General features: G+C 45.0%; 49 protein-coding genes. 28 read left to right on the forward strand and 21 right to left on the reverse strand.

What is annotated here, in order from left to right; genetic code table 11:
* Positions 1 to 242 precede the first annotated feature (242 nt).
* From Q7V21_RS00710 to Q7V21_RS00760, 11 genes are all read left to right on the forward strand, one after another.
* Positions 243 to 428 carry a hypothetical protein gene (locus Q7V21_RS00710; protein ID WP_304915457.1) on the forward strand — a complete coding sequence of 62 codons (186 nt, stop codon included), beginning with the start codon at positions 243 to 245 and terminating at the stop codon, positions 426 to 428.
* Positions 429 to 510: 82 nt separating this feature from the next.
* Positions 511 to 783, forward strand: a complete 273-nt coding sequence (locus Q7V21_RS00715) for a YqjD family protein (RefSeq protein ID WP_304915458.1) — start codon at positions 511 to 513, stop codon at positions 781 to 783.
* A gap of 48 nt (positions 784 to 831) precedes the next feature.
* Positions 832 to 1,266: a phage holin family protein gene (locus Q7V21_RS00720; RefSeq protein WP_304915459.1), complete on the forward strand. Its 435-nt coding sequence runs from the start codon at positions 832 to 834 to the stop codon at positions 1,264 to 1,266.
* Between the two features lie 76 nt (positions 1,267 to 1,342).
* Positions 1,343 to 1,699, forward strand: coding sequence for a hypothetical protein (locus tag Q7V21_RS00725; RefSeq protein ID WP_304915460.1), 357 nt, complete (start codon positions 1,343 to 1,345; stop codon positions 1,697 to 1,699).
* Between the two features lie 41 nt (positions 1,700 to 1,740).
* Positions 1,741 to 1,932, forward strand: a complete 192-nt coding sequence (locus Q7V21_RS00730; protein WP_304915461.1) for a hypothetical protein — start codon at positions 1,741 to 1,743, stop codon at positions 1,930 to 1,932.
* A gap of 128 nt (positions 1,933 to 2,060) precedes the next feature.
* Positions 2,061 to 3,446, forward strand: coding sequence for a sodium:solute symporter (locus tag Q7V21_RS00735; protein ID WP_304915462.1), 1,386 nt, complete (start codon positions 2,061 to 2,063; stop codon positions 3,444 to 3,446).
* Positions 3,447 to 3,494: 48 nt separating this feature from the next.
* Positions 3,495 to 3,755: a hypothetical protein gene (locus Q7V21_RS00740; protein WP_304915463.1), complete on the forward strand. Its 261-nt coding sequence runs from the start codon at positions 3,495 to 3,497 to the stop codon at positions 3,753 to 3,755.
* 32 nt (positions 3,756 to 3,787) lie between these two features.
* Positions 3,788 to 4,108, forward strand: coding sequence for a hypothetical protein (locus Q7V21_RS00745; RefSeq protein WP_304915464.1), 321 nt, complete (start codon positions 3,788 to 3,790; stop codon positions 4,106 to 4,108).
* A gap of 70 nt (positions 4,109 to 4,178) precedes the next feature.
* Positions 4,179 to 5,474 carry a TolC family protein gene (locus Q7V21_RS00750; RefSeq protein WP_304915465.1) on the forward strand — a complete coding sequence of 432 codons (1,296 nt, stop codon included), beginning with the start codon at positions 4,179 to 4,181 and terminating at the stop codon, positions 5,472 to 5,474.
* A 3-nt stretch (positions 5,475 to 5,477) separates the two neighbouring features.
* Positions 5,478 to 6,704 carry an efflux RND transporter periplasmic adaptor subunit gene (locus Q7V21_RS00755; protein WP_304915466.1) on the forward strand — a complete coding sequence of 409 codons (1,227 nt, stop codon included), beginning with the start codon at positions 5,478 to 5,480 and terminating at the stop codon, positions 6,702 to 6,704.
* Positions 6,705 to 6,713: 9 nt separating this feature from the next.
* Positions 6,714 to 9,848 (forward strand): efflux RND transporter permease subunit, encoded by a 3,135-nt coding sequence (locus Q7V21_RS00760; RefSeq protein ID WP_304915467.1) that lies wholly within the window; start codon positions 6,714 to 6,716, stop codon positions 9,846 to 9,848.
* A 60-nt stretch (positions 9,849 to 9,908) separates the two neighbouring features.
* Here Q7V21_RS00760 and Q7V21_RS00765 read toward each other — a convergent pair whose 3' ends face one another.
* Entirely contained in the window at positions 9,909 to 10,298 is a 390-nt protein-coding gene (locus Q7V21_RS00765; RefSeq protein ID WP_304915468.1) for a DUF4168 domain-containing protein, read from the reverse strand.
* A 207-nt stretch (positions 10,299 to 10,505) separates the two neighbouring features.
* Here Q7V21_RS00765 and Q7V21_RS00770 point away from each other — a divergent pair, with 207 nt between their 5' ends.
* Together Q7V21_RS00770 and Q7V21_RS00775 are read left to right on the forward strand one after the other, a co-directional pair.
* Positions 10,506 to 11,963 (forward strand): sensor histidine kinase, encoded by a 1,458-nt coding sequence (locus Q7V21_RS00770; RefSeq protein ID WP_304915469.1) that lies wholly within the window; start codon positions 10,506 to 10,508, stop codon positions 11,961 to 11,963.
* Positions 11,960 to 13,405, forward strand: a complete 1,446-nt coding sequence (locus Q7V21_RS00775) for a sigma-54 dependent transcriptional regulator (protein WP_304915470.1) — start codon at positions 11,960 to 11,962, stop codon at positions 13,403 to 13,405. Before Q7V21_RS00770 ends, Q7V21_RS00775 begins: the two co-directional genes overlap by 4 nt.
* Here the strand turns inward: Q7V21_RS00775 and Q7V21_RS00780 are convergent.
* Entirely contained in the window at positions 13,402 to 14,541 is a 1,140-nt protein-coding gene (locus Q7V21_RS00780) for a WG repeat-containing protein (protein ID WP_304915471.1), read from the reverse strand. The genes Q7V21_RS00775 and Q7V21_RS00780 overlap by 4 nt on opposite strands.
* 150 nt (positions 14,542 to 14,691) lie before the next feature.
* Between Q7V21_RS00780 and Q7V21_RS00785 the strand changes: the two genes are divergently transcribed.
* Positions 14,692 to 15,138: a hypothetical protein gene (locus Q7V21_RS00785; protein ID WP_304915472.1), complete on the forward strand. Its 447-nt coding sequence runs from the start codon at positions 14,692 to 14,694 to the stop codon at positions 15,136 to 15,138.
* A 99-nt stretch (positions 15,139 to 15,237) separates the two neighbouring features.
* Here the strand turns inward: Q7V21_RS00785 and Q7V21_RS00790 are convergent, their stop codons facing one another.
* The 8 genes from Q7V21_RS00790 to Q7V21_RS00825 form a co-directional block, all read right to left on the reverse strand.
* Positions 15,238 to 16,242: an NAD(P)/FAD-dependent oxidoreductase gene (locus Q7V21_RS00790; protein WP_304915473.1), complete on the reverse strand. Its 1,005-nt coding sequence runs from the start codon at positions 16,240 to 16,242 to the stop codon at positions 15,238 to 15,240.
* A 118-nt stretch (positions 16,243 to 16,360) separates the two neighbouring features.
* Positions 16,361 to 16,432 (reverse strand): pyrroloquinoline quinone precursor peptide PqqA, encoded by a 72-nt coding sequence (gene pqqA / locus Q7V21_RS00795; protein WP_081443609.1) that lies wholly within the window; start codon positions 16,430 to 16,432, stop codon positions 16,361 to 16,363.
* A 112-nt stretch (positions 16,433 to 16,544) separates the two neighbouring features.
* A complete protein-coding gene (gene gorA, locus Q7V21_RS00800; RefSeq protein WP_304915474.1) occupies positions 16,545 to 17,900 on the reverse strand; it encodes a glutathione-disulfide reductase in 1,356 nt (451 codons plus the stop codon).
* An 88-nt stretch (positions 17,901 to 17,988) separates the two neighbouring features.
* Positions 17,989 to 18,513: a peroxiredoxin gene (locus tag Q7V21_RS00805; RefSeq protein ID WP_304915475.1), complete on the reverse strand. Its 525-nt coding sequence runs from the start codon at positions 18,511 to 18,513 to the stop codon at positions 17,989 to 17,991.
* A 121-nt stretch (positions 18,514 to 18,634) separates the two neighbouring features.
* On the reverse strand, positions 18,635 to 20,833 hold the full coding sequence (locus Q7V21_RS00810) for an EAL domain-containing protein (protein ID WP_304915476.1): 2,199 nt from the start codon (positions 20,831 to 20,833) through the stop codon (positions 18,635 to 18,637).
* Between the two features lie 11 nt (positions 20,834 to 20,844).
* Positions 20,845 to 23,814 carry a PAS domain-containing sensor histidine kinase gene (locus Q7V21_RS00815; protein WP_304915477.1) on the reverse strand — a complete coding sequence of 990 codons (2,970 nt, stop codon included), beginning with the start codon at positions 23,812 to 23,814 and terminating at the stop codon, positions 20,845 to 20,847.
* Between the two features lie 137 nt (positions 23,815 to 23,951).
* Positions 23,952 to 24,515 (reverse strand): 5-formyltetrahydrofolate cyclo-ligase, encoded by a 564-nt coding sequence (locus tag Q7V21_RS00820; RefSeq protein WP_304915478.1) that lies wholly within the window; start codon positions 24,513 to 24,515, stop codon positions 23,952 to 23,954.
* Positions 24,512 to 24,952, reverse strand: a complete 441-nt coding sequence (locus Q7V21_RS00825; RefSeq protein WP_304915479.1) for an Rrf2 family transcriptional regulator — start codon at positions 24,950 to 24,952, stop codon at positions 24,512 to 24,514. Before Q7V21_RS00825 ends, Q7V21_RS00820 begins: the two co-directional genes overlap by 4 nt.
* Positions 24,953 to 25,038: 86 nt before the next feature.
* On the opposite strand from Q7V21_RS00825, the gene hmpA reads away from it, so the two are divergent.
* From hmpA to Q7V21_RS00845, 4 genes are all read left to right on the forward strand, one after another.
* Positions 25,039 to 26,253, forward strand: coding sequence for an NO-inducible flavohemoprotein (hmpA, locus tag Q7V21_RS00830; protein WP_304915480.1), 1,215 nt, complete (start codon positions 25,039 to 25,041; stop codon positions 26,251 to 26,253).
* A 197-nt stretch (positions 26,254 to 26,450) separates the two neighbouring features.
* The gene (locus Q7V21_RS00835) at positions 26,451 to 27,062 is read left to right on the forward strand and encodes an HPP family protein (RefSeq protein ID WP_304915481.1); all 612 of its coding nucleotides are present in this window, start codon (positions 26,451 to 26,453) and stop codon (positions 27,060 to 27,062) included.
* A 69-nt stretch (positions 27,063 to 27,131) separates the two neighbouring features.
* A complete protein-coding gene (locus Q7V21_RS00840) occupies positions 27,132 to 27,449 on the forward strand; it encodes a PepSY domain-containing protein (protein WP_304915482.1) in 318 nt (105 codons plus the stop codon).
* 151 nt (positions 27,450 to 27,600) lie between these two features.
* Positions 27,601 to 27,909 (forward strand): PepSY domain-containing protein, encoded by a 309-nt coding sequence (locus tag Q7V21_RS00845; protein ID WP_304915483.1) that lies wholly within the window; start codon positions 27,601 to 27,603, stop codon positions 27,907 to 27,909.
* 33 nt (positions 27,910 to 27,942) lie between these two features.
* Here Q7V21_RS00845 and Q7V21_RS00850 read toward each other — a convergent pair whose 3' ends face one another.
* The 4 genes from Q7V21_RS00850 to Q7V21_RS00865 all read right to left on the reverse strand — a co-directional run bounded on the left by Q7V21_RS00850 (position 27,943) and on the right by Q7V21_RS00865 (position 31,918).
* Positions 27,943 to 29,268: an ATP-binding protein gene (locus Q7V21_RS00850; RefSeq protein WP_304915484.1), complete on the reverse strand. Its 1,326-nt coding sequence runs from the start codon at positions 29,266 to 29,268 to the stop codon at positions 27,943 to 27,945.
* Positions 29,265 to 29,927 carry a response regulator transcription factor gene (locus tag Q7V21_RS00855; protein ID WP_304915485.1) on the reverse strand — a complete coding sequence of 221 codons (663 nt, stop codon included), beginning with the start codon at positions 29,925 to 29,927 and terminating at the stop codon, positions 29,265 to 29,267. The genes Q7V21_RS00850 and Q7V21_RS00855 overlap by 4 nt, the downstream gene beginning before the upstream one ends.
* A gap of 2 nt (positions 29,928 to 29,929) precedes the next feature.
* On the reverse strand, positions 29,930 to 30,250 hold the full coding sequence (locus Q7V21_RS00860) for a PepSY domain-containing protein (protein WP_304915486.1): 321 nt from the start codon (positions 30,248 to 30,250) through the stop codon (positions 29,930 to 29,932).
* A gap of 87 nt (positions 30,251 to 30,337) precedes the next feature.
* On the reverse strand, positions 30,338 to 31,918 hold the full coding sequence (locus tag Q7V21_RS00865; RefSeq protein WP_304915487.1) for a PAS domain-containing methyl-accepting chemotaxis protein: 1,581 nt from the start codon (positions 31,916 to 31,918) through the stop codon (positions 30,338 to 30,340).
* A 262-nt stretch (positions 31,919 to 32,180) separates the two neighbouring features.
* Here Q7V21_RS00865 and cfa point away from each other — a divergent pair, with 262 nt between their 5' ends.
* The 3 genes from cfa to Q7V21_RS00880 all read left to right on the forward strand — a co-directional run bounded on the left by cfa (position 32,181) and on the right by Q7V21_RS00880 (position 35,505).
* Entirely contained in the window at positions 32,181 to 33,368 is a 1,188-nt protein-coding gene (gene cfa / locus Q7V21_RS00870; protein WP_304915488.1) for a cyclopropane fatty acyl phospholipid synthase, read from the forward strand.
* Positions 33,369 to 33,511: 143 nt separating this feature from the next.
* Positions 33,512 to 34,969: a catalase gene (locus tag Q7V21_RS00875; RefSeq protein WP_304915489.1), complete on the forward strand. Its 1,458-nt coding sequence runs from the start codon at positions 33,512 to 33,514 to the stop codon at positions 34,967 to 34,969.
* 65 nt (positions 34,970 to 35,034) lie between these two features.
* Positions 35,035 to 35,505: a Dps family protein gene (locus Q7V21_RS00880; RefSeq protein ID WP_069295828.1), complete on the forward strand. Its 471-nt coding sequence runs from the start codon at positions 35,035 to 35,037 to the stop codon at positions 35,503 to 35,505.
* A gap of 77 nt (positions 35,506 to 35,582) precedes the next feature.
* On the opposite strand, the gene Q7V21_RS00885 is transcribed toward Q7V21_RS00880, so the two are convergent.
* From Q7V21_RS00885 to Q7V21_RS00895, 3 genes are all read right to left on the reverse strand, one after another.
* A complete protein-coding gene (locus tag Q7V21_RS00885; RefSeq protein ID WP_304915490.1) occupies positions 35,583 to 37,034 on the reverse strand; it encodes an aldehyde dehydrogenase family protein in 1,452 nt (483 codons plus the stop codon).
* 10 nt (positions 37,035 to 37,044) lie between these two features.
* Positions 37,045 to 38,685, reverse strand: coding sequence for an acetolactate synthase large subunit (locus Q7V21_RS00890; protein ID WP_304915491.1), 1,641 nt, complete (start codon positions 38,683 to 38,685; stop codon positions 37,045 to 37,047).
* An 86-nt stretch (positions 38,686 to 38,771) separates the two neighbouring features.
* On the reverse strand, positions 38,772 to 39,653 hold the full coding sequence (locus tag Q7V21_RS00895; RefSeq protein ID WP_304915492.1) for an OmpA family protein: 882 nt from the start codon (positions 39,651 to 39,653) through the stop codon (positions 38,772 to 38,774).
* Between the two features lie 243 nt (positions 39,654 to 39,896).
* On the opposite strand from Q7V21_RS00895, the gene Q7V21_RS00900 reads away from it, so the two are divergent.
* The 5 genes from Q7V21_RS00900 (at position 39,897) to Q7V21_RS00920 (ending at position 47,214) form a co-directional block, all read left to right on the forward strand.
* Positions 39,897 to 42,824, forward strand: a complete 2,928-nt coding sequence (locus Q7V21_RS00900; RefSeq protein ID WP_304915493.1) for an EAL domain-containing protein — start codon at positions 39,897 to 39,899, stop codon at positions 42,822 to 42,824.
* 85 nt (positions 42,825 to 42,909) lie between these two features.
* Positions 42,910 to 43,398 carry a hypothetical protein gene (locus Q7V21_RS00905; RefSeq protein ID WP_304915494.1) on the forward strand — a complete coding sequence of 163 codons (489 nt, stop codon included), beginning with the start codon at positions 42,910 to 42,912 and terminating at the stop codon, positions 43,396 to 43,398.
* Positions 43,399 to 43,541: 143 nt separating this feature from the next.
* Positions 43,542 to 45,659, forward strand: coding sequence for a VTT domain-containing protein (locus tag Q7V21_RS00910; RefSeq protein ID WP_304915495.1), 2,118 nt, complete (start codon positions 43,542 to 43,544; stop codon positions 45,657 to 45,659).
* Positions 45,656 to 46,363 carry an endonuclease/exonuclease/phosphatase family protein gene (locus Q7V21_RS00915; RefSeq protein ID WP_304915496.1) on the forward strand — a complete coding sequence of 236 codons (708 nt, stop codon included), beginning with the start codon at positions 45,656 to 45,658 and terminating at the stop codon, positions 46,361 to 46,363. The genes Q7V21_RS00910 and Q7V21_RS00915 overlap by 4 nt, the downstream gene beginning before the upstream one ends.
* 122 nt (positions 46,364 to 46,485) lie before the next feature.
* Positions 46,486 to 47,214: a proteasome-type protease gene (locus Q7V21_RS00920; protein WP_304915497.1), complete on the forward strand. Its 729-nt coding sequence runs from the start codon at positions 46,486 to 46,488 to the stop codon at positions 47,212 to 47,214.
* 20 nt (positions 47,215 to 47,234) lie between these two features.
* On the opposite strand, the gene Q7V21_RS00925 is transcribed toward Q7V21_RS00920, so the two are convergent.
* From Q7V21_RS00925 to Q7V21_RS00940, 4 genes are all read right to left on the reverse strand, one after another.
* The gene (locus Q7V21_RS00925; protein WP_304915498.1) at positions 47,235 to 48,248 is read right to left on the reverse strand and encodes a putative zinc-binding metallopeptidase; all 1,014 of its coding nucleotides are present in this window, start codon (positions 48,246 to 48,248) and stop codon (positions 47,235 to 47,237) included.
* Positions 48,245 to 49,186 (reverse strand): alpha-E domain-containing protein, encoded by a 942-nt coding sequence (locus Q7V21_RS00930; RefSeq protein WP_304915499.1) that lies wholly within the window; start codon positions 49,184 to 49,186, stop codon positions 48,245 to 48,247. Before Q7V21_RS00930 ends, Q7V21_RS00925 begins: the two co-directional genes overlap by 4 nt.
* Entirely contained in the window at positions 49,186 to 50,646 is a 1,461-nt protein-coding gene (locus tag Q7V21_RS00935) for a circularly permuted type 2 ATP-grasp protein (RefSeq protein WP_304915500.1), read from the reverse strand. The genes Q7V21_RS00930 and Q7V21_RS00935 overlap by 1 nt, the downstream gene beginning before the upstream one ends.
* 115 nt (positions 50,647 to 50,761) lie before the next feature.
* Positions 50,762 to 51,256, reverse strand: coding sequence for a hypothetical protein (locus tag Q7V21_RS00940; RefSeq protein WP_304915501.1), 495 nt, complete (start codon positions 51,254 to 51,256; stop codon positions 50,762 to 50,764).
* Between the two features lie 201 nt (positions 51,257 to 51,457).
* Here Q7V21_RS00940 and Q7V21_RS00945 point away from each other — a divergent pair, with 201 nt between their 5' ends.
* Both Q7V21_RS00945 and Q7V21_RS00950 read left to right on the forward strand, forming a co-directional pair.
* Positions 51,458 to 52,576 carry a porin gene (locus Q7V21_RS00945; protein WP_304915502.1) on the forward strand — a complete coding sequence of 373 codons (1,119 nt, stop codon included), beginning with the start codon at positions 51,458 to 51,460 and terminating at the stop codon, positions 52,574 to 52,576.
* A 46-nt stretch (positions 52,577 to 52,622) separates the two neighbouring features.
* Positions 52,623 to 52,738, forward strand: a 116-nt coding sequence (locus Q7V21_RS00950) for an acetamidase/formamidase family protein (protein WP_304915503.1), incomplete at its 3' end; no start/stop codon positions are given.

A 52,738-nucleotide genomic window follows, 5' to 3' on the forward strand; every position in this document is an offset into this window, starting at 1 on the left:
ATTAAAAACGTTAACGCCCAACTAATCATGGTATGTCCTTGTTAAAGTTGATGGGAATTACACGATAGGACGATTATAAAAAAAGCTCCTTAACACAGGTTAAAGCGAAATCTGGGTTAAAAAGATAGCGTGGGAGTACACTTGTTAAAGTTAATTAATAAATGTTTTAGCAAGATTAAATTAATCAATTGCAGATCTGCATTTTGACATCAAAGCTTAATGTTTAAAGAGGAACATAAAAAATGTTAAATAAAACTGATCCAAATCCTTTCCGGCTTTTATCTAAGATTTTGCTGATGACTTTTGCGCTTTCAAGTGTTGGGTTTATCACAGCATGTGATGATAAAGGGCCAGCGGAAGAGGCGGGTGAAGCAATTGATGAAGCAGTTGAAGATGCTGGCGATGCAATTGAAGATGCCACAAATTAAAAGATTGAAGTAATCAACTTAATCGTACTGTCACATATTTAGCCTGTCCGAAGCGACAGATAATTTTCAAGGAGATATTTAAATGGCAACGGCTCAAAATACAAATCAAGAACTTCAAGAACAATTAGATACCTTGCGTAAGGACTTTGCTGAAGTCACTAAAACATTAAAAGAGATGACAGCAACCTATGCCAAAGAAAGCCAGGATCGTGTCAAAGTTGCAGCCGGTCATGCACAGGATCAAGTAAAAGAATCTTTTACTCGAGTTCAGGGCGAAGTTGAAAGCCACCCATATAGCAGTATGGCGGTTGCTTTTGGTATCGGCTTGGTGATTGGTAAAATTCTGGATCGTTAAACAATACCTTTTGCCGGTAAATATGGAATTTAGTAGTAGGAGATAAGCATGGGCTGGCGTTCTAGAGTACAAATCAATACCGTGGCATTAACGGTTGCAACACTGTTAGGCATATTTGCACTCGGGTTCGCTGGCTTTGCTATCTATCTGGCTTTACTGGCTCACTATCCTCCTAATATTGCTGCTGTTATTACTGCTGGTGGTTATGCTTTCGCGGCTATTTTGGTGATGTTGATAGCAAAATTTGCTGTATATCGCACCAAAGTCGCTTCCCCTGGCATGCAAAAAGCCAACACGCCTGATGTGGACGATTTGGAAAATATTCTCCAGGCAGTGATTACTCCGGCGATAAGCAAGATTATTCATCAACACCCAGGAAAATCTGTCATGGCTACTTTACTAGCCGGGCTGGTTGTCGGTTACAATGAGGAAACACGTAATGCCGCGAAGGACGTTTTCAAACGTTTTTTCGAAGAAAAGTAATGTTTTAATTGTCTGGTAAGTTTGCCGGTAGAATTTGACATTAGCATTGAGTTCATTGAAGTCAGGCAGGTGTACCGTGGGGAAAAAACTGAATCGAACCGCAGGTAAAACGCGGATTGAAACCTTGCAGAATCAGCGCAAGGAAAGAATCGCTAAAGCTGGTCTGTTGCTTGAACGATGGGGACAGCAAGAACGAGTCCCGGTTTCGGATGAATTGGAATTAGGCGAACTTGATCCGGATTTTATTGAGGATCAAATGACAGCAGAAGTGCTTAGTTCGTTAACCGTAGATCAGATGCGTATTGTTCGTCAGCATTGGTCTGCTGGCCATTCGGCTGCTGAAATCGCCGAAATGGAAGATCAACCTCGAAGTGAAATACGGCAGACATTGGGATTTGTTGTAGAACAAGTTGCCGATAAAGTTTTGAAATAAGCTGCCGATAACGATTTAGTCAACGAATAAGGGAGTCGATTATGGAAACAACAAACGTTGCTGCAATGGCAACTCAGTTGTCAGTACAGAAATCTGCCCAACAACAAATGGTCGCAACGCTGAAATTAACCAATGATCAGATTGCTGCTCAAGGTCAGGCAGTGATGAAGTTATTGGATGCGGTTCCAATGCCTCAAGGTAATTTGGGTAATGTTATTAACGTAAAAGTTTAATGATCTAATTCATCGCTTTTACAGAAGAAACAATTGAAACCACCCCAGTCCATGTGCTCGGGTGGTTTTTTAATGTCTGAAAAACACGTAAGCTTCAGCTAGCCCTTACTTATTCGGACAAACAAAATATGGAATCTGTGGTTGTAATCGTTTACCTGATCTTCGTTTTACTTATTGGATTATGGGCTGGACGTGGTATTAAAACCATGCACGATTATGCCCTGGCAGGAAAATCCTTTGGCACACTGGTAATTTTTGCAACCTTATCCGCGTCGTTTATTGGGGGCGGGTTTTCGATGGGTAATGCCGAAAAAGTATTTCTGGTTGGCGTAAGTAATATCGTTGCTTTGTGGGGTTTCAGCATCAAAGAGATTCTGGTCGCCCGTTATATTGCACCGCAAATGATGCGTTATCCCAATGCCATATCGGTTGGCGACATAATGGATGAGCATTATGGTAAAGGGGCGCGATTGTTCAGTGGCGTATTTTCGCTGGCCTTATGTGCCGGGATCCTCGGCGCTCAAATCGGCGCGATGGGCTATGTATTTAACCTGTTTCTTGATGTCGATCGGGTGTGGGGCGTGTTGATTGGCTGCGGCATTGTTATCGCTTATGCAACTGTCGGCGGCATGCGGTCAGTTGTCTGGACCGATATTATTCAGTTTATTGTGCTCGCCGTGGGTATTCCGATGACACTGTATTTTGGCTTGCAGCATGTCGGTGGCTGGCAAGCCATGCAAACCAATTTACCGGAAGCACATCTGTCTTTACCAACTGAACCATTAGCGATTATTGCCTTATTGTCGTTATTTTTGACCTTTATGCTGGGTGAGACATTGGTACCGCCTTATCTGCAACGTTTATTAATTGGCAAAAGCAGCAAAGATGTTATTCGTGGTTCATTATTAAGCGGATTGTTTTCTATTCCGTTTTTCGCTGTTACCGGTTTAATTGGCTTGGTGGCGCTGGTAATGCAGCCGGCTTTAGATGCCAATCTTGCAATGCCGTATGTTATCCAACAGGCTGTGCCTCCCATATTGCAAGGTATTGTGGCCGCAGCCATAGTATCGATCATCATGTCCTCGGCAGACTCGTTTTTAAATTCGGCTTCGATTGCTTTCAGTAATGACATTGTGAGGCCATTACGCAAAACCCCGTTAACAGCTAAGTCAGAATTAATGCTGGCGCGTGTGGTCACATTGCTGGTAGGTATTGCCTCAATGGTTTTTGCCTTGTCGATTGATAGCGTGATTGATATTTTGATTTACGCGTATAACTTCTGGGCGCCAACGGTGTTGGTCCCTTTAATGATGGCCATTCTTGGATGTTATGTAAGTCGTAAACGGTTTATTGCCGGAGCAGTAGCTGGCATCGGTTCAGCCATCGTCTGGAATGTGATTTTGCAACAACCCTGGCAAATTGATGCATTAGTGATTGGATTCTTTGCTAATCTGATTGCCTTTACCAGTGTTGATAAAGCTGCAGCAAAAGTAGCCAAACTGGCTCGTAGTTAATGGCTTTTGAGATTATCACTATGGTAATCAAGTTATGAGGAATCACTGATGAGAATATCGACACCTCGCTTTCACCGACTGCTGGCTTTGCCGATATTCGTTGTGTTGACTAGCTGTGCTGCCTATAGCGTGGTTAACAGTGATAGGTATTCTGGCTCATCAAGTGCGGTACCTGCTGAATACATTCCCTCACCGGGATCCTGTCGTATCTGGTATAAAAACCGCACCCCTGATCAACAACCTGCTCAAGGTGCTTGTGACAAGCTCAAACAAAATGTGCCCGAGAATGCTGTGTTGCTGAAAGGCTGACTTTTATGATGTGTTTAAGCTAAGCTCCATCCATGACTATACGACTACGTATGCTGACAGCAGTATTTATTATCATCAATTTATTGATGGTGAGTGTTGTCACTGCGTCTGTCGCTCATCTGCCTGACGATCATTATTCGGCGCATTTAAGTATCGTGCACAGTCATGCAGATCATGGACAGCATCATGATGATATTGACCACGATCATCAGTTGCACCTGCATCTGATTGCCGATTTGGTCAGTTTCACTATGACTCCCCATACGCTGACAGCAGACGCTGTCAGCCGAACCAGCAGCAGTCAGCTGGTTACTTTGTATTATTCGCCGCTATTACCACCCCCCAACGCTTAATTCCATAACGTTTTAAACAACTTAATGTTTTGCTGCCGGCTTTTCAGCTGGTGGTGTTATGGAGTTCATCATGAATCATCAAACGAAATTATTCGCTAACAGGCTATTGATCTGCCCGCTACTTTTAGCATTGGCAGTATGGAGCATGGCTGTGCGGGCAGAAAATCAGCCGAGTCTGAATCTGGCAACGGCGATAGAGCGCACCTTACTGCAAAGTCCTCAACTGCAGCAGTTTCCTTATCAACAACGAGCGTTGGAAGCACAAAAACTGCAAGCCGGCTTGCCACCTAATCCACAACTTCAGGCAGATTTGGAAAATGTATTTGGTAGCGGAGAAAGCCGTGGTCTTTCCGGTGCAGAGCTAACCTTATCGTTAAGTCAGCTTATTGAAATGGGCGATAAACGCCAAAAACGTATTGATTTGGTTGATGCTACATCCAGCCAGTTGCAGTACGAGTTTGAGCGCCAACGTCTGGATACCTTATCTGATGTCACGATGAAATATCTGCAGGGGCTGCGTATTGATGCCTTATTAAGCTGGAATCAACGACGACTTAATATTGAGCAACAGGCTTTGCAGATCATCAGGCATCGGGCAGAAGCAGGCGCTGTTGGCCAGGCTGATGTATTACGAATGCAGCTCTTATTGGAGCGTTCAGAATCCAGAGCACAGCAGCTGACTGGCGAACGTCAGATGGCCTATCAGCAACTGGCTGCCAGTTGGGGTGAAGAGGTTGACTTTTCGCAGCTTGAAGGCCAATTACAGCAACTGCCAGCGTTGCCAGAGCAAGACATGCTGGAACAGGCTATCACTCAGTCACCAGCGTTTTTACAAAGCCATGCTTTTATTCGCTTACGTGAAGCACAGTTGCGTCTCAGTAAAGCACAATCCAGAACGGACATTACCTTTGGTGCAGGAATAAGACGTTTAGAAGCGGCAAATGACAATGCCTTGGTTTTCAGCTTCTCCATGCCTTTGCAAATCCATGATCGTAACCAGGGAAATATCGCCGCGGCTGATGCGGAATATGCAGCCGGGGTTCTGCAACAACAGCTGACCCAAACTGAGTTACGTATGGCATTACTGGAAATCTATCAGGCCATGCGTCATAACCAGCAACAGGTGGAAAGGCTACAAAAAACGCTTATTCCCCTGACCCGTGAGCTACTTAAACAAACTGAAGCAGGCTATCAATCAGGCCAATACAACGTATTGCAGTGGGTGGATGCACAGGCTGAATCCTTCACTGTTGAACGTGATCTGATCGAAGCCCAAACCGCTGTACATCTGCAGTTACTCGAACTGGAACGCTTAACCGGCATACCGCTTAGCCGTTCAATCTTTACGGCCAGTTATCAGGAATAACCGATGAAATTAATAACAGTATTTTTTAGCCTGCTGTTGTTGCCATTTTCAATGGCAATAGCCGCACCAGCCCATGACCATGGTGAACATCAGGATCATGAAGAACCACTAGAAGGGCCACACGGTGGCCGACTATTAGAAAGTGAAAGGCTTTCATTGGAAATAAACTTCTATGAACAAGGTGTGCCGCCGGAACTGCGGGTATATGCCTATCAACAAAATAAGCCTGTTGATCCTGAGCAAGTAGAGTTGATGGTGACGCTTATTCGTCTGGATGGTGAAGAGAATATTATCGACTTTGCTGCTGAAGCGGATTATCTCGTCGGTGATACGGTAGTCGAGGAGCCTCATTCCTTTGAGGTGGTAGTGGAAGCCCAATATCAGGGATCATCCTATCATTGGCATTACGATAATTTTGAGGGTCGCAGTGAGATTAGCGATCGATTGATAAAGCTGTCAGGTATTGAAACCGAACAGGCAGGGTCTAAAACCTTATCGATTTCCAATGCGTTATATGGGGTGGTCACGCTGCCAGAAGACCGTCAGTACCGTGTGCAGGCGCCGTATCCAGGGATTATTGAATCAGTGTTGGTTAAAACTGGTGATAAGGTTAAAAAAGGCCAGGTTTTAGTAACCGTGCGTAATCAGGTCACGCTGCAAAGTTATTCCATTACCAGTCCGGCAAACGGTGAAGTGACGCAGCGGAATGCAAATGCGGGTGACCATAGTGATATGGGTAATTTGCTGCAAATCAGCGATTTATCCCGTGTTTGGATCGAATTATCGATGTTTCCTGCCGATATCGAACAGCTTCGGGTCGGTATGCCGATTCGGGTAAATGATCTGCATCAGCATGAATCAGCCGAGGCAACCATCAGTTATATCTCGCCCAAAATGACAGCTGGTCATATTGCCAGAGCACGAGCTGAAATCGCTAATGCCAAGGGTAACTGGCGGCCAGGAATGCATATCAATGCTGAAGTGATGGTTGAGCAATATCCTGCAAAACTGGCTGTTAAACGCAGTGCAATTCAGAGTTTTCGTGATGTGCCGGTCGTGTTTGTTCGCTACGGTAATACCTTTGAAGTAAGAATGCTGACCCTCGGCAAACAGGATGCAGACTATGTCGAGGTGATTTCAGGTTTAAAACCCGGCAGTGAATACGTAACAACAAACAGTTTTCTGCTCAAGGCGGAGGTGCTCAAAGCGGGTGCCACCCATGATCATTAGGAGCAGAAAATGATTAACTTAATTGTACGTTTTTCTGTCGAGCGCCGCTGGCTGGTGCTTTTTATCACAATGATTATCTCCGGAGTGGGTGCTTACAACGTTTTTCAACTTAATATTGATGCAGTGCCGGATATTACCAATGTTCAGGTACAGATTAATTCTGAAGCCGATGGTTATTCACCATTGGAAGTTGAGCAGCGTATTACCTATAGCGTAGAAAACGCGATGGCAGGATTACCCAATCTGGATTACACCCGCTCGTTATCCCGATATGGTTTATCTCAGGTCACCGTCGTCTTTGCCGAAGGCACGGATATTTATTTTGCCCGGCAGCTAATCAGTGAACGTTTACAGAGTATTAGCACTACATTGCCGGATGGAATAGAGCCACAAATGGGGCCGATAGCGACCGGTCTTGGTGAGGTATTTACCTATAGTGTGCGGGCTGAAACTGGTGCTGTAAAAGCTGATGGCACAATATACACAGCTGAAGATTTACGCACTATTCAGGATTGGATCATTCGGCCTCAGCTGGTGAAAGTGCCGGGCGTCACTGAAATTAACAGTATCGGTGGTTTTGAACGCGAATATCAGGTGGCACCGGATCCGGCCAAATTATTGGCTTACAAGATCAGCATGGCTGAACTGAACGAAGCATTAATCCGCAATAATCAAAATGTCGGGGCCGGTTATATTGAACGCAATGGGGAACAATGGCTGGTGCGTTCTCCGGGGCAATTAACATCGCTTGAAGATATTGCCAACGTGGTTATTACCAAACGCGATGACACTCCGGTGCGGGTTGCAGATGTTGCCGAAGTGTTTTTTGGCAAACAGCTGCGTACCGGTGCGGCCACCCGTGATGGACAGGAAACGGTATTGGGTACGGCATTTATGCTGATTGGCGAAAACAGTCGTGTGGTTGCCAGAGCGGTTGCCGAACGACTGGAACAGGTTAATCAAAGCTTGCCGGCCGGCATTGTGGCTGAAGCAGTGTATGACCGCACCACACTGGTGGATAGAACACTTAAAACTGTGCAAAAAAACCTGTTTGAAGGTGCTTTGCTGGTGATCGTGGTGTTGTTTTTATTGCTGGGAAATATTCGGGCAGCATTGATAACCGCTCTGGTCATACCGTTAAGTATGTTGTTTGCGATTACCGGCATGGTGAGTAATCGTGTTTCAGGCAATTTAATGAGTCTTGGAGCCATTGATTTTGGCCTGATTGTCGATGGGGCAGTGATTGTGGTGGAAAATGCCCTACGCCGATTGGGTTTGGCACAACAACGTCTGGGCCGCTTATTAACTTTGCAGGAACGCCTGACGGAGGTGATTGATAGCACTCGTGAGGTATTTAACCCGGCGGTATTTGGCATGTTTATTATCATGCTGGTGTATCTGCCGATTTTTGCGCTTAGCGGTGTCGAGGGCAAAATGTTTCATCCTATGGCTTTTACCGTGGTGGCTGCATTAATCGGCGCATTGCTATTTGCAGTAACTTTTGTCCCGGCGGCTATTGCGATTATGGTTACCGGCAAAGTTGCTGAACGGGAAAACCCATTGATGCGGTTTGCTCGCTGGCTATATCAGCCGGTTTTAAAACTGTCATTACGATTGCCGTTGCTCATCGTATTGGCTGCCACGTTGTTTGTCAGTGTCACCATTCATTATGGGTCAAAGCTGGGTAGTGAGTTTCTGCCACAACTTGATGAAGGCGATATTGCTTTGCATGCTTTACGCGTTACCGGAACGGGCTTAGAGCAGTCAGTTGCCATGCAAAAGCAGTTGGAATCGGTAATAGTTGAATTTCCTCAGGTTAAACATGTTTATTCCAAAATTGGCACTCCGGAGATTGCCACCGATCCGATGCCGCCCAGCGTGGCGGATACCTTTGTAATTCTCAAACCCGCTGAACAATGGCCGGATCCCAGCTTGAATAAAGCCGAATTTCTGAGGCAATTGCGTGAAGCCGTAGAAGCTGTGCCGGGAAATCTGTATGAATTCACCCAGCCAATTGAAATGCGTTTTAACGAACTGATTGCCGGGGTACGGGCTGATGTGGCACTGCGAATATATGGTGATGATCTGGACATGCTGTATCAATTAGGCGGGCGGGCTGAGCAAATGTTGGCTGAGGTGACCGGTGCGACAGATGTTCGGATGGAACAGCTGAGCGGTTTACCGATGTTGTCGATTGAACCGCAACGTGATCATCTGGCCTTGTTGGGATTGGATATTGCCAGTCTGCAGCAAACTATTCAAACCGCAATAGGTGGCACACCTGCCGGCTTGATTTATGAAGGGGACAAACGCTTTCGTATTGTGGTGCGATTAGCAGATGAAATACGTGAAAATCCAGATCGGCTGGCCAAGTTACCCATCTGGCTACCCAATAGTGATGATGCTGATTTGTCCTATGTACCGTTAGGTGAGATTGCGGATATTTATGAAATCAGTGGTCCGAATCAAATAAACCGTGAAAGCGGTAAACGCCATGTGATTGTCAGTGCCAATGTGGTCGACAGAGACCTAGGATCTTTTATCGCCGAGGTTCAGCAAAACGAATCTGAACTTGATCTGCCAGCAGGGTATTGGCTGGAATACGGCGGCACTTTTGAACAATTGGAGTCAGCCAGCAAGCGTTTGATGATTGTGGTGCCTGTGACCTTGTTACTGATACTGCTGTTATTGTTCAGCGTATTTAATTCGCTACGCGATGCATTGTTGATATTCACTGGTGTACCGATGGCATTAACCGGCGGTTTGATTGCGTTGATGTTGCGGGATATGCCGTTATCTATTTCAGCGGCAGTGGGTTTTATCGCCTTATCAGGAATTGCGGTCTTAAACGGCGTAGTGATGTTGACGTTCATCCGCCAGTTACGTGATCAGGGGTTGATGTTGCGTGAGTCAGTTTTTCAGGGTGCAATGCAACGACTTCGACCGGTATTAATGACGGCTTTAGTGGCGGGATTGGGCTTTTTGCCGATGGCACTTAATACCGGTACCGGTGCAGAAGTGCAACGACCGTTAGCGACGGTAGTTGTAGGCGGAATTTTATCCTCCACAATACTGACATTAATCGTATTACCGGCTTTGTATCTTTTAGCCTATCACTATAAAACTAGGTCAGGTCACAACTGACAGACATAAAAAAGCCGGGAGAACCCCGGCTTTTTTACTACAAACGAAGCTGAAACGAACTTAGTTCAGCATTGATTGCACTTTATCGCGCAACTCAGGATCGCTTTGAATAGCTAAAGCGATATTACTGTAGGTTTCAACATCTAAACCTTTGTCTTGAACAGTCTGAACCATTTTTTGGCTCGCTTCTTGTTGTAGTTGTGCAGCTTGATCTGGATCTTCTGTGCTTTCCAGCCGGCCTGAATATTCACTACGGATGTCTTCGAGATCATCCTGAACATCAGCAAATTTCTGCAGATCAGCTTCACTGAAATCGGCAGCTGGAGCAGTTTCAGGCATTGGTGCTTGAGGTGTAGCCTGCTCCGGTGAGCCGTAACCTTGTTCTGCCATCGCAGAAGTACTTAAACCTAATGCCATTAAGATTGAAACTAACATCGCTGTTTTTTTCATGGTGTTTTCCTTTATTGGTTATGAAACACACCATCACTAGTGCGAGTTCTATGCCAACACATAGAGTTATTTATAAGTAATTGAATTTAAAAGGTATGTTTAAGGTTGTGATTTGCGTGCGAGAATTTGGTTGACTTGACCAGTGCTATTAGGTGTGTCATTTTGGCTCATGTGCCATAAAGTTCAGTGTCATAACGAGGCTTAAAAATGCGATTTCCTTCGATTTTCAGCAATTTGCGTTTAGTGTTGATTATGCAGGTCGCCTTACCGGTGTTACTGGTACTGGCTTTCATTCTGGCGATTGGCTTATCGATGGTCGGTCAGTTTATCGAAGAGCGTATGCAACGCGACTTGCAACAAGTCGCCAGAACAATCCATCTACCGGTATCTCAAGCACTGGAACGTCAGGATCTTGATCAATTGCAAAACAGCATGGCCTCGGTATTTGGTATTACCGAAGTCTATGGTGCCTATTTATTTGATGCCAACGGCAAGCGATTAAGCAGCTTTGGGGTGGTAAATCCCACTCAGGAACAGGCAACCGATGCACTAGAACAAATCATGCAGGGTGAATTCGCTCAATATGAACGGATTCGCGGTCGTGATGTGTATTCGTTTTTTATGCCGTTATTTGATGCAACTGGCCAGCCAAATGGGTTGCTGCAGGTAACCCGACGACGCAGTGATATAGATCGTGAATTAACCGAATTAAAGTATTGGGCCTGGGGCGGTTTTGGATTGGTTTCTTTAATTATTTTAGGGGTCATCAGCTATTCGCATCAGCGGGCAATTGAAGCACCGTTACAGCGATTGGTCGAAAGTATGCGCCGGGTCAGTCATGGCGATCGACAACATCGTGCTGCCGAGCAAGGACCCATTGAAATCAGTCAGTTGGCCAAAGGGCTCAATGGCATGCTCGATGCGATTGAACAGGTTGAAAACAGCGAAGCTCAACAACGAACCGCACGAGAGCAAATGGCTGAAAGATTACGCCAGACTGAAACCATGGCAGCGTTGGGCCAATTATCTGCTGGTGTGGCGCATGAACTTGGCGCTCCTCTAACGGTGGTTGATGGGCGAGCCAATCGTTTATTACGGCGTATGGACAATGAAAAAGACATTGCTGAATTAAATGAAATTCGCCAGCAAGCGGCCAGAATGACCTCGATTATTCAGCAATTGCTCAGTTTTGGTCGTTCATCACGAGCACAGATGCGTGATCTGGATTTGACCTCATTGGTCGAAAGGTCTGAATCACTGTTAGCCAATCAAGGTTATCAAATTACCTTGATTAAAGGCCCGCAGGCCAAAATCAACGGTGATTCGTTAAGTCTGGAGCAGGCTTTAATCAATTTATTACGCAATGCCTGTCAGGCGTGCCCAAGTGGGCCAGTTGAGCTTTCCTGGCAAGTGGAAAAGCAACTACAGATCCATATTGATGATGCTGGGCCGGGCATTACCGCCGATCAGCAAAATCAGGTATTTGAGCCATTTGTTACGACTAAAGCTCCCGGTGAAGGCAGTGGTCTGGGACTGGCAATTGTGCAGAGAATCATGCGTGAGCATCAAGGAGAAGTGGTTTTGAGCGAAAGCCCGCTAGGCGGAGCCAGATTCACTCTGATTTTACCGTTGGTTTCGACCCAAGATTCTGGAACTGCAGTATGAAAAACAAACAGAACAAAAATTTACCGATCTTATTAATAGAAGATGATCAGGCACTGGCGAGATTGATCAGTGATGAATTAGAAGCCGAAGGCTGGAGTCTGGTGGTTCATCATCAGATCCAATCGGCTCTGGAGTGGTTGAATATCAATCAACCTGCTTTGATTGTAAGTGATTTACGATTGCCTGATGGCAATGGCATGCAAGTGGTGGAACAAGTAGTGACACATTGGCCGGAAGAGCAACGGCCAGGGCTTATCGTGATAACGGCTTTTGGTAGTGTACGTCAGGCAGTACAGGCCTTACAGGCAGGAGCCGATGACTTTTTGACCAAACCATTGGATCTGGAGCATTTTCTGCTGGCGGTAGAACGTGTGGTTGCAACACGTAAATTGCATGATGAGTTATTTCAATTTCGTAAACTTAATCGGCAACCCAGCTTTCATCAGATGTTTGGCCGTAGTGAAGCCATGCGCAACCTGTTTGAGCAAATAAAAGTGATTGGTCGAGCGCAAGGGCCAGTATTGATTAATGGTGAAAGTGGTACCGGTAAGGAGTTGGTTGCCAAAGCTCTGCATGCAGAAAGTGATCGCGCTGAGGGGCCTTTTTTAGCGGTTAACTGCGCCGGTATTCCACAAGAATTACTGGAAAGTGAATTTTTCGGTCATGCAGCGGGTTCATTTACCGGAGCAAAAAAAGCCCGTAAAGGTTTATTGCAGGAAGCCAATGGCGGTAGTCTGTTACTGGATGAAATTGGCGAAATGCCGATGGCATTGCAGGCAAAACTGTTGCGAGCGTTACAGGATGGTTCAATTCGGCCGGTTGGCCAGGACACCGAAGAGAAAGTCGATGTCAGGATTATTGCTGCTACGCATCGGGATCTAAAGCAAAAAGTAGTTGAAGGCAGTTTTCGTGAGGATTTGTTTTATCGGCTGGAGACGTTTGCATTGTCGGTACCGCCATTGCGAGAGCGTGAAGAAGACCGGGAAATTCTCGCCCAACAGTTTTTACAGCAATTGGTGGTGGCACAGGGTCGCAACATTAAAGGATTCAGTGACAAGGTTTTGGAAATCATTCGTCACTACGCTTTCCCAGGTAATGTTCGAGAGTTACAAAATGTGGTGGAAAGAGCTTTTGCCTTCTGCACTGAAGACTGGGTGCAACCACAACATTTACCGGCAAGGTTACTGGAAAATCAATCTTCTTCAGAAACGCCAACCAGCCCGGCGACGGAAAAGCAAAATGATGAGTTACTGGCTGGAGCGGTGTTGCCGACCTTAGATCAGTTACAGAAACGTTATGTGAACATGGTGTTACGTGAAGTTGGTGGCAATAAACGTCGCGCTGCAGCATTACTGGGTATCGGTCGACGTACTTTGTATCGCTGGCTGGATGAGGAAACCGATGAAGCTGAAGAGGCAATCGCGAAAGATAAATTGTCTTAATCTTTGGAAATATAACCCCACTTATCACGGATCTTTATCGCTGCCAGACCTTCTTTAAAGGGATGAGCATGTTCAAACTGTGGCTCGATAACCACTTCGCCCTGACGATTGATAAAGCCATATTGCCGATAGTTATGACTTATCACCGCCAAACCGTCTGAGAACGAGTAAGCCCATGCGAATACCGGTTCAATTTCTGTAACGCCATCAGTATTGATATAACCCACCATGGCATCTTTTTCCACCCGTGCAAGACCTTCACTGAAATTCCAGGCATCATCAAAATAGGGTTGAACCAGTATTTCTCCGCTGGAATTGATATAACCATAAAGCCCATTCTGTTTAATAACCGCAAACCCTTCGCCAAAGGCCTTGGCTTCTTCAAATTGTGGCTGAATCAGCCAATCACCGGTGTTAGTGATATAACCCCATTCTCCATCAACCAAAACAGCTGCAACCCCCTCACGAAACACTCTTGCCTGATCAAATTGGGGCGTAATCAGAAAATTACCCTGGGCATCGATATAGCCCCATTTATCATCTATTCTTACTGCTGCAAGTTGTTCACTGAAGATATGTGTTTCATCAAACTGTTCGATGATAATTTCTTCGCCTTCAGTGTTCAGATAACCCCATTTACCATTTTGCTGAAACCCGGCTAAACCTTCGGAATACACCCCAACCTTGTCATATTGAGCGGGGACCATTTCTTCACCAGCGCTATTGAGAAATCCCCATTTGCCATTTTTAATAAACGCCGCAAAGCCTTGTTTGAAGGATTGAATTCGAGGGTAAGTTGGCGGAACAAGCACGTTGCCATCACGATCGATAACACCCCATAGATTGCCTTTACGATAAGCCGTCACGCCACTGTCCACATCATTGATTTCATCTGCAGTAAATAAAATGTCACCTTCGGGGTTAATGATGGCAAATTGCGCCCGCCCTTGATGAGCAATCATTACAGCGGCGCGTTCATTGTGAAAACTGCCGGCATCATCAAAAATTAAATCAATCTGAAGATTTTCCACATACGCCATGGTAGGCTGGAAGGCATGACTGGCAGTGAAGCCGGTGAACATCAATGTCAGCGCTGATAAACAATATCCCAATGTTTTTAAAAGATTTTTGGTCATTTTCCAGGGCCAGATTGTTTTAACAGGTTTGATACTAAGTCTGTTTGGATGATAGTGAAAATCTCGTGAAAATAAATTTTGGGAAAAATCGCCCTAGAGCCCGCATTACAGCTTGAGCGATAGTGAATCAACAATGGGGATGGAGAGTGTATGGAAAAGGATGAAGATACTTATAGTGCGCTGAAATTGATGGCCGAAACCATTGATATGAGTTCTCGAAATGATAACGACGAGATTATCGGTCTTGAATATTACGTGAATTTTCATGTGTTGACCGAGGAAGAGCTGGAAGAACTGACACTGCTGTGGGAGAAAAAGCTGGCGAACTGCCAGAAAGAAAAACTGGCTTCACAATTTACCGTGGTACAAGTGTTTGGCTTGATTATTCTGGCTATGCTGATTGCCTGGTTATCCGGAGGCATTGCCGGAGCGATAGCCAGTATCGTTGGTGTGGTAGGCATGATCGCGATGATTGAAGACAAGCGGGTCATGAAAGCAAAACGTAATCTGAAAGATGCTGAGAAGGTCTGCAATAAGTTACATTCTGCCGCACGTTCATCAGTTTCGAGAGATGCCGGTCTGGCTGAGCCTGGATAAAGATCATTTATACTGCTGCAGTATCTCAGAGTAACTACTACCGTTAACTAGCCAACACCGTGCTGGGTGATAGTGCGTGACGCTTGTCGGACCAACACTTTATTGACCAACTTGGCTATGTTTTAAATATGCAATAAGCTGCTGTGCTAAGGCCTCAGCGCTACTAAATGCCGCTTCAACCCTTCCCTGAATACACCAATCACCACAGGCCGCTAATTTTAGCTCGGTATCTAAGTAAGCTGGTTGACCCACCTGTGCTGGAAGATTTGCATAAACCCAGCGTTTCAAATCTATATGGCTGGCGTTAGCAGCATTGATACCGCTGATCCGTTCAACTTCTGCCAGCATCAATTGTGTAATGGTTTGATCGGCTTGATGCAGATGTTGTTCGGCCCACTGATTGTTGGCTTGAATCACCATGGAAAAAGCCTCAGGACGAGCAGGCTTGCTACTATTTACCGACATCCAGCTAATGATGGCATCACTGACCAAAGCGGCTTGCCAATCCAGTTCTGGTGGTTCGTCAAACCCTAACATCAGAGCGTAGCAGGCCAGCATTTGTGTTTTTTCAATAGCGTTAAGATTTTCAAAATGTTCTGGTAACAAATCTGCAGTTTGTTTCGCCGGCAGACAGCAGACCACCCAATCAATATTGTCTGTCACCAGTTTATCGTCACTGAAGAGACTCCATTTTGCATCGCAATGTTGAAGCTGGGTAATTTGGCAGTCAAATTGAATATTTAAGTTTCCAGCAAGAGCTTGTGCTATCGCCTGCATATCGGGACTACCCACATAGTGTGGATAATCCGCATTCCATTTGCGCCGGGCGATTTGTTTGCTGCCTGAGAATTCGACAAAATCGGCATCCCAGCGTTGTATCACTTGCTGTTCGATTAATGGTTGAATAAATTCAGCAAAACGCTTGGTTTTTACCGTGAAAAATTGCGCGCCAGTATCGAAATTAAACGAGCCGGCTGAACGAGATGCCAATCTACCACCCGCACGTCTGGCTTTATCGAATAGTTGGATCTCAGCAAATGGTCGAAGCAGGTGGGCCAGGGTCAGGCCAGCCAGCCCACAACCAATGATTGCAATTTTGCGCATGATGATCCGATATAAATTGAATTCGGCAATCAGACCAGAGTGATGGTATGAGGTTTCCGGAAGACAAAAAAAAGCCCCAATCCGAAGATTGAGGCTTTTTTATTTTAACTACGGCGTATTAACGGTTGCAGATGTACATTGTTACTTCAAAACCGAAACGCATGTCTGAATATTCTGGTTTAGTCCACATAATATTTCTCCTCATTGTTTGGTATCAGCATTTGCTGACTTGGTTACAGATTACTGCGATTACATAAACAACACCTCAGTGAATCACCTGATTGGGCTCAGGATTTTCCTGATTAATCGCTAACCGGTGTACGCATAGTGACAAACTCTTCTGCCGCTGTCGGATGGATCCCGATAGTTGCATCAAAATCAGCCTTGGTGGCACCGCATTTAATGGCAATAGCAATGCCCTGCATGATTTCACCAGCCGAGTCGCCTACCATATGCGCGCCGAGCACTTTATCGGTTTCAGCGTCTACCAGTAATTTCATTAAAGTACGTTGCTGCGAACCACCTAAGGTATTTTTCATCGCCCGAAAGTTTGAACGGAATTTCAATACATTGGAATATTCCTTCCGCGCCTGCTCTTCGGTCATGCCAACTGTGCCAATATTCGGTTGGCAAAACACAGTCGTCGCAATATTGCTGTAATCCAGTTTGCATGGCTGCTCATCAAACAGATAGCCAGCCAATGCCATACCCTCTGCTAATGCGACAGGTGTTAATTCAATACCACCGGTTACATCACCCAAAGCATAAATACTCGGTTCAGAGGTTTGGAAAGTGTCGTTCACTTCGATATGCCCACTTTTTGCGAGAGTGACGTTAACATTTTCCAGGCCTAAACCATCCAGATGTGGTTTTCTGCCGGTGGCAAACAATACTGTATCTACTGTTAAATGATGACCATCACTCATAGTTAAATACAGGCTGCCATCCGGTTGTTTTTCAATAGCTGTAACTTCGGTGTTAAAACGAATATGCACACCATTTTGCTGAATTTGCTCGGCGGCAAACTCTGCTATTTCCTTATCAAAACCATTTAATAAGCCACCACCACGAACCAGTTGAGTTACTTGAGCGCCCAAACCATGGAAAATACCGGCAAATTCCACCGCAATATAACCACCACCAACAACCGCTAAGCGTTGTGGAAACTCAGCTAAATCAAAGATGCCGTTGGAATCGACAGCGTGTTCTTTGCCAGGGATATCCGGCACAAATGGCCAGCCGCCGGTCGCAATTAAAATGCGTTCAGTGGTGAATTTTTTACCATCAACTTCGACAGTATGGTCATCAATAATTTTACCTCTACCATCGATGATCTCGACTCCAGCCCGGTCCAGAATGCCTTCGTAAACGCCATTCAAACGACTGATTTCCTGGGTTTTGTTATCACGTAATGTTGCCCAGTCAAAAGCCGGTTTACTGACCTGCCAGCCAAAGCCTTTGGCATCGGTAAAGTGTGATGAATATTCAGAAGCGTAAACATAGAGTTTTTTTGGTACGCAACCCACGTTAACGCAGGTGCCTCCCAGATAACGATCTTCGCACACAGCGACTTTTGCACCATAAGATGCCGCCATCCGGCTGGCACGAACACCACCTGAGCCGGCACCAATAACAAATAAATCGTAATCGTATTTCATCTGTAAAACTCCTGTTTACTGCTTAACTTTGCAAAAAAACACCGGGCCTGAATGGCTACAGGCCCGGTGAATCATGGCTAAAGCGATGTTACTGTTTGTTCAAATAATCCAGCATTGTATCGACACCACTGACTTCAAACGGATCATCAGGGCAGTTATCAATTTGGCCCGGTTCAGAAAACAGCTGTTTGATTTCACCGTCTACCACGTGCATGGAATAACGCCATGAACGTTCACCGAAGCCCAGATTTTCTTTTTTCACCAACATATTCATACCGCGAGTGAAATCGCCGTTACCATCTGGAAGCAATTTAACCTTGTTTACTTCCTGACGTTTGCCCCATTGGAACATGGTGAAAGCATCGTTCACTGACAGACAGTAAACTTCATCAATGCCTTTGGCTTTCAATTCATCATAGTGTTCTTCGTAGCCTGGCAAGTGGGTGCTTGAACAGGTTGGTGTAAACGCGCCGGGCAGTGCAAAAACAATCACGCTTTTGCCTTTGAAAATATCGTCAGTAGTGACATCCTGCCAGCGGAATGGGTTATCACCGCCGATGCTTTCGTCACGAACACGGGTTTTAAATACGACGTTAGGGACTCGTTGAGTCATTTTATTAATCTCCTTTACGGGGTTGAAGTGACCTGAATAATTATCCAGTTGCGAGCAGTGTAACGAAATGAAATTGATTAATAAAACAACTTATTCAGGTTGTTTTAATCGTTAAAAACGATTAATCGGATGGTTGGCTATTAATATTGATGGCCAGATTTAACTGTTGTCCGTTACGTTTGTTACGGTACATAGCTTCATCAGCAAGGGTATAGAGTTGTTGTAAGTCGTAATCACTTAATGATTTAGTTGTAGTAATACCAAAACTGTAATGCAGGTGAATATCAGCATGAATAGACGCATTGTAGTCGTCGACCTTAGCTGAAAGCCGTTGAAGGATAGTGGTTTGATCGGTGTCTTTCTGGTTGACCATCAATACCACAAACTCATCACTGCCTATTCGCCCAATCAGATCGGAATCACGAAACGTACTGCTCAATAAGGTTGAAAATTGCAGCAAAGCATTGTCACCCGCCTGATGACCCAGTGTTTCATTGATTTGATTGAAGTTATCGAGGTCAAAGTAGACTAAGGACGCTTCATAATCCTGGGTCCGACATAATTGCAATATATGGTTTGCCCTGAACTCAAAGCCTCGCCTATTGAGCAGGCCTGTTAAGTGATCTTCGCAAAGCAGCTGGTTGGTGGCGATTTCTTCTTCTACCATTAAAGCAAGTTCACGTAATAATCGGCAATCACGTTCACTCATATAGCGTGGCTTCTGATCAATCAGACACACAGTGCCAAGTCTTTCTCCTCCGGGAGCCCTAATCGGATATCCGGCATAGAACCGAATAAAGGGAGTGTTCAACACCAGCGGGTTATCCGAAAACCGAGGATCACTGGTCGCATCATTCACGATAAAGCTGCTTTCTTGTTCAATGGTGTAATTGCAAAAGGCTATTTCGCGCGGTGTTTCGTAGATGTCGACTCCCACTTTTGATTTAAACCACTGTCTTTCTGAATCCAGCAAAGTTATCAATGAAATTGGCACATCAAACATACGTTTTGCCAAACGGGTTATTCGGTCAAAACGCTGTTCTTCTACGGTGTCGATAAGGTTGAGAGATTCGAGAGCTTTTAATCTTTGCTGTTCTAATGCCAGTTTGCGTTGTTGTAACCATTCGTTGATCTGGTTCGCCGGCACCGGTTTGCCAATAAAATAACCTTGCGCAATATCACAGCCTAATTGCTGTAAAAACTGCAATGTGGCGTAGTCTTCAATGCCTTCGGCAATTACTCTCATATCCAGACTATGTGCTAATTCAATGATGGCTTGAATCACCAATCTGGACTCGCGAGATTGCTGCGCCGTCATCACAAAAGATTTATCCACTTTCACTTCGGAAAATGGCATACGAACCAGCTGTAGCATGGATGAAAAGCCGGTGCCAAAATCGTCAATTGATAGTTGAAATCCCTTCATCCTCAATCGGGTCAAAATATCCAGTGACGCAACCGGATCATCCATTGCACCGGTTTCCGTCAGTTCCAGCATGATGCTGTGGAGTTTGACTTCATGCAGTTCGCACAATGTTTCAATCTGATTAAACAAATTGAGATTAGGTAAGGACAGGGCGGAAATATTGATTGAGCAAATCAATTGACTGGTTTGAGCGGTGGTCGGGTTATGACGCTGTTGCTGACAGAACTGGCTAAACCAGGGTAATGCCTGCTCAAAGACCAATAAGGTTAAATCGTCAATTAACTGGTTTTGCTCAGCTATAGCAATAAACACATCAGGTGCAATAAAACCGTATTCAGAGTGATGCCAGCGCGCCAATGCTTCAAACCCCATCAACACACCACTGTTACAGCTCACTTTAGGTTGATAAGCCAAGGTAATGTCACGGTTTTTAATGGCCTGGGCAACATCATTTGCAGTGATGGCGGGCAAGCTTTGTCGGGGTTGCAAATGCTGACCGTCGATGAGGTCGGCCAGATTGCGTGATGGAAGGTCGATCAATTCGCGAAATGCTTTAGGATTAAAAGGTTTCGGCAGAATTCCGATAATGTTTAATCCATGGGCGGCGGCAGATCGGGCTGCCGCTTGAAGCACTTGATGACCTACACCGCTGGTGATAATAATTTTGGCGCTGATTTGTTGTTCACCCAATGCGCCTAAGACTTCTACGCCATCCATATCAGGCATGATCAGATCCAGCGCGATGTGGGTCGGCTGCCATTGTTGCAATAAATTGAAAAAATCTGCTGCGACGGTGGTTACCCTGACAGACATACCAGCATACTCTGCAACATTACGGATGGTTTCTCCGGTCAGTTCATCATCATCCAATATCAGCAGTTTATGCTCAGACATTAATTAATCTCTCAGCTTTTATAAGTCAGCATTTGCGCGATCCGGTTTAAAAGTGCTGCACGGTGGTAGGGCTTATTCAAAATGGCAATGCTGCCATTTTGTATTTCCTCATCTGTCAAAGCCTTTTCAGTGTACCCGGAGGTATAAAGAACCGGCAGATTTTTGCGAAGTTGTTTTGCTTGCTGGGCAAGTTCATAGCCACTGAGTCCGCCAGGCATCAAGACGTCAGTGAACAGTAAATCAATTTGCTGTGCAGAAGCAAGCCAGTTTAAAGCCTGATGCCCATCAGCAGCGGCAAGAACCTGATAGCCCGCATCTCGAAGTTGGGAGATTGCATATTGGCGGACCAGATCATTGTCTTCAACCACCAGAATCGTTTGTTGCGAATTCTCTGTCGATACCGGCGCTTCAATATCATGAAGTATCGCTGCAGGAGACACATTATCTGTATGTGGCAGTAACAGCCGGAATAATGTTCCCTGACCTAGCTCAGACTGAACTTCAATATGTCCGCCAGATTGTTTAATGAAACCGAATACCATGCTCAAGCCCAGGCCACTGCCTTTGCCGGTTGGTTTGGTGGTGAAAAAGGGTTCAAAAACTTTATCCAGCAAGTCTTGCGGTATGCCCTGCCCACTATCCAAGACATCAATTTTGACGTATTCACCGGCTTCCATTTCATTTTGTGGTGATTTTTTCGGATCCTGCAAAATAAACCGTTCAGTGCTAATCATCAGTTTGCCACCATCAGGCATGGCATCGCGGGCGTTAAGCGTCAGGTTTAATAAACTGCTTTCCAATTGAACCGGATCAATCATCACTGGCCAGATATCGCTGCTGAGATTCAAATCCAATTGATATTTATTGCCCAAAGAGCTTCTTAGCAATGCTTCCATACTTCGGATCAGCATGTTGATATTCACTGCTTCTGGAGACAGCGGCTGTCGTCTGGCAAATGCCAATAGATTACGGGTTAACCCTGCTCCACGTTCAGCGGCGCTGCTGATGAGTCTGGCCAGAGGCTGTAAAGCAGGTTTATCTGTGAGTTCATCAACCAATATTTCGCTATTACCGGTAATCACCGTCAACAAATTATTAAAATCATGTGCAATACCGCCGGTCAACTGGCCAATTGCTTCCATGCGCTGCGCCAGTTGCAACTGTTTTTGCATATGTATTTCTTCAGTAATATCGCGTTCCACCGAAACCCAGTGGGTATACCATCCCGCCGTTAATCCAATCGGCACGCTATTTAATTCCAGTACTATCTCACGACCACTTTTATGATATTGCGTCAGTTGGGCTCGAACCGGTTGCCAGGTGTTGTAAGCCAACTTGATTTTGTTGAGCTCGTTTTTTTCCGTTTTAGGGCCGTGCAGAATAGTAAGGGTTTTGCCAATGACTTCCTGACGGTTATAACCGGTTATCCGTTCAAAGGCACTGTTTACAAAAACGATATTAGGTTTTTCGTGTTTATAACGTGGTGCTTCAGTAATGATCACCACATCATTCAGCTGTGAAACGGCACTGCGTAATAATTTTAGCTCTTCACTTTCTCTTCTTTGCCGAGTGATATCACGTAAATAGACGGTTAAGCCTTTTGGTGATGGATAAACCTTGATATCCAGCCAGGATTGTTTTGCTTCATAGAAATGTTCAAAGGCAATTACCTGCTGTTGTGATAATGCCAGAGATAATTTTTTGAGTAGTGAGCCTGTTGGGTCAATGTCTGTATTTTCTATGCCTTTATGATCCAGCAAAATGGAGCGTGGTGCGTTTAATAACGTAACCGCCTGATTGTTCACATAGTTAAAGCGCAAGTTAAAATTTAAGGTAAAAAAAGCATCGGTTATGCTGTCCAGCGTATTTTGCAATTGCAGCGATAAGGCTTCACTTTGTTGTTGGAGCATTTTTATCTGGTTGATATTAATGCTGGATCCATACCATTTGGTGATTTGCCCTTGCTCATTACGTATGGCGCTGGCTTGAGCCAGAAACCAGATGTATTCATTATCAAAGCGGCGCAGACGATATTCATCTGAATATGCATCACCGGATTTTATGGAATGCCACCAGCGCTCATTTGCTTTTGCCTGATCATCGGGATGCAATAACTCAATCCAATGCTCCAGAACATAGGCTTCGGGCTTACCGAAAAAAGCGACTGTAAGCTGGGAGACGGAGTCGATTAATCCTTCTGGTGTAACCGTCCACATAAATTGGTGCGTGCTTTCTGCCATGTAATGCGAACGACGCTGAGCTTCCGCCAGATTTGCTTCAACTAGCTTGCTGTCGTTTACATCCTGGATAACACCTTGAATCTGAGTCGGTCGCTGCACATCGTGGTGAGCCATTATTCTTATACGATGCGGACCATTTGCGGCAATCATTGAGAACTCGCCATCCAAAGGTAGTTGATGACTGAGCGAGTTATTCAGAGCTTGATTGAGCGCGTTTTGTTGTTGTTCTATAAACAAGGACACAAAGTATTGTTGCGAAACTTTGTTATGTCCGGGTTGATGAATCAGGCGGGCTGCTTCTGGGCTTAGCAGTAACTCTCCTGTGTTGTCTAACTGCCAATATCCCAGTTTTGCAATTTCAGCGGCAAGTTTGAGTTGTTGTTGAGTTTTGGCTTGTTTTTGCTGTGAGCGGATAGTAAAACTGCTCAGCAAAAAAATCGTCATCAGAGCCAGTGTGGCGAGTGTACGATTGGCAATAAACGGAGTTTGTAAAATGCTTTCGAGACTGACAGGCATAATAAGAAAGCCTGCCCAGAGTAATATGACACAAACCAAGAACGTCGACGTCAGGCGACGAAGACTGTTACCCATCCCTGACAGCATTAAAATAGGTGCGTAGAGCACCCCATGTGCAAATCCCGGGGTTGTGTATCTATCCGTCACAAATACAATTATCAGCAATAAAAAAATCAGCCAGGTAAATAGAGGGCTGTTCATTAAACGGCTTATCGTTTGATTCATAAATAGATGACTCCAGTCATCCTGCCTTGAGCGACAAAATGTAATTCAGAATATGAATATACTGGAATACTGAGGCTCGTCACATGCTTTTAATCATCAGGCCCTAGAGTGGTAAGTGTTACAGCAAGATAGACGTCTTAAGGATAGATATTTTTTTCGGTAACAATAAAGTCCATCGGTATGTCATGTGGCTGTGGGTAAATACTTGGAATTTGCATCCACTGATAACCGATACCAATACTTAATGGTTTTGCAGCTGTGGCCAAGGTCCGATCATAAAAACCACCACCATTGCCCAAGCGATATAAATCAGTATCAAAGCCGACGAGTGGAATAATTAACACCTCGGGTTGAACGATAAGGGTGTTCTGTGGAACCGGGATATTCCAGATTTCTGCCTGCATAAAGGAATCCGGACCCCATTGACGAAACTGTAAAGCTTGATTGGCATCAATAATTTTAGGCAATGCAGCTTGCCAGCCCTGTTTGATAAGGTCACAAATAAAATCGCGACAATCAATTTCTCCGCGGATCGGCCAATAAAAACCGATAGTTGCTTTGGGTAATGTGTCGATGATGGTTTGTAAATTGTTAAATAAAGCGGCCTGATGCAATAAGCGTAATTCATTGGCAAATCCAAGACGTTTTTCAGTCAAGCTAAAGCGTTGTTCATTGCGCCATTTTTGCCAGGGTGTTTTCATTTGGATTCTGGAATTTCCAGCAATTCCTGTAAACGATCTTTGTTAAAGATTACATCTGCCAGGGTATAGTCATCCAACACTTTTAAAAATGCTGCCTGAGCCTTATGCAACGCGTTTCTCAGGATGCAGGCCGGCTGGATTGGACAGGCGATTTCATCGCTGAAGCAGGGCAATAGTTGCAAGTTTTCGGTTTTGCGCACTAACTTGCCAATACCGATATCACTTACTGGTAAAGCCAGTTTTAAACCGCCCCCCCGACCCCGATGACTGACGATATAGCCATGCTGAACCAATGTTTGCGCGACTTTGGCAAGGTGATTGGAGGAAATATCAAATCGTGTTGCCGCATCCTGAATGGTTGCAGGTTGTTTACCATGATGTACTGCCAGATAGACCAGCAATCTAAGCGCATAGTCAGTATGCGTGGTGAGTTGCATTATTCATTGACTCCTTGAAGAGGGACAATACTATGCGTTTTTAAATAAGCATGTAAAATGCTTGTTTAAACGCTTGGAGTTCGGCAATGAAGCCAGAAACTTTCGATATTATTCGTCAAACACTGCCAGTATTAGAGCAGTATGGCGAGAAATTAGCGGATTGTTTTTATAAAAATATGTTCCGCCACAACCCGGAAATAAAAACATTTTTTAATCCTGCTCATCAAAATGAAGGCACGCAACAGCGCGCCTTGGCCGCCGCACTTTGCGGCTATGCCCAACATGCTGATAATCCTCAAAAACTGCAACATGCAATTGAGCTTATTGCACACAAACATGTTGCTTTGGGTATCAAGCCTGAGCATTACCCCATCGTTGGGAATAATCTTTTATTAACGTTACGTGAAGTTTTAGGCGAAGCCGCAACCGACGACATAATTGACGCTTGGGCTGATGCATATGGCGTTTTAGCAGGGCTGTTTATCGATAGAGAGGATGATTTATATCATCAACAAAAAGTACAGCATGGTTGGCAAGGCTTTAAGGCTTTTACGCTGATTCGACGCCATCAGGAATGCAGCAACATTACTTCTTTTTATCTCAGACCGACAGACAGTTTGCCATTACAAGCTTATCTGCCGGGGCAATATATCACCCTGAAAATCCAGTTGGCCGACGCTAGCCAAGCGATGCGGAATTATAGTTTGTCTGCTGCCCCGCGAGAAGATTACTTTCGTATTAGCGTCAAAAAAGAAAAAACGCGATTGCCAGAACACGACGATGGTGTAGTGTCCAATCGCTTACATGATAGCTTTAACGAAGGCGATCAGCTTTTAGTGGGGCCACCCTGTGGTGTATTTACCTTGAAGCTGCCAGTAGCCACAGATCGAAGGATTGTCTTTATTGCCGGTGGCATCGGTATTACCCCACTGCTTGCCATGTTACATCATGGTTTAGCGCATTCACCAAAGCGGCCTTTTACCTTAATCCAATTGGCCCGAGATAATGCTGTCTTGCCATTTTACGAAGAACTCTCTGTTCTCGCCCGAACCTATGAAAATTTTGACTGGCATATTCGTCTGAGCCAGCCAGCTCCAATATTGGGTACTGAAAAGTTGCATCACAGTGTGGGCCGTCTTGATACAACATTATTAGAGCAGTTATTGCCAGATCCTCAGGCGGATTATTATCTGTGTGGTCCGAGCGAGATGATAAAAGCAACACTATCTCTACTGCAGCAACGTGGTGTTGATAGGTCGGCCATTTTCACAGAGTTTTTCGGTCCGAGCCAACCGCTCTAAAACACCATCATTTATATACAGCTATATCAACTTGCCCGGAACATAACGTTAAGCGAGTTTTCAGCTTTATCAGTCAGCATGATCTCACAATGAAGCTATTTAAATCTGTGCAACAAATTTTATTAAATCATCCCAAAACCAGAGAGATGTTAAGCGCCAGTTTGGGAGCGTTCGTCTCAATTTTGCTACTAATGACTATGATTAGTCGGCTGCAACTTACGACACAAATGGAGTTACTGGTGCTTGCCTCAATGGGGGCGTCGACGTTTTTGTTATTCGTTTTGCCTCATAGTCCAATGGCACAGCCCTGGCCTTTAATCGCAGGTTATTTAATTGCTGCTGTTGTGGGAGTGAACTGTGATTACTGGATTGCGGATCCCATCATTGCCACAGCCACAGCAGTGGGTGTCTCGGTGTTTTTAATGCATTTTTTGCATGCATTACATCCACCTGCAGCAGCTACAGCAATGATTGCTGTAATTGGTCTGCCGGAGCACAGCACTATTGCCTGGCAGTTTGTTTATGCCGTCGTGCTTATCAATGCTGGCGGCCTGCTGGTATTGTCATTAGTTATTAACAATTTACTGCCAGGACGGTATTACCCGCAGCGAGACAGTCACCATAAGCACCATCAACAATTCATTAACAAGACTGATGACAGATTGCTATTAAACGAAGATGACTTTCATTGGGCTCTGTCTCAAATGGAAACCGTCATAGATGTTTCAGAAACAGACTTAGTGGATTTATATGAGTTTGCTGCTGAACATGCAGAACAACGAAATTTAAACCCAAAAAATAAAAATTAATTGTATTCAGTTTGATTTAAGTTTGATTTTGTAAAGTGGGCTCACCTTAATCGGAAAGGAGTACCAAAAATGAAAAATTTAAACAAAATGACATTAGCTACTTTACTTGCTTCGGCACTAACATTTTCTGCTGCAACAGCGCTGGCGGATGATGATTTGGCTACTATGCAAAAGAAAGCAGAGCAGTTTGGTTTGATTAGTGTTGATGAAGCTAAAAACATCGCCCTACAAGAAAAACCAGGTGTGGTTACTGATATCGAATTAGATAGTATCGATAATGGCGGTGGCTGGGAATACGAAGTTGAAGTTGTGCAGGAAGATGGCACGGAATGGGATATTGATATTCATGCCAAAACAGGTGAACTTCGTAAAGTTGAACGTGATTAATAGTTCATTATCTTCATAAGTGTAAAAAGCAGCGGCCCGTCATTGATGGGCCGTTTTTTTATATATGCTTTATAAAAAATAGATTATAAAATTCAGCTTTATTTAATTTTCTTTTTATATCGTAAAGCTTCATAACTAATAAGGTGGCGATATGAAAAAAATATTAATGTTTATGTTGATTAGTTCTGTAATAAGTTTTCCTGCTTTTGCAGATGATCTCTATGAGATGCAAACCAAAAGTGAACAGCTGGGTTTGATTAGTGTGGACCAAGCAAAAACCATTGCATTAGAAGCCAAGCCCGGGTTTATTGATGATATTGATTTGGAAAACCGTACATTTTTTGGTGGCTGGGATTATGAAGTTGAAGTCGTTGGTAAGGACGGAAAGGAATGGAATGTCTTTATCAATGCCGAGACCGGTGAGGTGAGAAAAGTCAGTCGAGACTGGGACTTGTTCTAAGCGTTTTCTGAAAACCCGCTTCGGCGGGTTTTTTTATATAATCAGGGGTAATCTGACTTCTATTTTCAACCCGCCCATGGAGGAGCGACTAAACAACATCTCACCACTGTAACTATCCACAATATCTGAAACAATTGCTAATCCCAACCCACTTCCAGGAACAGATTCGTCGGCTCGGTATCCGCGTTGCGGGAGTTGGGACAATTCGTTTTCGTCACAACCATTGCCATCATCTTCGACCACAAAATGGCAATATTGATTTTGATAGACGCTGATATTGACTCGCTTCCGGCACCATTTACAGGCGTTTTCCAGCAGATTACCCAGCATTTCCAGCAGATCTTCTCGATCGCCAATAAATAACAAATCAGGTTCAATCTCCCAATCAATGATCGGAGATTTGTCACGATAAAGTAGCTGTAGTGTTCTGCTCAGTTCGGCAATTTCCTGCTCCAGCTCCACTTTTTGTCCTGGCATTGGTGAACCCAACAGGCGGGCACGTTTTAACTCTCTTTCGATGATTTGTCCCATATCACGGCTTACCTGATTTAATGAGCTTTGAACATCCGGCAGGTTTTTTAATGACTCGCGTTCGGCAGTTTGATTTAATAATGTCAATCGGGTTTTTAGTGCGTGGGCCAGGTTGCCTAATGCTGCACGGGAGCGTTGTGTTTTTCGGGTCATGGTATTAAGCAGACGATTCAGCTCTTCAATCATCGGTTGAATTTCTGTGGGCCCTTTTGCATCGATTTTTGCTGTTTCACCGCGGCGTAAACGGGAAAGCTGTTTTTGGATGCGTTGTAAAGGTTGCAGGGCTTTACCGACAATTAGCCATTGAATGAAAAGTAATAAGATCAACCCAATGGCGGAGACCAGTGAATAAAGCATCTGAAACTGAAAAATATCTTTATCCAAGGCAGTGATATTCTGAGCCACCATAATAGTTAGATTGTGGCCTTGTTTGTAATAACCGCGATGTAAGGTAAATAATCGCTCATCATTTGGACCAAGCAGAGAGGTTTGAAGTTGTTGACCGCTGGAAAGAGATTCGATGGTTAATGATTCGTCCCACAAAGAACGGGACTGTCTGCAGGACTGATCAGTGCAAACCACAAAATAGTGTCCGGAGAAAGGGCGTTGATACAAGCTGCTCAGGCGCAGTGAATTTAATTGGAAGCTACCATCCGGATTCATTTCGACACTGGCCAGTAGTCCTTCACTTTCACTTTCCAGCCGCTCCAGTAATTGGGTTTCGGTAACACGTTCAATCACTAAAGTTATCAATGCCCATTGCAATAAGATCAACAGACTTAGGGTAAACGTCAGACCCAGTGATAGCCGGCGTTTAAGCGACATCATGAGGAGCCGAAAATATAACCTTGACCGCGACGGGTTTGAATCAAATCGTTGCCTACCTTCTGCCGCAGCCGATTAACGTAGACTTCGATAACATTGCTGTCCCTGTCACTATCGTATTCATAGACATGCTCTGTGAGTCGGCTTTTGGAGATAACTTGTCCTGGGTACAGCATAAAATAGCGTAATAAACGAAACTCAGTTCCTGTGAGGGTAAACATTGTGCCATCAGTTAATTTAACTGACTGAGCGTCTTCATCCAGCTCAAGTCCGGCTACCACCAAAGGGCCGCCACTGATACCTGAACTGCGTTTGAGAACGGCACTGATACGCGCCAGTAATTCTTCAGTCTGAAATGGTTTGGCAACGTAATCATCCGCTCCGGCCTTAAATCCCTGGACTTTTTCTTCCCAACTGCCCCGGGCTGTCAGGATAACAACGGGTACATGATTGTCCCGGCTGCGCCAGTTTTGTAAAACTTCCATGCCTGAACGTTTGGGTAAGCCCAGATCCAAAACAACTAAATCATAAGGTTCAATATCACCAAGCGCTTCGGCATCAATACCATCTACTGCCAGATCGACAGCATAACCTGCCTGGGATAGCGCATTTTGTAAGGTGGGGCCCATTTGCGCATCATCTTCTACCAGAAGTAACCGCATATTTAGTCGTCCAACTCCAGTTCAAGCAAATCGCCATTGGTGGCATCAAACTCCAGCTCCCAAACCCGGCCCTGTTCATCAAGAATTTCAATTTCGTAGATCAGCATGCCGTCTTCCCGCTCAAGTTCGGTGTCGATCACCTGACCTTTACGATAAGTCTTGGCTTTCTCAATAATGGTTTCCAATGGCAGGATCTTTCCGGACTCACGTAGCATCCGTGCCTCAGAATGGCTTACGTCGTCAGCCATAACCGGAGTGACGACGAAAACGGCAAGCAGTAATGCACCGATTAACGGAAGTTTTGAAGAAAATAGCCGTTGCATATTGTTCCTAATCACTAAAATAGTCATAAACATAGTCCGATTTTAGTGTGCCAGGCTTAATTTAAGCTGAACTTTTCCTAAATAAGCCTATCCCTGTTGAAAGCGTTTAATCATGTCGCTCATATGATGAGATTGGGTGGACAGGCCGTTTGCTGCGTTGTCAGCAATTTCAGCACCATGGGTGACTTGTGCAGCACTTTCATTTACTTGCACGATGTTGCGGTTTATATCTTCACTGACACTGCTTTGTTGTTCAACGGCAGTGGCAATTTGAAAATTCAACTCGTTGATATGGCTGACTTCAGTGGCGATGGTTTCCAATGCCTGAATGGAAGCTTTGACATGCTGTTCACTGGCACCGCTGGTTTGCTGGCTTTGCTCCATTACTTTTACGGCTTCTTTCACGGCGTTATTCAGTTCACCGATTAAATTTTGGATTTGTTGAGTGGACAATTGAGTTTTACTGGCTAAGGAACGAACTTCTTCGGCGACAACAGCAAAACCACGACCATGTTCACCAGCTCTAGCCGCTTCGATGGCTGCGTTTAAAGCCAATAAATTGGTTTGATCGGCAATACTGGTAATCACTTCAATGATCTGACCGATGTTACGGGTATCTTTATCCAATTGAGCAACTACTTTGGATATATTACCGATAGCAGTGCTTACATCACTTAAAGAAGTGACGGCCTTGGATGCACTGGAAACACCATTTTTGGATAGCTCGTCAGTTTCACGTGCTTTAGTGGCAGCATAGGCGGCGTTATTCGCAACTTCCTGAATGCTGGCAGTCATTTCGGTCATTGCGGTCGCTACTTCTTCCATTCGCATGGCTTGCTGGCGAATGGCAGATTGGATATCCGCAACCGATTGTGCACTGTTGTCCGCTTCTTTTTCGATACTGGCGGCAGAATCCCGTATGCGACCTAATGTTGTTCCAAGCCGACCTTTTAAAAATTCGGTAGTTAACTGGATCTGACCGATTTCATCGGAACGGCCGGTATAAATTAATGCCATTAAGGGATTATTAATTTCTTCTCGAGCGCGTTTAGCAGCTTGTTTTAATGGTGAAAATGCCCAGCCGGATAAGCCTAGAAAAATCACTACTATAACTGCAGCAATTATGGCTGATTTATATGGTGTGATCTGTAACAGCGAGCTAGCAACTACAAAAGAAATAAGCAGTGCCACTACATGAGCCAATAAAAAACGATGCTGTAGATTCAGACGAGAAAGCCAGCTGCCATCGATTGCAGACTGACCGTTATTAATGCGTTTATAAACTCTTTCAGCCCGTTCTACGCGCTCACGCGTGGGTTTGGTTCGAACAGATTCATAACCGGTCACCTCGCCATCTTCAATCACAGGGCTGACATAACCGTCCACCCAATAATGATCACCATTTTTAACGCGATTTTTAATAATTCCCATCCAATGGTGATTGGATTTCATCGCTTTCCATAAATCATCAAAAGCGGCTGGGGGCATTTCCGGATGTCGAATGACATTGTGATTTTTATTCATCAGCTCATCAGCTTCGAAGCCACTGATTTTTTGAAAGGTATTGTTAAAGCTGCTGATGATGCCCTTCAAGTTGGTGATTGAAATGATCTCTTCACCTTCAGGATAAGGTACTTCCTTATTGGTTATGGGAAGATTTTTTTTCATTTTGTTGCCCCTCTCGATGCTTTTTATTAATTTTTATTTGGTAACAATGCAACTGAACTGCTTATGGAGCAAGTTTTAATCTATATCGGCATTATCTGGGCTGACTTTAAGTAAACAAATTTAATTTGTTTACTAATTTTCAGCTTAATCCACGATGTAATTCAGGTCAGTCAAAAAAACAGGAATAAACTGATACAAATCAATAGATTTTTACGCTAAGGTTAAGGTTGCTGACGCAAAATATAGAGGAGAAATACCGTCTATGACTGATTCAACTTCAAAAGTGGCTCATCTCAAGTTGAGCGAAGAGCGGCTTAGTCAAACCAAAACGGTTTCACCACCAACAATTTTGCGAGATGCCGCTGCTTTGGCCGGTGTTAATTTTAATGGAGATAAGCCCTGGGATATTCAGGTGTTTGATTCCAGAACCTATCGTCGCATTCTGACTCAAGGCTCATTAGGCTTCGGTGAGAGCTACATGGATAACATGTGGGAATGCCATGAGCTGGATGAGCTGTTTCACCGACTCCTAAAAGCCGATGTGGAAAAACATCTGGGTGGCGTTGCCAAGCTCAGTTTAGCTATTGAAATTATCCGGCAGAATATTTTTAATCGTCAAACCAGCAAACGTGCCTATGAAGTTGGCAAAAAGCATTACGACACCGGCAATGATATTTTCCAGGCGATGCTAGATCCCACCATGAGTTATTCCTGCGGTTATTGGGCTAACGCCAATACGCTGGCTCAGGCCCAGATCAATAAATTAGATCTGATTTGCCGCAAACTTATGCTTAAGCCGGGAGAAAAGGTGCTTGAAATCGGTTGTGGTTGGGGCAGCTTTGCCCATTATGCTGCCAAAAATTATGGCGTTGAAGTACTTGGCATCACCATCTCCAAAGAGCAGCAAACATTGGCTCGTGAGCGTTGTGCCGGATTACCGGTCACCATTGAATTAATGGATTACCGCGATCTGGAAGGGCAATTTGACAAGATTGTCTCCATTGGCATGTTTGAGCATGTGGGCCCCAAAAACTATCCGATTTATTTTGATAGTGCATTAACGCTGTTAAAGCCGGAGGGGTTATTTCTATTACATACCATCGGTATTCATGCGACCTCTCTCAAAGTCGATCCCTGGATTGATAAATACATATTCCGTAATGGCAAACTGCCTTCAGCAGAAGAATTGGCAAAAGTCATCAATGGTCGTTTTGTCATAGAAGACTGGCACAATTTCGGTACCGACTACGATAAAACGCTTATGGCCTGGTGGGAAAATTTCGATAAAGCCTGGCCAGAACTATCAATACACTATGACGAACGTTTTTATCGTATGTGGAAATATTATTTACACAGTTGTGCTGGTTTTTTCCGTTCCAAGCAGGGGCAGCTTTGGCAACTGGTGTTAAGTAAGCATGGCCGCGAAGGTGAATACCGTTCGTTACGTTGAGTTCGTCCAAAGAAATTTGTATATATCGGCATAACCGATTAATAGGATTGGAATTAATTGTTTCACCGATAGGGTGGATTGGCCTATAGTGAATTATAAGCTCACGGAGATGAGTCTTAATCGCCTATTAAAGGAGGCCGAACATGGCAGACAAACAAAAACTCACCACTAACGGTGGTGCACCGGTTGTAGATAATCAGAATAGTATGACGGCAGGTCCTCGTGGCCCGTTACTTATGCAGGACGTCTGGTTTTTGGAAAAAATGGCTCACTTTGATCGTGAGGTTATTCCGGAACGTCGGATGCATGCCAAAGGTTCAGGTGCTTTTGGTAGCTTCACGGTTACCAACGATATTACCCAATATACCCGCGCTAAAATTTTCTCTGAGGTCGGTAAAAAAACGGAGCTGTTTGCTCGATTTTCCACCGTGGCAGGTGAAAGAGGTGCTGCCGATGCTGAGCGTGATATTCGTGGTTTTGCCGTCAAGTTCTATACCGAAGAAGGTAACTGGGACATGGTCGGCAATAACACCCCGGTATTCTTTTTACGCGATCCTCTGAAATTTCCGGATCTGAATCATGCAGTAAAACGTGATCCGAAAACCAATATGCGTAGCGCCCAGAATAATTGGGATTTCTGGACATTGCTACCAGAAGCATTACATCAGGTTACGATTGTGATGAGTGATCGTGGTTTGCCGAAAAGCTACCGTCATATGCATGGTTTTGGCAGTCATACCTATAGTTTTATCAACGCTAACAATGAACGCTTTTGGGTGAAGTTTCACTTCAAATGTATGCAAGGCATTGAAAATCTGAGCGATGAAGAAGCGGGTAAATTAGTCGGCGAGGATCGGGAAAGTCACCAAAAAGATCTGTTTGAAGCTATCGAAAGGGCTGACTACCCAAGCTGGGAACTGAAAGTCCAGATCATGCCGGAAAAAGATGCAGATACCTATCATATCCATCCGTTTGACTTAACCAAGGTCTGGCCGCATAAAGATTACCCATTGATTGATGTCGGCGTGATGGAATTGAATCGCAACGCTGAAAACTATCATGCGGATGTTGAGCAATCGGCTTTTTCACCAGCCAATGTGGTGCCGGGGATCAGCTTCTCTCCCGACAAAATGTTGCATGGACGGTTGTTTTCCTATGGTGATGCCCATAGATACAGATTAGGGGTGAATCATCATCAGATCCCGGTGAATGCTGCCCGTTGTCCGGTAAACAGTTTTCATCGTGATGGCGCAATGCGTGTCGATGGTAACTATGGTGCAACAAAAGGCTACGAGCCAAACAGTTATGGTGAATGGCAGGAACAACCGGATTTCAGTGAGCCACCATTAGCGATTAATGGAGCGGCGGACCACTGGAACTTTAGAGAAGATGATGATGACTACTTCTCGCAACCCGGTAATTTGTTCCGTTTGATGACGCCTGACAAACAGCAACTGCTGTTTGAAAACACTGCCCGGGCAATTGATGGTGCAGATATTGAGGTAAAGAAACGCCATATTCGCAATTGCCTGAAAGCTGATCCGGCTTATGGTAAAGGTGTGGCTGATGCTATCGGTATTTCGCTGAACGATGTGAACTGAACACAGATGGATTATGGTCACCGTGATTTCACGGCTGGCTTCGAGTTTTATCAGGAGGTAATTGTATGAGTTCAATTGATATTGGTATTAACAAAAAAGACAGAGAAAAGGTCGCCGAAGGTCTGAAGAAGTTATTGGCTGACACCTATACTTTGTATTTGCAGACCCATAACTTCCATTGGAACGTAACTGGCCCGCGCTTTCGTGAACTGCATTTAATGTTTGAAGAGCATTACGTCGAATTAGCAACGGCCGTGGACGATATCGCGGAACGAATCAGAACATTGGGTGTCTCAGCACCAGGTACTTATAAAGCGTTTGCTGAATTGAGTTCGATCAAGGAAAAAGACGGTGTACCTGAAGCGAAAGAAATGACTGAAATTCTGACGCATAATCACGAATTAGTGGTTAAAACCTGCCGTGAAGTATTGAAACTGGCAGAAGCAGCGGATGATGAATCGTCATTAGCTTTGGTTTCAGACCGTATGCGAATTCATGAAAAAACGGCCTGGATGTTACGGGCGATGTCTCAATAATAAGTACTTTCTCTCTCCCTCATTTTAAGACCGCCTTCGGGCGGTCTCTTTTTGTCTGACAGTTACTCGGCAAAAGCTCACGGAATGCTTTTTGAAGTCAGCACAATCATCTTATCAATCTGCATATCTTCCATGCTGTAAGCAATACCACCAGTGCCATGCCCGGAATGTTTCAAACCGGCAAAAGGCATCCAATCAACACGAAACGCTGTATGTTCATTAATCATCACCGCCGAAGCATCCAGCCGCTCTGCAGCATATAAAGCGTTATCAATATTCTGGCTATAAACCGCCGCCTGAAAGGCAAAATCGAGACTGTTAGCCTCCGCGATGGCCTGATCGATATCCTGATATGGATAGATACAGACTACCGGGCCAAAAATCTCACTTCTGGAGACTTTGGCATCAGCAGGTGGAGCATATAAAACGGTGGTGGCATAACAGTTATTTGGCAGTGCTTCACCACCGGATAGTAGTTCCGCACCTTGAGCAACCGCTTCCTGAACCCAGTCATTTACACGAGTGACTTCAGTATGACGAATTAACGGCCCGATTTCGGTTTGATCGGACAATGGATCGCCAATCAGCATCTTGTTCCCTGCAGCTGCCAGTTTTTCAGCCAGTTCGCGGGCAATAGAATGATGGGCAAAAATACGCTGTACCGAGACACATACCTGACCGGCATGATAAAAACTGCCTTTAGCCAGGCCAGGAATCGCTGCATCAATATCGGCTTTTTCATCGACAATTACCGGAGCTACACCGCCATGTTCCAAGGCGCAACGGGTGCCTGCTGCCAGTTTTGAACGTAAATACCAACCGACTTTAGCGCTACCAATAAAACTTAAAAAAGCCACCCGTGGATCAGTCACTAATTTTTCAGCAATCTGATGATTTTCGGTTAATAAAGCCTGGCACCATTCAGCGGGCAAACCAGCCTGATGAAAGATCTCGAGCAGGCGGAAACAGGATAAAGGGGTATTTTCGGCTGGTTTAACAATTACAGGACACCCAGCGGCAATTGCAGGACCAACCTGATGGGCAATCAGATTTAACGGGTGATTAAAGGCGCTGATGGCAACCACAACCCCAATCGGTTCCTTGTGCAACATGGTTAAACGATGCTGGGATGCCGGATTAACGCCCATTGGAACTGGATGCGAGGTTTGATGACGCAGCGTATCAAGACAATGACGAATGCTGTCGATACAGCGCACCATTTCAACTTTGGAATCAATCAGCGGTTTACCGCCTTCTTCAGCCGCGCCTTTTGCCAGTTGATCGGCTTGTTGTTGCATCAAACTGAGTGACTTTTCCAAGATCGCTAAACGCTGCGGAACGCTGAGCCATTTGCTTCTATCTTTAAACAGACCATGTGCAGTTTGCAGTGCCGTCTCTACCGTGGCTGCATCGGCCAAATCTACTGTTGCAATCAGCTTGTCGTTATAAGGATTAGTGACATCGATTTTAGCCCATTGCTTGGCTGCTACCCCGGGGATAGACAGGGCGAAGTGAGGTGCGGTAGACATAAAGCTTCCTTTATAGAATGCAGATTTTCTGTTTCAAACCTTCATTGAGTATTGAGTGATTAAGTGAATAATCTATAGCGACATCAATTAGATGTACGCCGGGAGTGTCGAGCGCTTCACGCAGCATTTTATCGAACTCGATATAACTGGATGGACGGTGACCCATGGCACCATAACTGTCGGCATATTTCACAAAATCAGGGTTACCAAAGCTTAAACCAAAGTCCTTAAACCCCATGCCTTGTTGCTTCCATTTGATCATGCCATAGGCATTGTCATTGAGGATGATAACCACCAAATCAAGTTCAAGCCGAACCGCTGTTTCCATCTCCTGCGAATTCATCATAAATCCGCCATCACCACAGACAGCAACCACTTTACGATCCGGATTTAATAATTTGGCAAGCATGGCACTGGGCAGACCTGCCCCCATGGTTGCCAATGCGTTATCTAATAACAGGGTGTTATTTTCGTAACACTGGTAGTTACGGGCAAACCAAATCTTATAAAGTCCGTTGTCTAAAGCCAGAATATCTTGTTCACCCAGTGCGGCACGAATAGTGGTAACGGCGCTTTGAGGCAAAATCGGAAACCGATCATCATCGCTATACAAACCAAGCCGTTGTTGAACTTCCTGTTTGACGCGATAGAAATAGGAGAAATCCCAGTTTGACTGCGGTGACAAGGCATCAGATAAACGGTTGATGGATGTGGCGATATCACCGACAACATCCAGTTGCGGGAAATACACAGGATCCACTTCAGCCGGCTGGAAATTGATATGGATGACCGGAGCACCACCATCTTTCATAAAAAATGGCGGTTTTTCGACCACATCATGACCGACATTAATGATCAGATCGGCGCGTTCTATGGCGCAATGCAGATAATCGGATTCAGACAAGGCTGCGGTGCCGAGATAGCTGTCATGGCGCTCATCGATAACACCTTTACCCAACTGTGTGTTGAAAAAAGGAATACCGGTTTTTTCAACAAAGCGGGTTAACGCCTTGCTGGCACGTTTACGATTAGCCCCAGCACCAATTAACAGCAAAGGCATATTGGCTTTGCGAATCATCTCCAACGCATCTTTTATCGCCGTGTTATCGGCATCCGGGCGACGAATGTTTTCGACCACATAGATCCGATCATGAACCTCTTCAGCAGCAATATCTTCCGGAAGCTCAATATGTACAGCGCCGGGACGCTCCTGAACCGCTATTCGAAAGGCTTCGCGAACCACGGCCCCAATGGTGTTGCCATGTACAACTTGTTTAGTGAATTTGGTTATAGGCCGCATCATATTGACGATGTCGACAATCTGAAACAGAGCTTGTTTACTGGCTTTGATCGGTTTTTGTCCGGTAATAATCAGCATAGGCATGCCGCCAAGCTGGGCGTAAGCCGCCGGTGTGATGAGATTGGTTGCTCCAGGCCCCAAGGTTGAAAGACATACGCCTGGCTTGCCCGTTAATCGACCATAGGTGGCCGCCATAAACCCCGCGCCTTGTTCATGCCGGGTAACGATCAGTCTGATGGAGGAGTGTTGCAATGAATCAAGGAAATCGAGGTTTTCTTCACCAGGGATACCAAAAATATATTCGACCCCTTCGTTTTCTAGCGCTTTAACCAGCAGATCAGATGTTTTCATGGAGTGTTCCTAGGTCCTCTGGGTGAGTGGAGCAATCATCGCATCGTTGCTTGGTTGTACCATAAATAATCAAGGCATCACAGCCCTTATTGAGTGAGGACAGCTATTTCCACTCGTCGGTTGCGTGCTCGACCAGAATCCGTGTCATTTTCAGTAATTGGGCGTGTATCAGCGTAGCCTTCAACCCGGAAACGCTCAGCCTCATATTGAGGGTAGCGCAATAATTCGTGAACAACGGATGTGGCTCTTGAACCTGATAACTCCCAGTTCGATCTGTATTGTGGTGTGTTTAACGGGCGATTATCAGTATGACCTGATACAACCAGTGGATCATCGATGTCGGCCAAGGCTTGTGCAATAACATTTAGTACCGGCATAAAGGCCGGTTTGATAGTTGCTAAACCCGATGGGAAAGAGGCTTGTTCATCAATGATAATCACCACTCGATCTTCACGTGTTTCAACTTGGAGTATGCCTTCGTCAATTTGTTCACGAAGTGCTTCATTAATTTCTCTTAGTTGACGCTGTTGTTTGGCTTGCAAATATAAATTCAGATTACTGGTTTCAAGAATAGATTTGGTGGGATCCCCGGCCTGTCTGACTTCCTGGATAACGGTCACATCCGACGGATTTGGTGAAAAGGTTTGTTTGATTATTGATGTGCCCATCGGAATCGGCTCGGGAATTTCGGGTGGTGTCACCCCAAAGGCATTATGTAACGATTCAGAAACCATTTTCAGCCGGATAACATCAAGCTCTGACATCGACAGTAGCAAGACAAAGAAGCACAGCAATAACGTCATTAAATCCGCAAAAATAGCAATGTAAGCTGGGAGGGCTTTGCGTTTTAACATTCGATTTGAAGAACCCATTTTTAATTGATGGTTTATCGCTTGTCCGTATTCCAATGCCTCAAAATTTGCTGAAGAGGTCGTCGAAAATGAGCCAGTGTTTATGCGAGGTTTCATTGTTACCGTAAGTGCCTGATAAATCAAGGTTTGGAGAAAAATGGGTTCTGAATGGTAACCTGAATTGCAAGGCTGGCGTTGTGATACACCCCACAGCATTAACTAATTAGTGTTTTTATCGTTATAAATAGTTTATTAACAAACTTTAATGTAACGTATCCAAGCGGCTAAGCTCTGCTGGCAAAAGCTTCTAACGGATAATTAATGCGATTTTTAATAGCAACTAAACTGGTTTTTAATAGCATGATTGCTGTCATCGCATTGCTCATTTTGCTGGCGGCGATTTATCTGGATCACGTTATTCAGGATCGAACGGCCAATAGTCTGCAGTCAGATGTACAACAGCAACTAAGCCGATATCACAATAATCTGGTCACTAATTTACAAAATCACATCCAGATTGTCAGAGGCTTACCGGGCTTGTTTGCTGTTAATCCGGAATTAACTCAAGCCCAGTTTGAAATCGCCATGAGCCATCTGATTGGCAAACATACCCAATTACGCAATATCGCGGCCGCTCCGGATATGGTGATCCGATACATGTATCCGGTGACGGGCAACGAGCAGGCGATAGGTCTGGATTATCGTCAGGAGCCTTCTCAGGCAGCCGCTGCAGAACGTGCACGAGTCACCCGAAAGTTAGTCCTAGCTGGCCCTCTTGAATTGAAACAAGGTGGTATGGGATTAATCGCTCGAATCCCGGTTTATTTGTTTGATGAAATGGGTCAGGAATATTTTTGGGGCATCATCTCCGCGGTCATTGATGCCGAGGCTTTTTTTGAGGCAGCCGGGTTAAATGCTGCAGACTCTCCAATAGAGATTGCTATCCGTGGTAAAGATGGTCTGGGTGTGGAGGGGGAAGTGTTTTTTGGTAATGCCAGCTTATTTGATAATGATCCGTTGACCATGCCGCTGATCTTGCCGGAAGGATACTGGTCATTGGCCGGTCAACCGAAAGGTGGTTGGCGTACCAACAATAATGCCGTATGGCAATCAAGGATCTTAATATTTGGAATTGCCCTGGCCATTTTTGGTTTATTGACGGCCTTTGTACGGTTTATGTTTTCAGCATCTCTGGCCAATCTGAAATTTCGCCAAGTGATTGATTCTTCACCCGTTCCATACGTTCTGGTCGGCAAAGATCGCAAAATAAGCTTTATCAACCCAGCCTTTACCGGGCTTTACGGTTATTCATTACGTGATTTACCTACACTGGCTTTATGGTGGAATAAAACCAACCTTCCCAAAAACTTTCTAAAATCCATTAATGACTGGTGGGACGCCAATCTCGATGTGCAAACGTTACCTCGATCTTCTATTGAGGTCAGCATTACCTGTCTTGATGGCAGCGAGCGACTTGCTTTGCTTTCGGTTTCACCATTACATGATGCGGTAAATAACGAGCTATTACTGGTGGTGTATGACATCACCACTCATAAACTGGCAGAGCAGCAAATCCACTTTTCAGAACAGATTTTCAGTCAGGCGCATGAAGGCATTGTGCTGACCGATACGCAAAGTCGTATTCTGCAAGTTAATCCTGCTTTTACTGAAATCACTGGATATTCAGTACAAGAGGCGCTGCAAAATACACCCGCTATGTTGAAATCGGGCAGGCATGACGATGCATTTTTTCAGCAAATGTGGCAAAGCCTGGAAAATAAGAATTACTGGCAAGGTGAGATTTGGAATCGTCATAAAGACGGTCATTTATATGCCTTGATGCTGACAATTTCTTCAATGAAAGATCCTCAGGGGCAAATCCAAAACTATGTGGGTTTGTTTTCCGATATTACCCAGTCCAAGGTGCAGCAGGAAAAGCTCGAGTTAATGGCACATTATGATGTGCTGACCCGTTTACCTAATCGAATATTGTTTGCTGACAGATTTGCCCAGGCGGTAGCACATAGCCAGCGATTGGGTACCTGGTTAGGTGTTTGCTTTTTGGATTTGGATGACTTTAAACCGGTTAACGACTCGCACGGTCATAATATTGGCGATTTATTATTGGTTGAAGTGGCAGAGCGTCTGCGTTCCAGTGTTCGTGAGGAGGACACCATTTCCCGCTTTGGTGGTGATGAGTTTGCTATTTTATTCAGAGATATCAATTCATATGAGCAGTGTGAGCAGTTACTCACTAGATTACATCAGACTTTGGCAGAGCCTTATTGGATAAATAATCTTCGGATTATGATCAGCGCTTCCAGTGGTATTGCCTTGTATCCCATGGATAACGTTGATTTAGACACGTTACTACGTCATGCAGATCAGGCTATGTATCAGGCCAAAATCACCGGACGTAATACTTTCAGATTGTTTAATCCGGAGATAAATCAAAAAGTTGTAAATAAACATAATGTTGTACAACGGTTGCGGGAAGCCATGTTGAACAACGAGTTTGTTTTACATTATCAGCCGGAAATAAACATGAAAACCGGCGAAATCATTGCGGTTGAGGCATTGATCCGCTGGCAGCATCCCGAACGTGGATTACTTTACCCCAATGACTTTCTGTCTGAAGTGGAAGGCAGTGAATTGGAATTTGATTTGGGCTTATGGGTTATTGATTCCGCGTTACAGCAGTTGCAGCAATGGCAGCAGCAAGGCTTATCGATCTTGGTGAGCGTTAATATTGCAGCAAATCACCTGCATGCCAACAACTTCATCGAATCCATACAACAAGCGTTGAGCCGCTATCCGGATATTCAACCGGCCTCATTACAATTGGAAATTCTGGAAAGTGGTGCATTGGGTGATGTGCAGATGTTAAGCCGAATTATTGATGATTGTCGTCAGTTAGTCGGTGTGCAGATTGCTCTCGATGATTTTGGTACCGGTTATTCCTCGTTAACCCATCTTCGACATCTGGCGGCAAACTCGGTGAAAATTGATCAGAGTTTTGTAAGGGATATGCTGGTGGATGACAACGACTACAATATTGTGGAAGGTGTGATCAGCCTGGCCAAAGCCTTTAATCGTCAGGTCATTGCTGAGGGGGTTGAGACGATTGAGCATGGTCTTATGCTGTTATCGATGGGCTGTGAATATGCCCAGGGTTATCAAATTGCCCGTCCAATGCCTGCCGCTGAAGTGCAAAGCTGGTGTCAGCAGTTTCAACTGGAACCGGCATGGAAGGCGCAGGTGAAATCTGCCAAACCTGAAAAATCATAAAGTTACATAAATCTGCGACAGAATGAATTTATCAAAATTAACCAGCTCAAAGTAATTCGGTTAATTAATACCATTGGAGGCAGATATGTCACGTGACCTAAGTAAATGGTGTTTCATTTTGCTGATTATGCTTCCCGTTATTAGCAGCTGTGCATCACGATCACAGAGCAATTATTATCGCGATGAAGTCGGTGAAATAATGGCCATCGAAGATGTTTGGATCATCTCATCCCGAATGGTCACTATCGAAGGGCTGGGTGATAAACGTCCCGGCTGGGGAGCTGCAGTTGGTGCTACGGTTGCTGGTGCATCAGCTTATGGAATTACCCAGGCTGACAATCCTGCCTGTGTGGCAATTACTATTATTGCTCTGGTTGGTGGAGCTCTGGCAGGTCAGTTTATTGATGAAAAGCTTAAGTCACAGCTGGGTGTGGAATATATTCTGGATAAACCCAACGGCCATAAAATTGCCGTAGTACAAGCTGTTAAAAAAGCTGACGAACAATTGCCTGCCAATACTCCAGCATTATTAATGCGTGGAAAAAGCGGTTATTACCGGGTTATCCCTCAATAAAGCTATAGCTTTTGTATTAATCAAATCATCCATGCATTCAAAAAAATGATTCATCTCAGGTATTAACCTGGGTAAATCATTGCCAATTGTGGCTGTGCTAGTCTTGGTCAATATTTGATCGGACAGGGAGCTCGTGTCGGTTTATGCGTGATACTAACATCATTCGCCCGGGTGAAAACTGTTGGCGCTATTTGAACGCCGATCGCGCTGCATTGCTGGTCGATGGCGAAAATTACTTTGCTGCTTTGTATGAGGCTATCAAACAAGCCCGATATGCGGTGTATATTCTGGCTTGGGATATCGATAGTCGCCTGAGTTTGATCAGGGGCGAAAGCCCAACAGATTATCCGGCAGAATTAGGTGAGTTAATTCATAAGGTTTTAGCCGAAAGGCCAGAGTTAAATGTTTATATTCTCAATTGGGACTGGGCAATGCTTTATACCCTCGAGAGAGAGTGGCTTCCACTTTTTCGTCCCAGCTGGAAAAAACAGGCACGTTTACATTATGAGCTGGATGGAAAGTGCCCGTTTGGTGGTTCACAACATCAAAAAATTGTCGTTATAGATGACAAAATAGCCTTCTGTGGTGGCATTGATCCCGGTAAGCATCGTTGGGATACCCGTCAACATGCCCCTGACGATCAGCGACGCATGGATCCGGATAATGTTGTTTATCCGCCGTTTCATGATATGCAGATGCTGGTGGATGGCGATGTGGCAAAAAGTCTTGCTGAACTCGCACGAGAGCGGTGGCATAAAGCAACCGGCCAGCAACTTCAGCAAGCTCCACATTATCAAGAAGATATCTGGCCAGCCGGTGTAAAACCTGACTTTCGCAAAGTTAATATTGCGATCGCCCGCACCATGCCGGAATTCAATGATCAAATAGAAGTTATTGAGATTGAAACCTTATATCTGGATGCCATTGCTGCGGCTGAAAATCTCATTTATATCGAAAACCAATACTTTACTTCCTGGAAAGTCGCAGAGGTATTAGCCCAGCGATTGATGGATAGCGAAGGCCCGGAAGTGGTGATTGTCTGTCCAAAAATGACCGGTGGCTGGTTGGAACAACACACGATGGATGTACTGCGTTCAAGAGTCAGTCGCAGACTCTGTGATGCCGATAAACATGGTCGTTTACGTATTTGCTACCCTCACCACGAAGCGCTGGGTGAAATGTATATCAGTCTGCACAGCAAATTGATGATTGTTGATAACACGTTCTTACGGGTGGGTTCGGCCAATTTGAGTAACCGCTCGATGGGTTTGGATAGCGAATGCGATTTGGCTATTGAAGCAGAAAACGATGATCAGCAGCAGACAATAAAGGCTTTCCGGCACTCCTTACTTTGCGAACATTTAGAGCTAGAAGCGTCCGAATTGGAGAACCTGCTTGCCGAGCACAGCTCGCTGCTTAAATTGCTTGATGCACGAGAGAATTTTCCACGAACGTTACGTTCTCTGGACTGTGAAATAGATGACAGCATCGACGGTTTGACTCCAACAGCAGATTACATTGATCCCGAGCGACCAGTGGACTCTGTTGCAATGAGCCGCAAGCTGGTACCGATTGACGAGCCTAAATCTCCCAAAAAACAAATCATCATTACAGCACTGGTTTTGCTGGCGGTTATCGCCTTAACCGCATTATGGAAATGGACACCCATCAATGAGCTGTTAACTCCGGAAAACCTGAAACAATGGATTAGCACCCTCAACAACAATCCTTTTACTCCGGTCATTGTGATCACGGTATTTGCGATTGCTGGCCTTATCGCTATTCCGTTGACCTTGCTGGTGGTGACGGTGGCTATTAGTTTCGGCGCTTGGCCCGGCAGTATCTATGCCATTGCCGGTTCTTTGCTCAGTGCAATTCTTGGTTATCTTGCAGGTCAGTGGTTGGGGCGCAGAAGCGTGTCTAAAATGGCCGGCTCAAAATTAAATCGCTTATCCAAAAGATTGGCTAATCACGGTGTGATGGCAATTATTACCGTCAGGATTATTCCCGTCGCGCCCTTTACCTTAATCAATCTGGTGGCCGGGGCGTCTCATATAAAACTCAAAGATTTTATTTTAGGGACCTTGTTTGGAATGCTGCCAGGCATATTGGCAATAACGGTTTTTGCCAATTCACTGATAAGGGCTGTTCAACAACCCGAACCTGTTGAGATAGCTGTTTTTATACTGGTTGTTTTAGCCATCGGCAGCATAATGTATGGTGTCAAAAAATGGCTGAATAGAATTTCGGCAGACACGTGACTGAGATAATCCAACAGCAAACATTCACCATTGCGACTTATAACATTCATGCTTGTATTGGGGCTGATGGCCGCTTTGATCCCGCAAGAATTGCCGCTGTAATTCGAGAGCTCGACGCCGATATTATCGCCTTGCAGGAAGTAGAACATCATTCGGTGGAAGATCTGGACCTGCTGGAATATTTAGCTTATCAAACGGGACACGAAGCCATGGCCGGCCCCACCTTGTTTCGGGAAACACGGCATTATGGCAATGCTTTGCTGACCAAACTGCCATTAAGATCATTCAAGCACATTGATTTATCTGTCACGGGGTGTGAGCCACGAGGTGCTATTGAGGCTACTTTTGATGCCGCCGGCTATGAATTACAGATCATCGCCACACATCTGGGTTTGAAACCGGCAGAAAGGCGCTGGCAAGTTAAGCAACTGCTGGAGCTGAAATCACAACAGGAAGCGGATATCAGTTGTTTGTTAGGTGATGTGAATGAGTGGTTACTCTGGGGAAGACCCTTGCGCTGGTTGCATCGTAGTTTTAATGCACAACCACATTTGCCAACTTTTCCTGCTCGCTGGCCCATCTTTAGCTTAGACCGAATCTGGGTGTCCCCACAACGCTGTCAAATCGAGCTGTTCGTCCATAAATCCAATCTGGCACGACAAGCTTCAGATCATCTGCCATTGATTGCCAGAATCCGTATTTAACGTCAGGGCAGATTTAACGTCTAAACATTCCAGTATCAGAAATGCTGTCAAATAACCCTTATTGGGCATTGCTCTGCGACTCAATGTCGACTATCTTTGACAAGATTATTTCAGAGGCGTGTATGACCTATTGTTTAGCTATTACCTTAGATGCCGGATTAGTACTGACATCCGATTCCCGTACCAATGCTGGAATCGATCAGGTGAGTACTTATAGCAAAATGACACGTTTTGAGACTCACGCAGACCGGTCTTTAGTGCTATTGAGTGCAGGTAATCTGGCGACCACACAATTTGTGGTGGAGCAGATCCATCGTGATATACATGAAGGTCAAGCGAGAAATCTCAATACCTTGAGTTATTTATCGGATACCGCCGACTATATCGGTGAAATTCTCAGTAGTCGGATTCGCCGTTATTCTGAAAATGAAGCATCAGGTTTTGCGCCGGAAGCGACACTGTTACTTGCCGGTCAAATTCAGGGTGGTCCGCCACAGGCCTATATGATTTATCCGCAGGGTAATCACATAACCAGCTCTAAAGAGACACCGTATTTGCAGATTGGCGAAAGCAAATATGGCAAACCGGTTTTGGATCGTTTTATCAGGCCAGATACTTCTCTGCTGGATGCGGCAACCTGCTCTTTGATTTCAATGGACTCCACCATGCAAAGTAACGTCAGTGTCGGTCCTCCGATTGAAGTCTTAATGTATAAAAAAGACAGTTACACCCTGAGTAATCACTATCGCTTTGGCGTAGAGAACGCATACCTTATTGAGTTAAGGAAGGCCTGGGGTGATAAGTTGCGACAGGCTTTTACAGAAATGCCTCGCTTTAGCGAGCAACAATAAACAGGGCCCTAGGACCCTAGTTATCGATGCATTAAATCATGGATAAATTGCAGTTTTTTCTGGACTGCGGTGGAAACTACAAACGGATACGCATCGCCGTTACCGATACTTCGATTCAAAGCGTTTAACACTAATACCAGTTGCATCCATTCCGATAACCACAGGTGAAATTCCCGATCTGATTCTGGCGCTCGAATAACATCAAAAGCCACTGCGGTTTCCAGTGTTTCGTGCATTAACAAATAATGTGCCCAGGTTTCGGCCCAATCTTCCAGCGGATGTGCACTGGCATAAGCCGAAATAAACTCCTGCTGAAAATCTTCAGGTGGTCCCACCTCATAATAGTGTGCCAAGGCTTGTGGGTAATCAACGGTATCATCGCCAAATAACGCTCTGAAATCGTTATAGATCGAATGATTTTTAATCAGTTTATCCCAGTAAAAGTGACCGATTTCATGGCGGAAATGCCCTAATAAGGTTCGATAGGGTTCATTCATTGCCTCACGGGTCGCTTCACGATAGCTATTGTCAGCTTCAGATGCGTTTAAGGTAATCACCCCTGCGGCATGACCACTGAAGACTTGCTCATGACCGTCAATGGGATTACTTATCTGATCTTCCAGAAAATGAAACTGCAATCGCTGAATATCATCAACTGGCCAGTTATCAATCGGTAAGCCCAGCCGCAGCAACCCATAAAGCATCCTGCGTTTTGCTGCCTCTAATACTGACCAGCGCTTAACGTTATAAGGATAGACCTGATTGGGAATGACTCGCGTCAGTCGGCACGACAGACATTGAGTAAAATGATCATCAGTAGACAGCAACCAGTTGCACTGCATCTGATGCTGATGATGGACACAACGTTTATATCGTTTTTCCGGTGATTGCACCGAGCGAAACTGGCCTTTATAGGGTTCTATGCTGATGAGTTTTTGCTGCTCGGGATCAAAGCCTAAAATACTGTTACAGCTGTTGCAGTAAGTATTATCGAAAAAAATTTCTTGCCCGCAGTGGCAATAGAATCGTCTCATGCAACAGATCTATCTGGATGAAACCATTGTTGACTGATTTGACTGCTCAAATCTGCGAGCTTGGCCTGTAATTCATCCATACGTGTATGGATCATTTCGGCAGGCAGTTCATTCAGTCTTTCAGTAAATATTTCGGACATAAGTTTTTGATGATGTTCCAATGTTATGGTGGACTGCGGTAAAGGCCATATATAACGGCCAATCGCTTTCAACGAGAAGAACAATGACCGTGGAAATGCTTCGTCGCGTATTAAGAAGGTTAACACGCCATCAGCATTCATGGATGAGCTATGCGTCTGAGTGTACATCTGCTGAGCACTCAAAGCGCGTAATAAATGCGTCCAAAGAATACCTTCGGCCGCCCGCAATGATTCACTGCGATTTTCGGCCATCAACAGTGAGGTCATTTCCAGGATCCGGCTGGTCATATCCGCACGTTCCAGATGTTTGGCCGTTTGCATGAAATGATAAGCATGGTTACGGCTCATATGGTTAGCCAAGATGCCCCATACCGTCTGGCAGCGTTCCATAATAGTTAATAACAATTGCTGACGCCGCCGCCGATTACTGATGGCAGCCATTTCATTTTTAACCAGTAAATACAGCTCATTTACCTGTTCCCAGGTTTCTTCCGGCAGGATATCCAATGAAGTCCGGGCATTTTCTCGAACAGCTGACAGGGAATTGAGCAAAGAAATTGGATTGTTAGGTTCTGCGAGCAAAAATTGCATCACATTATTTTCATTAATCTGGTCAAAGTTAGCGTGATAGAACATGTCAGCATCAAAAATGGTGACCAGCGTAAACCAATCGATTTCGACATCCCGGGGTAAGTCCATCAATAACCCGGTGTGGACATTAATTAACCGGGCAGTATTTTCAACCCGCTCCAGATACCTTGCCAGCCAGTAAACCCGTTCTGCAACCCGCGACAACATTAGCTAAGCCCCCCAAAATATGAATCATCCACTATCCATGTGTCCTTACTGCCCCCACCTTGTGAAGAATTGACCACTAACGAACCCTTGACCAAAGCCACCCGGGTCAAACCGCCGGGTGTGACATAGTTGTTTTTACCGGACAGGATAAACGGGCGTAAATCCACATGGCGAGGTGCAATATGATCACCGCAGCTGGTGGGGGATACCGATAGTTTAAGGGTTGGTTGAGCAATATAGTTGTTGGGGTCGGCAATTAATAACTGGCGAAACTCTTCAATTTTTTCTTCACTGGAATGCGGTCCGACCAACATGCCATAACCGCCTGACTCATTGGCAGGTTTGACGACAAGTTCGGGTAAATGGTCGAGAACGTGCTGCAATTGGTCGGGATCTCGACACATCCAGGTTGGCACATTGGGTAATAAAGGTTCTTCATTAAGGTAATAACGAATCATTGCCGGCACATAGGCATAAATCACTTTATCGTCGGCCACACCGCAGCCGGGTGCATTGGCAATCGCCACTTTGCCTTCGCGCCAGGCTTGCATGATTCCGGGGATGCCCAAGGTGGAATCTTCGCGAAATACCAGAGGATCAATAAAATCATCATCAATGCGCCGATAAATCACATCGACCCGTTCCAGACCATGAATGGTCTTCATATAAACATAACCATCATTTGCAACGGTCAGATCGGCGCCTTCCAGCAGTGTTAGCCCGGCTTGTTGGGCTAAAGCGGCATGTTCAAAGTAGGCTGAGTTATAGATGCCAGGGGTCAGTAACACCATATTTGGTTGAGCGATATCCGGTGCCAGCGAGGCCAGCATTGCAGACAGGTGGGAAGGGTAATCATTGACCGGGCTTATATGCAGTAATTTGAATAATTCCGGTAATACACGTTTGGTGGTTTTGCGGTTTTCAAGCATATAGGCGACGCCGGAAGGCACCCGTAAATTATCTTCCAGTACATACATCGTACCGTTGTCATCTCGCACCAGATCGGAACCACAAATATGTGCCCAAACTCCGTGCGCCGGTTGCATGCCTTTACATTGAGGGCGGTAGCCTTTGGATTGCAGTACGACGTCTTCGGGAATCAATCCATCTCGAATGAAGTTGCCTTCATTGTAGATGTCATTGATGAACATATTTAAAGCACGAATGCGTTGCACCAGCCCCTTTTCGGTGCAGTCCCATTCGCGTTTGGGAATGATGCGGGGAATGATATCGAAGGGCCAGGCACGATCTATATTGCCTGCATCGCTGTACACCGTGAAGGTGATACCCCGTTCCAGAATCTCCAGTTCAGAATCGACAATGCGCTGCTCAAAAGCCTCTTTACGCATGGATTTCAGATAATCCAGCAACTTATAACTGAAGTGTCTGGGCTGATGCTGATCGTACATCAGCTCATCATAGAACTCACCGGGATCATAATCACGCCACAGCTGCATCATGCTCATTTCCCCTTCTTCGGATAGTAATGAAGGTGGGACTGCAATAGTTATGCCCTAATTCCAAACGGCTCTTATTACAGCCCACTCAACAATATTTAACGAGCGATATACAGCTTCATTGTTGTAACAGAGCAGCCCAGCCTTTTTTCTGCATGCAGCTCAATAAGCCACGTGTCACCAAACTCATATTGGCTTCAGGTGAATGGCCCTCGCCTAATTCGGCAGTACAGGATTCACTGTCTGCCATCAATTTTTGTGGGCCCGCACCCATCCGCCACCAGGAATTAACCTGTAATTTTTCCATAGGGTCGACAGGTTGATCTGTGGTTTCTTCCATAGCATCAGCTGCCACGGAAATCGTTTTAGTTTCACCACGACTCAGCGGAATCAGGGGTTTGTCAGCGCTTACTACTAACCAGCCCTGTTGTTGCAGACATTCATCAATCTCTTTTTCAGTCTTTGAAGCGGTTTCACAACGCTGTTTTTCACTCTGAAAATCTTTCGCGGTCGCACCGCGTTTATAGCTGAACTCACCACCGCAGCCTGACAGCAATAAAACGCTGCCAACCAAGCAGAGTGCACCAATAGTGGGAATGGATTGGTGTTTCATTTTTCCTCCTGAGCGATCTGTTGTTTGAAGACGTGCTCAAAGAGTAACTGAAACCCTACGTAAGCCATGTACGCAATTTGACGTATTTAAGCAGCAGACCCGGCTGACTAGTATTGCTCTCGAACTTAATGGTTGATGAGCACCGAGGCGAATTCAACAACGACACTTTTAATTCTGGTGAGATTTTCGGGAGAAGAAATAATGAAAAAACTGAACAAAGTCGCTTATCTGGTCGCCTTGGCCACAACCGCTACGCTGGCTCCAGTAGCCACAACCCATGCTGCAGGCACAATTACCTTTGGTGAAGATCAGTACATCAGTGTTGGTTTTGGTCTGCGTGGCAGCTACAGCAACATTGAAGATGCTGCAAATGATGGTGGCAACACCAATGATTTTGAATTGGATAGCGCTCGTTTGTATGTCTCGGGTTCTTTAAACAAATACATCAAGGGTATGTTTAACTCGGAAAAATCCGGTGGTAATGATTCATTCCAGATTATCGATGCTGCGGGTATTTTTCAATTCACCCCTGATATGGCGATTTGGGCCGGTCGATTCCTATCGCCCAGTAGCCGCGCCAATATGGCTGGACCTTACTACACCTCAGGTGATGGTTATTGGGCAAACATTACCGCTCGCTATGGTTGGAATGGCGGCACCATCGGCCGTGATGATGGTGTGGCGTTAGTCGCAACTGCCTTAGATCAACGTTTAGCTTATTCATTTGGTGTTTTTGAAGCTGACAAGATCTTTGAGTTTAGTGGTGTCGACGATGTCACCAATAATTCAGATCAAGATGATGAATTGATGTATGCCGGTCGTTTGCAATACAGCTTTTGGGATAAAGAGCCTGGTTATTACGGCACAGGTAACTATCTAGGTACTAAAGACATCTTCACCATTGGTATAGCAGGCCGTTATAAAGGTGATGGCGCCGCTTCAGCAACTGCAGTAGGTGACTACTCACAGTGGACAGTGGATTTACTGGTAGAGAAAAAACTTGCTGCGGGTGCTGTGTCACTTGAGGCCGCCTACTTCGATTATGACACTGATGATGTTTTCCTCTCAGAACAAGGTGAAGCCTATTACGTAAGTACTGGTTTTATCTTCAAGGAAAAAGTCGGTTGGGGTCAATTTATGCCATTCGTTCGCTACCAAAATTTTGATTCTGATGCTGGTGAAATCAAGCGTACAGATTTTGGTATCAATTACATCATTGATGGTTACAACGCATCCCTTACCGCCGTTTATCGCGATCTGGAAAGAGAAGGTTTAGCTGATCAAGATCAATTCGTAGTTTCAATGCAGCTGCAATTTTAATTCCCGGATTCAATAGCAAAACGTTTCTTCAACGTAGGAGATACAGATGAAAACCTTAGTAAAACTTGATTTAGATAAAAAACCCTGGGAACAGGACGGACAAATCCATAATCGCTGGCATCCTGATATTCCGATGATTGCCATGGTCAAACCGGGCGATGA

This window comes from Methylophaga sp. (assembly GCF_030651745.1).

Bases quoted from the DNA above. Each gene is read 5' to 3' on its own strand.
- Q7V21_RS00710 (WP_304915457.1), top strand. From the start codon at position 243: ATGTTAAATAAAACTGATCCAAATCCTTTCCGGCTTTTATCTAAGATT.
- Q7V21_RS00715 (WP_304915458.1), top strand. From the start codon at position 511: ATGGCAACGGCTCAAAATACAAATCAAGAACTTCAAGAACAATTAGAT.
- Q7V21_RS00720 (WP_304915459.1), top strand. From the start codon at position 832: ATGGGCTGGCGTTCTAGAGTACAAATCAATACCGTGGCATTAACGGTT.
- Q7V21_RS00730 (WP_304915461.1), top strand. From the start codon at position 1,741: ATGGAAACAACAAACGTTGCTGCAATGGCAACTCAGTTGTCAGTACAG.
- Q7V21_RS00735 (WP_304915462.1), top strand. From the start codon at position 2,061: ATGGAATCTGTGGTTGTAATCGTTTACCTGATCTTCGTTTTACTTATT.
- Q7V21_RS00740 (WP_304915463.1), top strand. From the start codon at position 3,495: ATGAGAATATCGACACCTCGCTTTCACCGACTGCTGGCTTTGCCGATA.
- Q7V21_RS00745 (WP_304915464.1), top strand. From the start codon at position 3,788: ATGACTATACGACTACGTATGCTGACAGCAGTATTTATTATCATCAAT.
- Q7V21_RS00750 (WP_304915465.1), top strand. From the start codon at position 4,179: ATGAATCATCAAACGAAATTATTCGCTAACAGGCTATTGATCTGCCCG.
- Q7V21_RS00755 (WP_304915466.1), top strand. From the start codon at position 5,478: ATGAAATTAATAACAGTATTTTTTAGCCTGCTGTTGTTGCCATTTTCA.
- Q7V21_RS00760 (WP_304915467.1), top strand. From the start codon at position 6,714: ATGATTAACTTAATTGTACGTTTTTCTGTCGAGCGCCGCTGGCTGGTG.
- Q7V21_RS00765 (WP_304915468.1), bottom strand. From the start codon at position 10,298: ATGAAAAAAACAGCGATGTTAGTTTCAATCTTAATGGCATTAGGTTTA.
- Q7V21_RS00770 (WP_304915469.1), top strand. From the start codon at position 10,506: ATGCGATTTCCTTCGATTTTCAGCAATTTGCGTTTAGTGTTGATTATG.
- Q7V21_RS00775 (WP_304915470.1), top strand. From the start codon at position 11,960: ATGAAAAACAAACAGAACAAAAATTTACCGATCTTATTAATAGAAGAT.
- Q7V21_RS00780 (WP_304915471.1), bottom strand. From the start codon at position 14,541: ATGACCAAAAATCTTTTAAAAACATTGGGATATTGTTTATCAGCGCTG.
- Q7V21_RS00785 (WP_304915472.1), top strand. From the start codon at position 14,692: ATGGAAAAGGATGAAGATACTTATAGTGCGCTGAAATTGATGGCCGAA.
- Q7V21_RS00790 (WP_304915473.1), bottom strand. From the start codon at position 16,242: ATGCGCAAAATTGCAATCATTGGTTGTGGGCTGGCTGGCCTGACCCTG.
- gorA (WP_304915474.1), bottom strand. From the start codon at position 17,900: ATGAAATACGATTACGATTTATTTGTTATTGGTGCCGGCTCAGGTGGT.
- Q7V21_RS00805 (WP_304915475.1), bottom strand. From the start codon at position 18,513: ATGACTCAACGAGTCCCTAACGTCGTATTTAAAACCCGTGTTCGTGAC.
- Q7V21_RS00810 (WP_304915476.1), bottom strand. From the start codon at position 20,833: ATGTCTGAGCATAAACTGCTGATATTGGATGATGATGAACTGACCGGA.
- Q7V21_RS00815 (WP_304915477.1), bottom strand. From the start codon at position 23,814: ATGAATCAAACGATAAGCCGTTTAATGAACAGCCCTCTATTTACCTGG.
- Q7V21_RS00820 (WP_304915478.1), bottom strand. From the start codon at position 24,515: ATGAAAACACCCTGGCAAAAATGGCGCAATGAACAACGCTTTAGCTTG.
- Q7V21_RS00825 (WP_304915479.1), bottom strand. From the start codon at position 24,952: ATGCAACTCACCACGCATACTGACTATGCGCTTAGATTGCTGGTCTAT.
- hmpA (WP_304915480.1), top strand. From the start codon at position 25,039: ATGAAGCCAGAAACTTTCGATATTATTCGTCAAACACTGCCAGTATTA.
- Q7V21_RS00835 (WP_304915481.1), top strand. From the start codon at position 26,451: ATGATTAGTCGGCTGCAACTTACGACACAAATGGAGTTACTGGTGCTT.
- Q7V21_RS00840 (WP_304915482.1), top strand. From the start codon at position 27,132: ATGAAAAATTTAAACAAAATGACATTAGCTACTTTACTTGCTTCGGCA.
- Q7V21_RS00845 (WP_304915483.1), top strand. From the start codon at position 27,601: ATGAAAAAAATATTAATGTTTATGTTGATTAGTTCTGTAATAAGTTTT.
- Q7V21_RS00850 (WP_304915484.1), bottom strand. From the start codon at position 29,268: ATGATGTCGCTTAAACGCCGGCTATCACTGGGTCTGACGTTTACCCTA.
- Q7V21_RS00855 (WP_304915485.1), bottom strand. From the start codon at position 29,927: ATGCGGTTACTTCTGGTAGAAGATGATGCGCAAATGGGCCCCACCTTA.
- Q7V21_RS00860 (WP_304915486.1), bottom strand. From the start codon at position 30,250: ATGCAACGGCTATTTTCTTCAAAACTTCCGTTAATCGGTGCATTACTG.
- Q7V21_RS00865 (WP_304915487.1), bottom strand. From the start codon at position 31,918: ATGAAAAAAAATCTTCCCATAACCAATAAGGAAGTACCTTATCCTGAA.
- cfa (WP_304915488.1), top strand. From the start codon at position 32,181: ATGACTGATTCAACTTCAAAAGTGGCTCATCTCAAGTTGAGCGAAGAG.
- Q7V21_RS00875 (WP_304915489.1), top strand. From the start codon at position 33,512: ATGGCAGACAAACAAAAACTCACCACTAACGGTGGTGCACCGGTTGTA.
- Q7V21_RS00880 (WP_069295828.1), top strand. From the start codon at position 35,035: ATGAGTTCAATTGATATTGGTATTAACAAAAAAGACAGAGAAAAGGTC.
- Q7V21_RS00885 (WP_304915490.1), bottom strand. From the start codon at position 37,034: ATGTCTACCGCACCTCACTTCGCCCTGTCTATCCCCGGGGTAGCAGCC.
- Q7V21_RS00890 (WP_304915491.1), bottom strand. From the start codon at position 38,685: ATGAAAACATCTGATCTGCTGGTTAAAGCGCTAGAAAACGAAGGGGTC.
- Q7V21_RS00895 (WP_304915492.1), bottom strand. From the start codon at position 39,653: ATGAAACCTCGCATAAACACTGGCTCATTTTCGACGACCTCTTCAGCA.
- Q7V21_RS00900 (WP_304915493.1), top strand. From the start codon at position 39,897: ATGATTGCTGTCATCGCATTGCTCATTTTGCTGGCGGCGATTTATCTG.
- Q7V21_RS00905 (WP_304915494.1), top strand. From the start codon at position 42,910: ATGTCACGTGACCTAAGTAAATGGTGTTTCATTTTGCTGATTATGCTT.
- Q7V21_RS00910 (WP_304915495.1), top strand. From the start codon at position 43,542: ATGCGTGATACTAACATCATTCGCCCGGGTGAAAACTGTTGGCGCTAT.
- Q7V21_RS00920 (WP_304915497.1), top strand. From the start codon at position 46,486: ATGACCTATTGTTTAGCTATTACCTTAGATGCCGGATTAGTACTGACA.
- Q7V21_RS00925 (WP_304915498.1), bottom strand. From the start codon at position 48,248: ATGAGACGATTCTATTGCCACTGCGGGCAAGAAATTTTTTTCGATAAT.
- Q7V21_RS00930 (WP_304915499.1), bottom strand. From the start codon at position 49,186: ATGTTGTCGCGGGTTGCAGAACGGGTTTACTGGCTGGCAAGGTATCTG.
- Q7V21_RS00935 (WP_304915500.1), bottom strand. From the start codon at position 50,646: ATGATGCAGCTGTGGCGTGATTATGATCCCGGTGAGTTCTATGATGAG.
- Q7V21_RS00940 (WP_304915501.1), bottom strand. From the start codon at position 51,256: ATGAAACACCAATCCATTCCCACTATTGGTGCACTCTGCTTGGTTGGC.
- Q7V21_RS00945 (WP_304915502.1), top strand. From the start codon at position 51,458: ATGAAAAAACTGAACAAAGTCGCTTATCTGGTCGCCTTGGCCACAACC.